Raw genomic sequence first — 57,671 nt, forward strand, 5'->3', positions numbered from 1 at the left:
AAGCAGTGAAACTGTGCATAGAGTAAAGAAGATTGATAATCTTTTAACTTTGGTGCAAGACAAGCTTTCCCATAATTTTTCATTAAAGCTCAAAATAGTTGAGTTGATATAAGAGAAGAAATTCGATGTCCCAATTTAAACTTGAAGATGCAGATATTCTTATCGATTTAGCAAATCAAACTTTAAGCTTACCTAAACATAATAAGTTTTACGTGGTCTCTACTGGCAAAAATGGAATTGGGGAACAAGAAAATACGGGTAAAACCCCACGTGGATGGCATCGGGTTGCTAAGAAATTTGGTATGCAATCTCCCAAAAATGCAGTTTTTATTGCACGGCAGCCCACAGGTGAAGTTTATAGCAGTGAATTAGCCGCACAATTTCCTGAGCGAGATTGGATATTGTCACGCATTCTTTGGTTAGATGGTTTAGAAGAGGACTTTAACAAAGGCGAAGGCCACGACACGATGCAACGTTATATCTATATTCATGGTACACCTGATAAAGAACCGATGGGGGTTCCAATGTCACATGGGTGTATTCGAATGCGTAATGAAGAAATCATTGAATTGTTTGATTTAGTCTCTGAAGACGCATTAGTTTATTTGTCTGAACAATCTTTAACCTAAAATAGGATTTTAAAGATTATTGTTTAATTGGGCGAATGATCAAAATATTAAAATAAGTGCTTAAATAAAATACAAAAAATTGTTTTTTACTTAATAATGACTTATTTTTAATCATTCATTCGCATTTTTTTGAAAAGTTGTCGAAAAGCGTTTGACACCTGTTAAAGATTCTCTATAATGCACCTCACAAACGATGAAGACGTTAAGGGCGCTTAGCTCAGTTGGTAGAGCGTCTGCCTTACAAGCAGAATGTCGGCGGTTCGATCCCGTCAGCGCCCACCAAGCCTTTACGTTAAGATCTCAAGTGCAGCGGTAGTTCAGTTGGTTAGAATACCGGCCTGTCACGCCGGGGGTCGCGGGTTCGAGCCCCGTCCGCTGCGCCACTTAAGACTTAACATCGTTTACCCCACAATTGCGATATTGTGAAAGTGCAGCGGTAGTTCAGTTGGTTAGAATACCGGCCTGTCACGCCGGGGGTCGCGGGTTCGAGCCCCGTCCGCTGCGCCACTTTTATAAAACGCTTTTGCAGGGCGCTTAGCTCAGTTGGTAGAGCGTCTGCCTTACAAGCAGAATGTCGGCGGTTCGATCCCGTCAGCGCCCACCATAATTTGTGACCATACTTTATTTTTAAAGTATTGCAAGTGCAGCGGTAGTTCAGTTGGTTAGAATACCGGCCTGTCACGCCGGGGGTCGCGGGTTCGAGCCCCGTCCGCTGCGCCATTCTCTTGATTCCCTGATCTAGAGGATGTAATGTATAAAGACTGCGATTGTTGTCTTTTTTAATCAGGGCGCTTAGCTCAGTTGGTAGAGCGTCTGCCTTACAAGCAGAATGTCGGCGGTTCGATCCCGTCAGCGCCCACCATAATTTTTTCAAATTTAAAAAATTAAACACGCTAATTTATTTAGTGTTTTTTGCGTTTCTGCTCTTCCTGTTTTTTATCTATCTATTTTATCTCTTTTTAGTTAACCCTCTCTTTTCCATACTTAATTTTTGAGTTCAAATTATTATTACTATCGAGTTTAACTAAAGCTGCCACGCTGGAAAGCAATAGCAGCTTTGTAAACCAAGATTAATACTCGTTTAGAAGCCAGCCACTAGCGTACGCAAAATATTCACGTAGCCAAGCGTTGTAGCGAGTAATTAAAGGTGTTTCTGCAGCGACCATATAAACTTGTGTATAGCCTTGTTTCTTTGCAATAGCTGCAGCTCGTGGTGTATGGAAGTCACTTGTAACAATTGCAATGGGTTGATTAACATTAATATGAGCTTGTTCAAGTAAAGGTTTACTATTTTTAAGATTAAGTTCTGTACTTGTGCTTTTGTCTTCAAGGATCATTCGATCTTTTGCTATATGAAAATGTTGTTCCAAGTAGCGTGACATGACTAATGCTTCAGGTTCTTTTTCGGAGAAGTCTAAACCGCCTGTTAAAATAACCTTTGCTTGCGGTTGTGAAAGGGCAACTGGCGCTGCTGTGTCAAGACGCTTTGCGAGAATAGCTGAAGGCTGTCCATTTTCGACACCACTTCCTAAAACAATAATTGCTTTAACTGCGGGAAGGTTTTGACTTGCGTCTTTATTTTCTTTAATAAAATTAAAAAAATAGCCTAAGCCAATTAACCAAATCCAGAAACACAACCACCCAAAACGCCAAAGAGTATGAAGCCGATAGTGATAGAAGAAAAACCGTTCTAAATGATAATAAAATAATGCATAAAGACAGAAGAATGCTCCTAAAACTAAAGGAACAAGTGTGCCTACATGAATTTTATTTAGAAAAGCTAGAAATAAGCCGTCCAAAAATAAAATTGAACCAATGACTGCTAAGAAAATCCGAATCCACTTACTGACTTGCATTGTGTTTAAAGCTGCAATTTAAATTGCAGACAGTGTATGCAAAATCATTCCAAATTCAATGCTGATTGTAATAAAAAGCCGAGTAAAGCATTTTGGCTATTACTCGGCTTTGTTATTTATTGATATTTAATAAACATCACGGCGATAACGGCCTTGTTGTCTTAACTCATCGACTTGTTCTTCGCCTAAAATATGAATAAGTGCTTGATCTACTCCGCTAGCCATTCCTTCAATACTTCCACAAACATAAAGAACTGCACCACGTTCAATCCAGTTGACTAACTCTGCTGCATTTTGTCGGATGATATCTTGAACATAAACACGTTGTTCTTGATCACGTGAGAACGCAAGATCAAGTCGTTTTAACATTCCCATCGTTTGCCAAGCTTCAATGGTTGATGCATAGAAGAAATCATGAGCACGTTGGCGTTCACCGAAAATTAGCCAGTTTTCAGTATAGTTATGGCGAGTTCGTGTATGAAGTAAACTCATTAAACCCGCGATTCCCGTTCCATTACCTATACAAATAATTGGACGATTATCATCAATCAAATGAAAAGACTCATTGGTACGGATACGCAGTGCAACATTTTGATTAATTTCTGTATGTTGAGTCAGCCAACCTGATCCTAAACCTAAATCACCAGACTCATCATATTGTTGACGAACAACTAGACGTAATACTTGCTGAGAAGGGATGCTAGCAATTGAATATTCTCGCGTTGGTAGGGTAGGAAGTTGTTCTAGTAAATGGTCCAGATTGGCAAACGGTTCAATTTCACCAGTTAAATCTTTATTCCAAAGTGCCTTTTCAATAGAAACCTGTAGCGAGTCTACCACTGCATTTTTAAGAATGTGATGATGCTGTAAAAACTTATTAATACGTTCAGGGCTGTTACCTGGTTGTATTTCAGCAATGTCTCCAGCTTGCCATATAGCTTCATGATTGGCTGTAAGTTCAATATTGTAGGCAGGCTGACCTAGACTATTTGGATTGAGTAAATCACGTTGTTGTAATATCCAATTATCAAACACTTTTTCGATATTAACAGCATGCAAATCTAGTTTGGTTGCTTTTACAAGCGCCTGATTCCAGTTTTGAATATCTGCCGGATTTGCATTATCTACTTCTATAATATCGAAGAGGGCTTTGGCACCATTGTTTTTAAGCCATTCATCTACTGTGTGGCCAAAACTACAATAAGTATCCGGATATTCCTTAGAACCTAAAGCTAATACTGCATATTTGACATGTTGAAGTCTTAAATTAGTTTTTAATAACTTTTTAGCAAAATTAGAAGCTAAGTCAGGTGCTTCTCCAGTACCATAGGTGCTAATCACAAATAATATTTGTTCATGTTGCTGTAAATCAGCTTCGGTTAGTTGTTGTACAGATTTAACCTGAACTGGTTGATGTGCCTCTTGTAAGCTCGTTGCAGTACTCCACGCGAGTTGTTCCGCAACTCCGGTTTGGGTGGCATAAGTGATTAACCAAGGCTTAGCATTTTGGTCGATATAATGGCCTGCTAAAGACTGGCGAGCCGCTTGAGTAAGTTTTTTCTGCTTACGGCGTTTAAGGTAAAGCATCCATCCGGTAATAAAGAATAATGGCATGGCTAAAGAAGCAAGCATCGCCACAAATTGATAAACTGGCCCGAAGAAACTACCTCGGTGCACAGGTAACATACTGCTCATAATTTTTTGATTAAGCTTTTTATCTTCATAAAGCTCCATTTTTTCAATATTGGCAGTTTTATAGTTATAGACAGCTTGGTTACGTGCACGTTCATGTTGTGGCGTTGCATCTACAAAACTTAATTCAATTTTTCCATCATCTTTTTTAGGTAAGTTAACTGTTAAAGTCGAATAATCACGTCCAATCTGATTATTAAAACCACTCCAAGTTTGGTTGAGTGCGGTAATCAGTTGAGCATTATCTAGTTGAATTTTAGGCAATTGATCTTTATTTCGCCCAGATCCACCATGGCCTTGCATTTTAGGTTGTTCTACACCTAATACTTTGAACATACCACTACGCCACCAGTCATATGACCAATATAGACCTGTACATGCAAAAAGAAGATAAAAAACAATAACCCATGTACCTACAACAGCGTGTAAATCCCAAATAAAATTTCGACCTTTAAGTTTGGGCTTAACAGCAAGCCATTGACGTGCAGAGTGCTTTTTCGGCCAGCGTAAATATAATCCGCTCAAAACAAAATATATGAGCATTAAGGCACAAGCACCGGTAATTTGTTTACCGAACTCACCAGCAGTTAAGTTTCGGTGAATTTGTTGTATTAATAAAAGTAGTTTACGACCTTGTACCTCTGGTAATACTTGAGCTGTATAAGGGTTAACCATCATATTGTAGCCGCGTCGTTCGCCTTCTTTTTCAATGTTTACTACAGATGAGGCGGTAGGATCTTTGGCAATTGTAATGCTATTAATTTTAATTTCAGGCTGGATTGTTGTGAAATGCTGGTAAAGCTGAGCAGGGGTAAGCTTAGGCGAGCTTTGTACTTGCACAACATAACTATCTGTATTTACCCATTTTAAAATTTGCTGATCATAAGAATAAATTGCGCCTGTAACACCCATAATGGATAAGATGAGGCCAGCACTAATACCCAGAAACCAATGAATTTGAAATAAAAACTTTTTAAACATGGTCGAATAATGTAAATATGATGGAGATCTTGTAACGAAGTATAGCCGAAGATTGAGTAGATAATATGGATTTTGGAGATAATATTAATTTTCATTATCATTTATTTTTAGCATAATAAAAAACCTCCTGTAAAGGAGGCTTTTTAAAGAGGTGAAACTATAAAGTTTTCGGTTCACCTACACTTTCTTTCAAATGCTTACGAATTGTATTGAAAGAAAAGTTTTTAGAGTCCATACGTTTAGGCAATATATATGCACCTTGTTGTTCCTGACCTTTAGGATCTTTTACTTTAAAGTTAACTAAAATAAAGTCAGGGGTGTTGTACCATTCATAGATATTTTTCCATCCGATAGTTCCAACGCCTTCTTGTAAGCCCATTTGTTGGCGCATTACGATACCGTGAGGTTGTACGCCTAAGCGAATACCTTTGATTTCCTGCACAGGAAACTCATTCATCTTACGCTTAACGTACCATTCCAAACCATATTTGCGGCCCAGGTAATAAAGTACTACACAGACAATAGCAACCCAGCAAATCACTGTAGAGTAGTTCTTGATAAAGATAAGACCTAAAATCGCAAGGGCTAAAATTATGCCCATAATCGCCCAGATTTTTGTGCTGATTTTATTGGTGCTGCGCCAGATAAGAAGTTGTGCATTACGTTGCTCAGCTTCTGATACCTCGTAAGGAACAGGCTGAAGCGTATAAGCATATAAAGTTTTCGCGGTCATAGTGCAAATAACAAATTGTAAACTGTTTTAAGTTTAGCATTAATTGGCATAAGTCAGGAAAGGATATTATGCCAATTTCATACTAAATTCTGACTCAAATTTATAATGATGCAAGTTCACTAGCATCATTATCCAGATCATGACTTAGCCTTTGTTTTAACATACTAAATCGATTTAAAACACTGAGCATCAACGATAACTGCTGTAAAATAATGAGCGATTTTTGGTCATCTTCATCATTTTGGCTTAAGCGCTGACGTATCGTCTGTAGCATATTTTGTGCCGTAAGATCAGGCATTTCATCTCTTAACAAAGCACCTTGTATATCATCTAATGCTTGATCTAATACGTTAAGAACCGCTTGATCCTGTATCTTTTCTCGATGTGCTCCAAGTGCAGCGATATAACTTAAAAATGTATGATTGAGGCATAAAAATTCAAATATATCGGATTTACGAGTAGGGTCGAAGTCTGGCTCTGTTGCTAAAGTAGAAATAAGCGAAGCAACTTCTGCATCAGTATTATGTGCTGCTCGGCGGACAATACGGTAGTTGAGGGCATGATTATGTCCTTCATGATATTGTTTTACCACTTCAGCTAAATAATTACATTGTGCTTGTAAGGAGCGTCGAATACTGCGCGGTAGGCGACGGAATTTCCAGTCAGGCCAAATAAAGGTCACACCAAACCATGCTAAAGCACAACCAATTAGGGTATCAACAAACCTAGGAATAGCTGCAGCGACTGCCGAACCGTCCAGATTAAAGTTAATTAATGCCAAAATGGTAATAAAAGCGGTTGCTTGAGCATATTGCTTACTACGTAACTCGAAAAACAGTACGCCACTCAAAATTAGCATGACTAATTGCCCTTCCACAGAAGGTACTAAAAATACTATGCTAAGGCCGACAATAATCCCGACTAATGTACCCACAATACGTAAACGTAAGCGACGTTTTGTTGCGTTAAAGTTAGGTTGGCTAACAAATAAAGCAGTCAACATAATCCAGTAGCCATATTCGATATGGGTCATTTGAATAAATACATATCCAATAAAAAGAACAATCGAAACACGAATGGCATGACGGAATAGTACAGATTCAGGTGTTAGATTTTGTTTTATTCGAACAACAATATCATTCCAACCTTTTAAATCATCATCTTTAAGTTGGTTTTCAGCCTGCTTTACTTTGTCAGACTGAATATGCTGTTCCGTTTCTAAGTTGAGTAATTGTGAGTCAATAGACTTTAAGTTTCGGTATAAGGCAAAAAGAGCATTTACCCACAATAAGTCATACTGCTGATCATCTCTTAACTTTACTAAAGATAAGCGTAAGTTCTCAAAACTCTGCTTAAAGCGCTTGTTATGGATATAGGGTTTACGCTGTAAAATACATTCATTTAGCTCTTGGCAAGCTTTACCCTGAATTGCCAAAATGCGCTGAAACCTAAATAAAATATCACTGTGCTGGAAAATTTTAGCTAACTTTTGATAGTCGATATGGGCAGAATCTGCACGTTCATGGATATCTTGTGCGACAAAATAATAATGTAGGCTACGGCGAGTACCTTTTTGTCCACGGTCACCCTTTAAACGGGTTAAAAGGGCGGTTTTAAGATCATTAAAGATCGTTATTAATTTGCCATTTTCTAATGAAAGATCAATCATGCTTTGCTGATAACTCGCAGGAGTCATATCGACATCAAACAAATTGGATTTGGCAAATAAAAAGTCGCCTAATGAAGCATAAGAGGCCGCAAGTTTATCTTGAAGTTGGCGAACCGGAAATAATAAAAAGCTAATGGTTGCAATAAGTCCGTACCATGCTGCTCCCGCAACCAAAAGAGCTGGCTGAATATACCACTGGTCAAATAAATGAACTCCTAGCATGGTATAAACTGAAACAACCAGACATCCATAAGAAATTGTTGCGTAACGGCGACCTAATGACCCGAGTAAAATCCAGCCAATACAAGAGGCAATCAGCCCTAGCGCAAAAAGCATTGGATAAGGGAAAAGTAATTGTACGGAAGCTGCAGTAATGAAGAAACCAATATAGGTGTAAATCAAATTCATGATTCGCACTGAAAAGCGATCATCAATATCACTTAAACCAGCTGCGACCACACCTAAAGTGAGGGGAATTGTTGCTAATTGATGTCCTAGAAAATAAGGCACGAACGCAGTTCCTGAAAAGGCAATCAGCATCCGCACGTTATACATAAATGATGTGTTATAAGTCGCTCTTTTTAGGCGTTTAAACCAAGATTTCAAATGAAGTCCTTGCTGATCAACCTGAGTGATAAATGATTTGCGTATTTCTACACCAATGTTGCACAAATCATACGATAGACAGTGTAAGCTTGTCTGTATGCAAATGATTGAAAAATGAAATATCGTTATGTCTGAACAAACAGCCCAGCGTCAATATTCTATTGGCTGGATTATGTTGCTCGCTTTACTCACGGCTTTAGGGCCATTATCCATTGATATGTACTTACCTGCGTTGCCTCAAATGGCCCATGATTTTGGGGTGAGTACGCAAATGGTAGCAAACACATTGCCAGCTTATTTTTTTGGTTTAGCCATTGGTCAACTGGTATATGGACCTTTAAGCGACCGTATTGGTCGAAAAAAGCCTCTTTATTTTGGGCTTGCGCTTTATGCAGTTGCAAGCTTGTTCTGTGTGCTCGCTACAAATGAATGGAGCCTAATTGCTGCCCGTATTTTACAAGCCTTAGGTGGTTGTGTGGGGGTGGTTATGGCTCGTGCTGCTATACGCGATAGATTAGATGTGCAAGGCTCGGCACAAGCTTTTTCAAGCATGATGATCGTAATGGGCTTGGCACCTATTTTGGCACCGATGATTGGGGCCTGGATATTAATCTGGTTTCCATGGCAAGCGATTTTTATTGCGCTTTCAATTGTAGGGGCAATCTGTTGGCTATGTGTACATTTCTTTTTTAAAGAAACTTTGGCAGTTGATAAGAGGCTCAAGTTATCTCTATATCAAGTGGCTACCTTATATGGTGCTATTTTCAAAGATGCAAGCTTCCGTTTACCTATGTTTGCAGGATGTTTAACAGGTGCAGCGTTATTCTGTTATATCAGTTCAGCTCCAGCCGTTTTTATGGATCAATATGGCTTAAATCAGCAAGAGTTTGCTTATGTATTCGGGCTCAATGCTTTTGGCATTATGTTAATGTCATCTTTAAATAAGCACTTAACCACACGTGTTGAAATCACTAAGCGCTTAAAAGCAGGTTCAATGGTACAAGTGACAGGTGCAAGCATTGTGTTGATTGCTGGCTTAATTTCTGCAGCACCTTTATGGCTAGTAATGTTAGGACTGTTCTTAGCAATTTCAGGAATTGGTTTAACTGGACCAAATGCTATGGCTCTAGCCATGTCAAAGCAAGGTGCTCGTGCAGGAACAGCCAGTGCAATTATGGGCAGTATGCAATTTGCTTGTGGTCTATTGGGTGGAGTACTGCTTAACTTCCTTATTTGGTCTGCATCACTCAATATGGGAGTGATGATGGTGTTATTTACATTAAGTGGTTTTATTGTTGTTTTAAAAGCGATTCGACAAGCAAAAAGCCAATCACTCTCTTGATTTTAAGAGAGTGATTGGCTTGCATCTTTAATCAAGAAAAACTGCAAAATTCTCAACAGGCTCTCTAGGTGTAATAAAGGTATTCACAATATGTTCAGGGTCGGCATGACCTAGTGCAATTGCACATACCAACTCTTCATCATCTGCTGCGCCTAAAATATCTAACACTAGGGGATGAAAATGGTTCCAAGCTGCTTGAGGGCAGGTGTCTAATCCCCGAGCCTTGGCAGCGACCATGACATTTTGAATCATCATAGCGATATCCATTTTGGAACCAATTCCCATTGCTTTATTGACTGTAAAGAAAATTCCGACTGGAGCATCAAACAGTTTGAAGTTACGTAACTGCTGAGCAGCCATTTTTTCTTTTTCACCTTTTTTAATATCTAATAAACCATAGAGTCCCCAACCATTTTCACGGCGACGGTCAATAAAAGGAGAGACCCATTTTTCAGGATAATATGCAAAAGTTTCTTTATATTGCTCTGCAAGTTCGGGATTTTTGGAAACCTCAATCTGTGCTGCACAAACACGCTCTACCATTTCATCACGTTTATGACCTGTGACTACATAAACTTTCCATGGTTGAGTGTTGGTACCGGAAGGTGCTCGACTTGCGACTCTTAATATATCTTTAATGACTTCTGGCTCAATGGGAGTGCTTAAAAAAGCACGGACAGAATGTCGAGAGGTAATTGCTTCGTCAACAAGGCGGACTTGTTCCAAATTCATGAGTACTCCTGATCTTTTTCCTCAATATTTAATACTTTTTGAGATGCAATTTTATATGCTGGAATTGCTGTATTTATAAGCAAAAAATATTAGAAAACAGATATCCTTATATATATGATTAATGACTTGGGTAAGACATGATGTCTGCTCAATGATAATTCGAATATGCCACTTTAGGCTTAAAATGGTAAAGTGGTGTGACTTTGATAGTCATTCAATTAAAGCCAAAATAAGGGTTGAGTAAAAATCGCTCAATTAGAAAAAAGGTATAATATGTTTAAAAACAGTACAAAACAGATGTTTTTGTATAAAAAATAATCTTAAGTTGCATAAACTTTTAATGAAAAACATACACAAAATTTTAAATTTCTGCATAATACCGACTTTTTTACGCAGGTATGATTTCTCCATACTCACGTTAGGAAAAAAGTAGTGGCTGCAAATAAAATACTTTTACAGAAAGGATTTTGTGCAGAAATGGAGAAATACACGAGGTATAAGGAGCTTTACATGAGTTTACCGCTCATCAACAAGCAGTTCATGAAACAAGGATTGGCGATTACCATTGCAACCATGAAAATGAACGTAACTCACGCAACTACTGAGCCACAAGAAATACAACAGCTTGGTACAGATCTCAATGCACTCTTCTTTAATGAAAAAGAAAAGGGCACAGATAGTCGTGTTATGACGATGGCTTGTTACAGTCTTTGAAATTTAAATCCAGTTTAGACATTCGCCCAAAAGTATATGTAAATATGCTTATTGGCTTAAATCCAGTTTTTATAACTCGATTAATTGATGGGAATCATTAAACGAGCTGATTTAGCGGTGGTCATTTGTTAGTTTCCAAGTTTGTAGCCGAGTCGATGCATTCTGTTCACCCAAATGGGAATATGTTCAGTGGTGCGATGAATTTATTTTATCTGAAGGGTGCTTTCTCTCATGTAACCTTCAAAGGCTTAGTGTTGGGCATGATGTTGCTTAAACTTGTGACGGTAATTGCTATTCAAGTGACATTAAAAGTTTTTCCTTAAATGTACTGAAGAAGTCCCTATTTTTAGGGGCTTTTTTGTTTATTGCAGTATTTTGGCTTGTGCTAATAGCACATTAGCAAGAACGTAAGCGGACCGAGTATGAATGAACAACTCAATGCCACACTGATGTCGTGGGTACAATTTTTTAATGAACCTTTATGGGATTTTCTGGTTATTTTCTTGCTGGCCGTCGGTATTTTTTATACGGTCTTAACAGGAGCAGTGCAAATTCGCATGTTCTTGCAAAGTATTCGTGTTATGAAAAGCAGCCGTACAGAAGGCGAAGATGAGCATGGCCTTACACCTTTCCAAGCATTTGTAACAGGTCTTGCGAGCCGTGTTGGGGTGGGTAACATTGCTGGTGTGGCAATTGCGATCGCAATTGGTGGCCCAGGCGCCGTGTTCTGGATGTGGGTAACCGCTGTACTTGGTATGAGCTCTGCTTTTATCGAATCTACTCTTGCTCAACTTTTTAAGGTGAGAGACAGTAATAGCAAGCAATTCCGCGGTGGTCCAGCCTACTATATTACTCAAGGTTTACGTAGTAAAACTTTTGGTGTGATCTTCGCGTTAGCATTGATCTTTACTTATGGTTTTGTATTTAACTCAGTTCAAATCAATGCAATTGCTAATGCATCTTCACATGCTTGGGGTTGGGATAAAGCTAATCTTATTGCGCATTTAGGTGGTGTTGATTTAGAAATTTCATGGGTTGGTCTTGCTCTTGTTGTGATGGTTGCATTAGCAATCTTTGGTGGTATTAAACGTATCGCTAAATTCGCAGAGATGTTTGTTCCTTTAAAAGCAGGCCTTTATCTCTCTGTAGCGTTATATATTGCATTAAGCAACTATGCGATTTTACCTGATGTTTTAAAACTGATTGTGACTGAAGCTTTCCACTTTAATGCTGCGGCAGGTGGTTTCTTCGGTGCTGCTGTATCAATGGCAATGATGCAAGGGATTAAGCGCGGGTTGTTCTCAAACGAAGCAGGTATGGGTTCTGCACCAAATGCGGCGGCTGCGTCTGATGTAAAACATCCTGTAAACCAAGGTTTGGTACAAATGCTTGGCGTATTCGTAGATACATTCATTGTATGTACAAGTACAGCAATCATCATTTTAGTTTCTGGCGTTTACCAAGATGCTGGTTTCGTCGGTGTTGAATTAACTCAACGTGCGCTAGAGACTCAAGTGGGGCACTGGGGAGCTGACTTCTTAGCTGTTCTATTATTCTTGTTCTGTTACTCAGCTGTATTAGGTAACTATGCTTATGCAGAAAGTAACGTACAGTTCATTAATAACAACCCGAAAGTCATGTTCATCTTCCGTATTTTTGTATTGGTGATGGTGTATTTCGGTGCAATTGGTAGTGTGCCATTAGTATGGTCAATGGCAGATTTGTTTATGGGTATTATGGCTACCATTAACTTGGTCGCAATTTTACTTTTAACACCAATGGCTCGTACTTTGTTGAAAGATTACCGAGCGCAATTGAAGCAAGGTATTAAAGAACCTGTATTTAAAATTAATAAATATCCAGAGTTGAAGAAAAAAGTCGATTCAGATATTTGGTAATTTTGTAAGAAAAGCCTCTTAGAAATAAGGGGCTTTTTTTCGGCATAATAAAAATGCTTGAGTATAAAAATTAAACATGACAAATTAAATAAATTCACTACAGCATTTCACAAAACGAGCAACTAAAATTGCAATTCGAAAATTAACGTCATAGTGCAAAGATGGGCCATGAAACAGCTTAAATTGTGGGTTCTCGGACTTTCTATGGTGTTGGCCGGGTGCCAAACCACCTCACACTTATCTGCCTTAAAACCGCAAACGGCAGAGGCATACTCACGTTTCGTCGATCAGCCTTTTGCACAGCTTAAGAAGCAGCATAAGAAACCAGTAGTCGCATTAGTACTAGGTAGTGGTGGTGCACGAGGATATGCACATATTGGTGTTATTGAAGTTTTAGAACAGCATGGTATTCGTCCTGATTTCATTGTTGGAACCAGTGCAGGAAGTATTGTCGGAGCAATTTATGCGAGTGGAAAAACGCCTGATGAACTGCGCGATACTGCATTGAAAATGAAAGCGGCTGATGTTCGTGACATCAGTATTGGTTTAAAAGGTTTCTTTGACGGCAAAAAAGTTGAAGACTATGTAAACCAGCAAGTAAATAACTTGCCGCTCGAAAAAATGAAAATTCCGATGTATGTAGTGGCAACAGAGCTCAAGCATGGCACCAAAACCGTATTTAATTATGGCAATACGGGACAGGCCGTGAGAGCATCAGCCTCAATACCAAGCATGTTTGTACCGACTAAAATTGGTAAATCTGAATATGTAGATGGCGGTTTAGTCAGTCCGGTACCTGTTGAAGTAGCCCGTGATTTAGGAGCCGATGTCATTATTGCTGTCGATATTCTGGCTCAACCCATTTATACGGAAACCTCAAATGTATGGGGACTCTTTAACCAGAATATTAATATTATGCAAGGACGTTTGGCTGCCGAAGAACTTCAATATGCAGATGTAGTAATTCAACCGGATTTAAGAGAAAAAGCACATATTTTTGATGTAAAAGGTCGTGAAGCAACCATGAAGGCAGGCATAGATGCAGCAAATGCAAAACTGTCTGATATTCAGTTTGCGATTGATGAAAAAATAGCGGAACAGAATCTATCTACTGACGGTTTAAGTGCGCAAACGCAATAAATTGAAAGCAAGTATATGAAAAATTAAGTAAAAGCCCGCTAAGGGCTTTTTTGTTGAAAAATAAAAGATTTGTATGTGCTGACAAAAATTTTTGTATAGTGGAGCTATGCTGAAAACTACTCATGACACATATGAGATATTCATGCTATTTTTCAAAAAAATAATTGATTTGTAACATATTGAGGCCAGCTACTTAGATGATTCAGCAACAGGTAAAAAATGAGTTTCCAACATTAGAAGATATACATGCCGCTGCAGAGCGTTTAGATGGTTTAGTTGTTAAAACACCTTTTGTTTTTTCAGAAACCATTTCTAAAACCTTAGGGGCTGAAATGTGGCTGAAATTTGAGAATCTACAGTTTACGGCTTCGTTTAAAGAAAGAGGCGCATTAAATAAACTTTTGAGCTTATCTGAACAAGAAAAACAACATGGTGTAATTGCAGCTTCAGCTGGTAATCATGCGCAAGGGGTCGCTTATCATGCACAGCGCACAGGAGTCACGGCAACTATTGTTATGCCAAAATCGACGCCCAATGTGAAGGTGCAACGAGTACGTGAATACGGTGCGCGTGTTATTTTGCATGGCCAAGACTTTTCGGAAGCTGCTGCTGAAATGCACCGTGTGGCACAAGAAGAATCTCTAACCATTATTCATCCATTTGATGATGCTGAAATTATTGCGGGTCAAGGTACTATCGCGCTCGAAATGCTGGAAGCTGTTCCTGATTTAGATATCTTGGTCGTACCTATTGGAGGTGGTGGTCTCATTTCTGGTATTGCGATTGCTGCAAAATCAATAAATCCTAAAATCAAGATTATCGGAGTTCAGTCGGTTGTTTATCCAAGTATGGCGAAACTGCTTTGTAACTATCAACTCGCGGTTTCAATGGGTTCAACGGTGGCTGAAGGTATTGCGGTTAAAACTCCGGGCGAGCTGACCACACAAATTGCTAAGCATTTTGTAGATGATATTGTGGTAGTCACTGAAGATATGATTGAGGAAGCGATTGCGCTATTACTCAACATTGAAAAAACAGTGTGTGAAGGAGCTGGCGCGACTGGAATTGCTGCAATTATGTCTCGTCCCGATCTATTTTTAGGCCATAAAGTTGGTGTGGTGTTATCTGGTGGCAATATTGATACACGTGTAATGGTTTCAGTATTACAGCGTCACTTAACTCGTACTGGCCGTATGGTTCGTATTCGCGTTGAATTACCAGATAATCCGGGTGCCTTAGCGCGTTTAACAGCAATTATTGCGGAGCAGGGCGGTAATATTTACGAACTTCGACATGAACGCTTTGCAGCAACAAGCCGTGCTAAAGAAAGTGCGGTGAGTGTCGATATTGAACTAAAAAGCGCTCCAGATCTGGAACCATTAATTCAGGCTATGCAACTTGAAGGCTATATTGTTCGTAAAGAAGAGATTTAAACGTACATATGGCTGTGATATAAAAACTGTATATGGCTCTTAGGGGAGCCATATACAAAGCAATTTAAACGGATTAAATTGCATAAAGGGATGAATTTACAAAAAAACGATCAAATCCTTCAATGAAATGGGAAAAATTGACAATTCTCTAAACTTTAGCCTTCACAATTTTAAGGTTTAGGTTTTAGTATTCCTTTCATTGTAAATTTGAAGAAATATAGGGATATCAACACTCAATGTTCAAATCATTTTTTCCATCACCACGGTATTTCTTTATATCTGCGGTTATTTGGATCGCGCTTAATATGGTGCTTTGGTATTCTGGTGGTAGTACATGGGGGAGTTTCATTGGATTCCATCAGGGTTACCATAGTGAACAATTACCAATTGGTGTTAGCCGCTTCTGGTCTCCGACTTTTATATGGTTTTATATTTGGTTCCTAGTTTCTACAGCAATTTTTGCAGGGTTTTGGAGAATTATTTCTAATCATCCATGGCAACGTTGGTCAGTTTGGGGCTCTGCTTTTATTTTATTTAACATCTGGTTTGGCGTGCAAGTCAGTGTTGCCGTTAATGCATGGTATGCACCTTTTTATAATCTTATTCAAGCAATGCTAGATCATGGTGGCGGTGATATTAATAAGCTATATAGCGGAACAGTTACTTTTCTTTTAATTGCCATGGTTGGCGTAACTTTAGCCGTGATTAATGCATTTTTTGCTAGCCATTATGTATTTCGTTGGCGTACGGCTATGAATGAATATTATACAGAGCATTGGGCGAAACTTCGCCATATTGAAGGTGCTTCACAGCGTGTGCAAGAAGACACCATGCGTTTTGCATCTGTTTTAGAAGATTTAGGCGTAAACTTCATAAAGGCAATTATGGTATTGATTGCATTTTTACCTATTCTATTTGAACTTTCTAAGCAGGTTAAAGTATTACCTATTGTAGGAGAAATTGATCATTCATTAGTATGGGCAGCAATTGTATGGGCTATTTTTGGTACAGTTCTACTCATGGTGGTTGGTATTAAATTACCCGGTCTACAATTTAATAACCAGAAGGTAGAAGCTGCTTATCGTAAAGAGTTGGTTTATGGCGAAGACTATGAAGAACGGGCACAGCCAAAGACATTAAAAGAATTATTCTCAAAAGTCAGATTTAATTATTTTCGATTATACCTTCATTATTCTTATTTTAATCTGGTTAGTATCTGGTATCTACAATTAGATATTTTATATAGCTTGGTTGTTTTATTTCCGTCTATTGCAGCAGGTAAAATGACATTAGGCTTAATTACGCAAATTAGTAATGTCTTTGATAAGGTCCGTGAATCATTCCAGTATTTAATTACTTCATGGAAAACAATCATTGAACTACTTTCAATTTATAAGCGTTTGAGAACATTTGAAGATACTTTAAATTAAAAGTAATCATCATTCTTTAAGGTGCCTTGATTCAAGCCAGGGCATCTTTAAAATATTGAGTATTTAGTAAAATAACCTGTTATGTATGGCTCTTTATTTATAATTTTGATTTATATAATAAAATATATTTTTTGAAATATTATATTTTCGCGGTATAGAATTTGCTTCTATATTGATTTTAATTTTGCTATTCGCTTAATTAATAAAAAAATAATCAATTTAAATCATTGTTTTAGATTATTAAATATTTAAATACGAGGTTAAGTCTTTGAAATCTATTTTACTTAAAAGTGCTCTTACGATTGCACTTATGTCTTCTGCTAATTTGGTACATGCGGAATTAGTAACAACTTCTCAAATCAAAAAAATATCAGGTATAGATCAACAATATATTGATTCTTCTATTAGTGAAAAGAACGATTTTTATGCTCATGTAAATGGTATTTGGTTAAAAAATACTGAAATCCCAGCTGATAAAGCAAATTGGGGAGCTTTTAATCAGCTCCGTGAGTTATCAATCAGTCAAGTACATGGGATTGTAGAAGAGCTATCTAGAAAAAAATGGGCGGATGGTAGTTTAGAGCAGAAAATAGCTACTTTATATGCGAGCTTTATGGATGAAAAAGGCATTGAAAAGCAAGGTATTATCCCCCTACAAGCTGAGCTACATCAAATTGATAGCTTGAAAAATAAGAAGCAAATAGCAGTTTTAATGGCCCATTTTGCTCGTATTAATGTTAATAGCCCGATTGGCTTAGGCATTGAACAGGATATGAAAAAATCTACCGAAATGGTGGCTGGATTGGAGCAAAGTGGTTTGGGTCTACCTGACCGCGATTATTATTTAAAAGATGATAAAAAATTTATCGAAACTCGTGCACAGTATTTAAAGTATATTGAAAAAACTTTATCACTTGCAGGAGATTCACAAGCTGCGCAACATGCTCAGGAAATCTTAAAACTTGAAACTCAGTTAGCACGAATACAGTGGAGCAATGTACAAAACCGTGATCTTGCAAAACGCTACAATAAATACAAACTCGCAGATTTGTATAAATTGACCCCCGCATTTGATTGGCAAGGTTATCTAACTGCAACTGAATTAAAAGGAAAAATTGATACTATTCAGGTAAATCAGCCAGATTACTTTCAGGGCTTAAATACAATTATTCAAAATACACCCTTAGATATATGGAAAGCTTATTTTAAATTGCATTTGATCAATAATTTTTCTCCATTACTAAATAGCGCTTTTGTAGATAATAAATTTGATTTTTATAACAAGACACTTCGAGATATTACTGAACAAGAAGCGCGTTGGAAGCGTGGTGTACAGCTTGTTGATAAGGTGCTGGGAGATGGTATCGGCAAACTTTATGTTGAAAAATACTTTCCCGCTGAGAAAAAACAACAGATGGAATTATTGGTTCAAAATCTAATTCGTGCTTATGACCAAAGCATTACAGAATTGGACTGGATGAGTCCTGCAACGAAAATACAAGGTCGTAAAAAGCTTTCTCACATGTCAATAAAAATCGGGTATCCAAAAAAGTGGCGTGATTATTCTGACCTGCACATCGCTAAAAATGATTTAGTTGGGAATATAATTCGCGCAAGTGAGTTTAGATATCACTATGAACTTAATAAATTAGGTAAACCGGTTGATCGTGATGAATGGTATATGAAACCACAAACGGTGAATGCCTATTACAATCCATCATTGAATGAAATTGTATTTCCAGCAGCGATATTACAACCACCTTTTTTTAATATAAACGCAGACGATGCAGTGAATTATGGTGGTATAGGCGCTGTGATTGGCCATGAAATTAGTCATGGCTTTGATGATCAGGGTAGCCAGTTTGATGAATTGGGCAATATGAGAAACTGGTGGAATGCTGAAGATCACCAGCATTTTAAAGCTAAAACACAAGCGTTGATTGAACAATATAACCGTTATGAACCGATTGCTGGTTATCATGTTAATGGTGAATTGACATTAGGTGAAAATATTGCAGATAACTCTGGGTTAGCAATTGCCTATAAGGCCTATCAAATTGCATTAGGCGGTAAGCCAGCCCCTGTAATTGATGGACGGACTGGGGAGCAACGTTTTTATATGGGGTGGGCTCAAGTTTGGCGTGCGAAAACCCGCGAAGCTCAAGCGATTATCTATTTAAAAACTGATCCTCACTCTCCTGATAAAGTACGTGGTAATGGAGCTTTAATGAATCAAAAACCATTTTATGAGGCTTTTAAAATAAACGAAGATGATCAGATGTATTTACCACCAGAGAAACGGGTAACTATTTGGTAATTAAGAAAGCCCGCGAAAGCGGGTTTTTTATGGTTATTGATTTAATGGGTTGCGTTATAAAAATTAAGGATAGGGCCAACTAGAAACTGCTGCGACTTATCTAAGGTGACTTGAATCTCTTTATAGTTAAAAGTGTCTTCATCATCATACTTGGCAATACCATGGGTTTTATTGTTCACTTGAGGAATTTGGTAGCTAAAAAAAGCGACTTTTTTAGAGGGATGAACAATATTGATAAGGTTTTTAGGGTCTTTAAAACCACCATATTCATTTTCAAGACTTTCTTTTAATAGTTCAGGAAAATAAAGCGTTGCATTGGGTAATCCACATCCAACGCAAAATGAAGAGTCATAAAGCTTTATCGCTTGCTTTTGATCTGGACTCATGATTAGAGCAAAACCAGTTCCATTTGCGCCTGCATTTGCTTGAATATCTTGCCAGTTACGTGGAACAAGTACTACACCTACTTCAGGTAATGCAAGAAGCTTTAATTGCTTGGCATGTTGAGCATCAAGTTTAAAATTAAAACTACAGCTTTTAAGCGTACATTTTTCAAAATTTTTAAGTAAACCATCTTCTATTGGGTTTTGTGCCGTAACGCCATAAAAAGGGACTACAACGCCGTTTAAAAATTTTGCCTCTCCAAGAGCATAGAATTGATTGTCTGCTTTGCGGGTTGCAGCAGAGTTATAAAATTTGGGGAAATGAGGAGTAAAGCTTTTTACTTCTGCATAAGCAGTTGAATTTAGGCTGACTAATGTTGCCCATAATAAAAAATTTAGTTTTTTCATTTTTAGAAAGTAATCAATTTAAATCTTATATAAATCTAACATATTCTTTTAAACTAGACGGTAACTCAAAATTTAACACCGCTGTTAACTTCATAATAAAACAGACGTGTAGAGACATGAAAAAATGAAAAATATACTTTCAATTTGTTGTTTGGCAGTAATAAGTTCTTATAGTCTTGCTCAAGATATAAAAGGTATTTCATTTTCTCATCAAGAGTGGGAAATCTCTTGCAGTAATACGGGCACCTGTAAGGCCGCAGGATATCAAAATGAAGAAAATGGTGATAATCCCGCTTCAATTTTATTAACACGTAAAGCAGGCCCAAAACAACCTGTGCAGATTGAGTTTGCTTTGTCTGACTATGAACAAAGCCTACCTGCAAACCAGCTTAAAAATATCCATTTTTATATCAATGGCAAAGATTTAGGTGCGGTGGGTGTGGACGGTACTGAGCTGCCAATTATGGGTAAGCTAAACAGCTGGCAAGTCAATGCTCTACTACAGCAGTCGAAACAGAAGACTGAAATTGTATTTAAAAATGCGCAGCATAAATGGAAAATTTCCGATGCTGGAATGACTGCCGTATTATTAAAGATGGATGATTTTCAGAAGCGTATAGGGACTATTGGTGCTTTGGTCAAAAAGGGCAGTGTCAATGAAAATCAAGTGCTTATGCCTGAACCAAAACTAGTTGCGAAGCGTATCAAGACTTCAACCAAACCTTATTTAACTTTACAGCCTAAAAATAAACAGTACCAAGCACTACACCGTAGTTTGATGGCTGCTAAACCGAATCCGAAAGAAGACGGCTTTTGTGAAGGTATTTATGGTGGTAACAGTGATGGAGCCGAACCACAGAAAATTGAGCTATATAAACTAACCAATAAGAAAGTTCTGGCGACTACATTATGTTGGAGAGGGGCTTATAACGAAGGGTATGGGGCATGGGTGCTCGATGAGTCTTTAAACGGTAAGGCCGCGTTTGTAACTGAGTCCGCCTCAGATTTTGATAGCGGTATTATTAGTAGTGCTCAAAAGGGACGAGGCATTGGAGATTGCTGGGCAAGTGAAGAATGGGTATGGGACGGCAAGAGTTTTGTGCATACTAAGGATATGTGGACGGGTATGTGTAAAGGCTTGGCAGCAGGTGGAGTGTGGGAGCTTGATCGAATAGAGTCTGTGGTGAAATGACTACTTTGTGGTTACAGAGTCATAACAGGTAACTTTAGTGACTCTGTGATAAAAAGAACAGATTGTTTATTGGAGCTAGACTTATGTCACGTCATCTTTATGCTATTGCTCGCCGTAAGTTTTCACATCTGAGCCGTTCAATATGTGTGGCGGCGACTGTACTGGGCGCAACACAAATTGCGATGGCTGGTCCAACAGTTGATCAGCTCAGTGATTGTTTAGTTAAAGCAACAACAGCTTCAGATAAAACTACGGTGCTCCAATGGACATTTACAGCTTTAGCGGCTCATCCAGATTTAAAAGCATTTAGTAATGTAACGCCTGAGCAAAAAGACCAGTTAGATCAAAAACTGGCTCAGGTTTTACAGCGGATAATTGTAGAACAATGTTCTGCTCAGACCAAAGCTGTAATTCAGGCTGAAGGTGTGAAGGCAGTTGGGGAGGCTTTCCAGCAGTTAGGCCAAAGTGCGGGTGAAGATATTGTTAAAGACCCAGCCGTTAAACAGCAGTTGCAGGGCACATTACGCTATATCGATTTAAATAAATTGGTGACAACGTTTTTGACACCAGAAATTTGGAATAAATTAGGAATTACAAGATAAAAATCTAGTTTCCTATTTTAGTAATAAGGCCTGCTATCTAAATGCAGGCTTTATTGTATTTGGGATGAAGAATCTTATTTAGATACTAATCTTAGCGCCTAAAACTTTCACAAATTGTGCTAACCAAGCTGGATGTGCAGGCCAAGCTGGAGCAGTCACCAAATGCCCATCGGTAACGGCATCAGTTACAGCAATGTCTGCATATTGCCCACCTGCTAATTTTACTTCGGCTGCACATGCTGGATAAGCCGAGCAGAGGCGGTCTTTCAACACATCTGCCGCAGCGAGTAACTGAGCACCGTGGCATACGGCTGCAATTGGTTTTTTTACTCTATCAAATTCACGTACAATTTCGATAACACGTTCATTCATGCGTAAATACTCTGGCGCACGGCCACCCGGGATGACTAAACCTATATAGTCTTCGGTATTAACGGCATCGAAATCATAGTTAATCGCGAAGTTGTGGCCACGTTTTTCGCTATAAGTTTGCTCACCTTCAAAATCATGAATAGCTGTTGCAATATGGTCACCATTCTTTTTATTCGGGCAAACCGCATGCACGGTATAACCTAAACCAGTTAAGAACTGAAATGGAACCATAGTTTCATAATCTTCTGCATAGTCACCGACCAACATTAAAATCTTTTTAGACATATTTTATTCCTCTTTTTTAAAATATAAGTGATTTCTATTTTTAATTTAAATTAGCACAGCCGTTATGTGATTTTTTAGAAAAAAGAATATTCTTTAGTCGAAGTGTATCTTGTAGGTCATATAAAAAAGCCCCGATAAATCGAGGCTTTTTTGTTGAGTTAGCTAATGGAATTAACCAATCAATTTTTTCATTAATTCATTTACTTGTGCAGGGTTAGCTTTACCCTTAGAGGCTTTCATGACTTGACCAACAAGGCCGTTAAAGGCTTTTTCTTTACCAGACTTGTACTCTTCAACCATTTTTTCATTGGCTGCAAGTACTTCTTTAATGATCGCTTCAATTGCACCAGTGTCGGTTTCTTGCTTTAAGCCTTTTTCCGCAATAATGTCATCGGCAGATTTATCTTCCGATTCCCACATAAAGCCAAAGACTTGTTTAGCAATTTTACCGCTAATGGTGTTGTCAACAATACGTGCAATCATGCCGCCAAGCTGTTCAGCAGAAACAGGTGAGTCTGTTAACTCTAAGCCCGCTTTATTTAAAGTACCAGAGAATTCACCCATTACCCAGTTTGCAGCAATTTTACCTTGCTTCGCACCACCAGCCGCAGCAACAACAGCTTCATAGAAGTCCGCCATTTCGCGTGAGAGCGTAAGTACGTGTGCGTCGTATTCAGTTACGCCAAAGTCTGCAATAAAGCGTGCACGGCGTGCTGCTGGCAACTCAGGCATAGTTGCTTTGATGGCCTCAATTTGCTCATCTGGAATAATTACTGGTAACAAGTCTGGATCAGGGAAGTAGCGGTAGTCATTCGCTTCTTCTTTAGAACGCATAGAACGTGTTTCCATTTTATTTGGATCGAACAAACGAGTTTCTTGGTCAATTTCGCCGCCCCATTCCAAAATTTCCATTTGGCGTTCAATTTCAACATTGATCGCTTGCTCAATGAAACGGAATGAGTTGAGGTTTTTAAGTTCACAGCGTGTACCGAATGGCTGTCCCGGACGACGTAAAGACACGTTACAGTCCGCACGGAATGAACCTTCAGCCATGTTACCGTCAGAAATACCTAACCAACGTACTAGTGTGTGAATTGCTTTGATGTAGGCAACTGCTTCTTCAACCGAACGCATGTCCGGTTCAGAAACGATTTCAAGCAAAGGCGTACCAGCACGGTTTAAGTCAATGCCAGACATACCTTCAAATTGATCGTGCACAGACTTACCTGCATCTTCTTCAAGGTGAGCACGAGTTACGCCAATGCGTTTAGTCGTACCATCTTCAAGTTGAATGTCGATATGGCCCAAGCCCACAATCGGATTGTCCATTTGGCTAATTTGGTAGCCTTTTGGAGAGTCAGGATAGAAGTAGTTTTTACGTGCAAATACTGAAGCTTGGTCGATGTAAGCATCAATCCCTAAACCAAAACGAATTGCGAGTTCAACCACTTTTTCATTTAAAACCGGCAATACACCCGGCATCGCCAAGTCTACAAGGCTCGCTTGTGTATTTGGATCTTGTCCAAATTCAGTTGATGAACCTGAGAAAATTTTAGAATTGGTTGCAAGCTGAGTGTGAATCTCAATACCAATAACGACTTCCCAACCGTCAATCAATTTCAACTTTTGAGCTTCAGCCATTATGCATTCTCCTCAGCAATTGCCGCACGTTTGGTGTGCCAGTCAGTGTTTTGTTGGTATTGGTGAACAATCGACAACAATTGTGATTCTGACCAGTAATTACCGATTAACTGTAAACCTACTGGTAAGTTGTCTTTATCAAAACCAACAGGAGCATTAATCGCTGGCAAGCCCGCTAAGTTCACTGCGATGGTATAGATATCGCCTAAGTACATTTCAACAGGGTCTAAAGATGCACCGATTTTGTAGGCAGTTGTTGGTGCAGCAGGTGCTGCAATTACATCTACATTTTCAAAAGCTTTTAAGAAGTCTTGTTGAATTAAACGACGTACTTTTTGTGCTTTTACATAGTAAGCATCGTAATAACCCGCAGAAAGCGCGTATGTACCAATTAAAATACGGCGTTGAACTTCTGGACCGAAGCCTTCTGAACGCGAACGTTTGTAAAGATCCATCAAGTCAGCTGGGTTTTCACAGCGATAACCGTAGCGAACACCGTCATAACGTGACAAGTTAGAAGATGCTTCCGCTGGCGCGATGAGGTAATACGTTGGTACATACGCTTCAGTCATGTTTAGGTCGATCTCAACAAGCGTTGCGCCCATTTCTTCAAGCTTTTTCAAAGACTCTTCAACACGTGCTTTTACGTCCGCATCTAAACCTGCAACGTTAAAGTATTGTTTAGGAATACCAATGCGTAAGCCTTTTACAGATGTGTTATTTAGGTTTGCAACGTAATCATCGACTTCTTTTTTAACCGAAGTTGAGTCTTTAGCATCGTGACCTGCAATTACATTCATTAGGTAAGCACAGTCTTCAGCAGAGCGTGCCATTGGACCTGCTTGGTCTAAAGAGGATGCATAAGCAATGATCCCGAAACGAGATACACGACCATAGGTTGGTTTTAAGCCTGTTAAACCACAGAAAGAAGCTGGTTGACGAATTGAGCCACCTGTATCAGTACCTGTAGCGAAAGGCGCTAAATCAGCCGCTACAGCCGCAGCAGAACCACCAGATGAACCGCCAGGAACATGGTCAAGTGCCCAAGGGTTACTCGTTGCACCGACATATGAACTCTCAGAAGTTGAGCCCATCGCAAACTCATCCATGTTCACTTTACCTAAAGTAACCAGACCAGCTGCTTTAGTTTTTTCAACAACGGTTGCATCGTAAGGTGAAATGAAGTTATCGAGCATTTTTGAACCAGCAGTGGTTTTAATACCTTTGGTACAAAAGATGTCTTTGTGGGCAAGAGGAATACCCGTTAAAGCAGTTGCATTGCCAGCTTTTAATGCGGCATCGGCAGCATCGGCTTCGCGAAGTGCCTGTTCTGGAGTAACCGTCACATAGCTCTTAACTTGCGGGTCAATTTTAGCAATACGTTTTAAATAATGTTCAGTCAATTCGCGAGATGAAAACTTCGCTTGGCTTAAGCCTTCAGCAAGTTCGCGAATTGATAAGCGATGTAAATCAGTCATGAGTAAAATTTCTTTACATTCAAAATAGGGAAGATGGGTTAATTGGTTAAAAGTTACTCAATCACGCGAGGAACAAGATACAAACCATCTTGAGTTGCAGGTGCAACTGCTTGGTATTCGTCCCGATGATTGCTTTCAGTTACCACATCAGCACGTAAAGGTTGAGGATTGTCAAAAGGACTCTTTAAAGGTTCTACGCCTTCCGTATCAATGCCTTTTAAGGTTTCCATCATGCCTAAAATTTTATTTAGACTTTGAGCATATTCAGCAGATTGCGTATCATTGAGCGACAATCGAGCAAGATTGGCGATTGCTGAAACTGTTTGTGCATTTAAATCTGCTGAATGCTGTGCATCCGATGTAGACATAACATCACCTAATCAGTATTAAAAATTTTCAAAATATCGTGCGTTATAATAAGCGATTGACTTGTTCAAATCATCACATTTAGTTTAAAGTTGCCACCTTGCATCCACATGAAAGTTTAACTGAGAACGAACCGTGATTCTAAAACGACTAATTGGCTTGTTTTCGCCGGATCTAGCCATTGATTTAGGTACAGCAAATACACTTATTTATGCACCAGGCCGCGGCATTATATTAAATGAACCAACAGTTGTGGCAATTCGTCACAGTGGTTCACAAAAAATTGTTGCTGCTGTAGGGCTAGATGCTAAGCAAATGCTAGGCCGTACACCTGCGAATATTTCTGCAATTCGTCCAATGAAAGACGGTGTAATTGCAGATTTTGAAGTGACTGAAACCATGTTGAATCAGTTTATTGGTAAAGTTCACGAAAAACGTTTGTTCCCACCTGCACCTCGTGTAGTTGTATGTGTACCATGTAAATCAACTTTGGTCGAGCGCCGTGCAATTCGCGAAGCCGTATTTAATGCGGGTGCTCGTGATGTACGCCTAATTGAAGAGCCAATGGCTGCTGCAATTGGTGCTGGCATGCCAGTTGAACAAGCATGTGGTTCTATGGTTGTGGATGTTGGTGGTGGTACAACTGAAATTGCAATTATTTCATTGCAAGGTTGTGTCTATGCTGATTCTTTACGTATTGGTGGCGATGTATTTGATGAGCAAATTATCAATTATGTTCGTAAAGCTCACGGTTGCGTAATTGGTGAAACCACAGCTGAAATTATTAAAAAAGAAGTTGGTATGGCTGTTTCTGATGGTACGACATTAGAAATTGAAGTACGTGGCCGTAACCTCGCAGAAGGTGTACCTCGTGCAATTACCGTAACTTCTGACGAAATTACTCAAGCAATTTCTGACCCGTTACAAAGTATTGTAAGTGCGGTGAAATCTGCACTTGAACAAACTCCTCCTGAACTTTCTTCTGATATTGCTGAGCGCGGTATTGTGTTGACAGGTGGTGGGGCGTTACTTCGTAACCTTGACAAATTATTAGCTCAAGAAACCGGTTTACCAGTTGTTGTTGCTGAAGACCCTCTTACTTGTGTAACCCGTGGTGGTGGTAAAGTATTGGAATTCTTCGACAACCCGAACCATGACATGCTTTTCGTCGGTTAAGTTTAAGGATTAGGCGGTGCAACCGAATATTTTTTCAAGACAGCCGCCATCTTTCCGCTCGTTCATTATTGCGGTCATTACATGCTTGGTGGTGCTGTTCTTTGATTGGCGCATGCCTTATGTAATTCAGCCAGCAAGGGATGTCTTGTACGCTGCATATAATCCAATTTATGCACTTGCAAGTTATCCGGTACTGTCGAGAGAATGGCTGAATCAACAAACTAAATCTGAAACACAACTGCGCCGTGAAAACACTGCAATGCAGGCTGAGCTATTACAGGCTCAGGTCCGCTTGCAGAAGCTGTCTGAATTATCTGCTGAAAATACCCGCTTACGTGGTTTACTCGATACACCATTAATTATTGATGGTCGTATGGAAATTGCGGAAGTGATTGGGACAGATGCCGATCCGCTTCGTCACATTATCATTATCAACCGTGGTGCAATGGATCATCTTAAAGTTGGTCAAACGGTTTTAGATGATAAAGGGATTATGGGGCAAATTATCAATGTATATCCTCATAGTTCACGTGTGATGCTGCTTTCTGACAAAGAGCATTCTCTATCTGTTCGTTTAGAGCGTACAGGTATGCGTGCAATTGTCTCGGGTACTGGTGATTTAGGCCGTTTGAAAATGGAATATGTGCCAACGAGTGCAAATATTCAGGTCGGCGATAAAGTATTAAGTTCAGGCTTAGGTGAGCATTTTCCAGCAGGTTATGCCGTGGGTACGGTGGCTAAAATCCGTCGCCATAATTCAGGTGAGTTTGCTGAAATTGATGTTACACCAGCAGCACAATTAGCAACTGGTCATCATGTTGTTGTACTTTTCTCTGACTCATTAGCGAAGGAGCAACCATATGCCGATCGCTAAGTTGAAACGTGAGAAGCGTAAAGATCCATTATGGGGAATTATTCTCTCTGTAATCGTGGGGTCTGTCCTCATGATCTATCCACTATCTTACGACATCTCGGGCTGGCGACCATTGTTCATGCTTATGATCATGTTGTTTTGGGTTGTTTGCCAGCCAACATGGTGTGGGGTGTGGTTCGCATTTGGTATGGGGATTTTTACAGATCTATTGCTTGATGCACCTTTAGGATTAAATGCACTGAGTTTTGTTATTGTCACGTTTATTACCCGATTTTTAATACGCGAACGCCGTATTTTGACTTTTGGTAATTTATGGACGATTGCTACATTAGTGATTATTGCTCACTTAGCGTTTATGTGGGTGACTCAAACGATGGGGGGCATTCATTTTTCGATTGCTCGACATTGGCAACCATTGATGACAAGTATCTTAACCTGGCCTGTTGTCTATTATTGTTTAGCAAAATGGCGCATTTAGTTTTAGCTTCTAGTTCTCCGCGTCGGAGAGAGTTGTTGCAACAACTGGGCTTAAATTTTGAAATCTATAGCCCGGATATTGATGAATCTGTTCATGAAGGTGAGCTGGTTCACCAATATGTAGAGCGGTTAGCGAGAGAAAAAGCCCAAGCTGTATTAAACATTTTTCCAGATTCAGTGATTATTGCAGCAGATACGAGCCTTGGTCTGGATGGTCAGATTATTGGTAAACCTGACTCAAAGCAGCATGCCTTTGACATCTGGAAACAATTATCTGGTCGTTGGCATGATGTATTTTCCGGAATTTGTATTGCAACACAGCAACACATCTTAAGTCAGGTGGTGCAGACCCAAGTTGAGTTTGCATCTTTAACTACGCAAGATATGGAAGATTACTGGGCCACAGGAGAACCTGTAGGGAAGGCCGGTGCATATGCAATTCAAGGAATTGCTTCACAATATATTCCCAAAATTCAAGGAAGTTATAGTAATGTGGTAGGGCTTCCTTTGTACGAATTTTCACAGTTATTCAAAAGAGTGAAGACATAAGGGGTTGTTGATAATTCTTGATTGAATTGCATTGTCGATGAACAATGGACAAAGCTACATTAACAGTCCCTCTGACTCTTTAATAAAAATTTTATAATGCTTTGAGTTTATGTATGTCAGAAGAACTACTTATTAATGTCACACCTATGGAGTGTCGGGTGGCATTAATCGAAAATGGAACTGTTAATGAGCTGTATGTTGAACGTACAGTTAAACGTGGACTTGTCGGCAATATCTACAAAGGTAAAGTTGTACGCGTGCTTCCGGGTATGCAAGCGGCCTTTGTTGATATCGGTTTATCCAGAACGGCCTTTTTGCATATTAATGATATGGTTTGGCCACGTTCACAGCCAACTCCAAATGTGTTTGAACTACTTCATCCAGGGCAGATTCTTACCGTTCAGGTGATGAAGGATATGCTCGGTACTAAAGGTGCTCGCCTGAGCACAGATCTTTCAATTCCTTCTCGCTATTTAGTTCTTATGCCATATGGTAACCATATTGGTGTTTCTCAGCGCATTGAGTCTGAAGAAGAGCGTGATCGGCTACGTAATATTATTGAGAGCATTCAGGCGGAGCATAATTTACCCGGTAGCGTAATTGTTCGTACTGCTGCTGAAGGGGTAGATGAAGCCGAAATTGCACAAGATATGTGCTACCTCAGTAAGTTATGGGAATATATTCAGCGTAAGCAAGTTGATGTGGCAGTACCTTCCTTAATTTTTGAGGAACTACCGCTGCCGCAACGAATTATCCGTGATCTGGCAAGTGAAGAAACCGCAAAGATTTATGTCGATTCGAGAGAGATTCACGGCAAACTGCGTGAGTTTGTAGATGAGTTTGTTCCGAATATGCAAAGTCGCCTGATTCATTACCCAGGTGAGCGTCCATTATTTGATCTTTACAACGTTGAAGAAGATATCCAAAAAGCACTGCAAACACGCGTTGCTTTAAAGTCTGGCGGTTATTTAATGATTGACCAGACTGAGGCGATGACCACAATAGATGTCAATACAGGCTCTTATGTTGGTGGCCGTAGCCTTGAAGACACTGTCTTTAAGACCAACATGGAAGCGACTCAGGTGATTGCGCGTCAGCTTAGACTACGAAATCTAGGCGGCATTATCATTATTGATTTTATTGACATGCAAGAAGCGATTCATCGTGAAGAAGTGATGCGTCAATTTGAAAAAATGCTTGAACGTGATCATGCCAAGACCAAAATCACACAGGTTTCTGAACTTGGTCTGGTAGAAATGACACGTAAACGTACACGTGAATCATTAGAACACTTGTTATGTGAATCGTGTCCAACGTGTCAGGGACGTGGTTTTGTCAAAACTGCAGAGACAGTGTGTTACGAAATATTTCGAGAGATATTACGCTACACCCGTGCATTTGAGTCTACGAGTGGCTTTACTGTCGTTGCTCATCCATCCGTGATTGACCGATTATTAACAGCAGAAGCACCTGCAGTGGCGGATTTAGAGCATTTTATCAACAGAGTTATTAAATTTCAGGTCGAAAATTTATATACGCAAGAGCAATACGATATCATTTTAAGTTAAAGTTGTAACAAGATATCGCTTAATCCTTGTTACAACTGAAATTTTACTTTCATTCATGAATTTTAAATACTACTTACATACAGTAGCCCTAGACGTTCTCCCTATTAAACGTCTTAGCAAACAATAAGAGGTATAACCCATGAATGTAAGTGAAAACTTAATTAGCAACGGTCTTAAACATGTTTTAGAAAGCACGCCAGTCAATAGCTGCTATATGTTGAATGACCAAGGTAAAGAAGTACCAATCACAACTGCAATGATTCGTTCAGTATGTCATCAGTTGCTTAACCAGTGCCGCGCAATTAAAAAATAAGGGGCCATTTTAAAGCCCCTTAATTTTTCCTAACTCGCTGAATGATGTTTCAGCTGTTTCTCTTCAATAATTTCTTCAAACCGTTGAATCTCATCTTCAAGATGCGTTAAAAGGTTTTGCATTTTAGGTAAAGCATTTCGACATGCTGTTAAACCTACTTCAAGCTTATCCAGATAGCTTGTCATTGTAATATTGAGCGCTTGCCCGTCCATGACAATAGAAGCAGGGTAGAGTGCATCTAATTTCGCACCATTCCAATAAAGCGGCTCACGTGGGCCAGGTACATTGGAAATCACTAAATTGAATGCCTGACGCTTAGGAAGCATCCCCGACATGATGTTAAGTCCAGCTGGACCATAAACAACAGCGCTATAGTTTAAAATCTCATTCGCGGTCATGCGGCTAAAGCGTTGCTTTGAATTTTGCATACTACGACGAATGATCTCGAGCCGCTCTAGTGGCTGATCTTTATGGGTTCCTAAATTTGCCAAAATCATGGTAATACGATTGCTCACGTCAGAGTCATCTGTGCGTAGGGAAGCAGGAACCATGGCAATCAGAGGCTTTCTAGGCAGGCTGTTGTGACTAATCAGATATTCACGTAATGCCCCAGAACACACAGCAAGTACGACGTCATTGATCGTTACACCAAGTGCTTTAGAAATTTTTCTAAGACGGCTTAATTCAAAAGATTGAGCTGCAAAGCGACGTGAAGCACTTACACGTTGATTTAAAATTGAAACCGGAGCTTGAAAGGTGGAGACGTAATCAGGATTTTTACCCATTTCTTTAAAAATGGTTTGCGATAATTCCTGCATAACTTTAGGGGTCACTTCAAGCTGTGATTTGATACCACCTAAAATACTTTTGATCTTACTTGTGCTTGGTTTTGGTACTTTTAAGCGTTTTGTTCTTTTACTTTCTACACACCAAAGTGGAACCACATGTTTTTCTTCCGGCGTTTTTGACAGCGACTTCTCAATTAAGCGCATGCCTGCAACACCATCAACCATGGCATGATGAATCTTAAAGTACATCGCGAAACGATTGCCTTCGATCCCTTCAATAATGTCACACGTCCAAAGTGGTTTTGCACGATCAATTAAAGAGCTGTGCTGCTGGGAAATATAAACCAGTAATTCACGAATCCGGCCAGGATGAGGTAAGGCAATATGGCGAAAATGGTGGTCGATATCGAACTCTTCATCTTCATCCCAAAATAGACCATTTAAACGGTTATTGAAGGGTGGAACAGGAATACTTTTAGATTGGCGAATTTCTTCTACTAAATCATGAACGAAAGTTTCAGGGGCATTTTCAGGTATTTCAAATAAAAACAATCCGCCAACATGCATCGGTTGTTGTCTTTTTTCTAGTGATAGAAAAATAAAATCAATAGGGTGTAATGGACGCATAACTCGTTGTGCCTCATGCTTTTTTCTAAGAAGCCCTTAACTGAGCTCTTATTAGAATTATAGAACCGTAAATTTAGTATATAGCGTTTATTACAGATTAAATATGACTTTGTGTACGAGATATAACTGTAAAAAAACCACTGATTCATCAGTGGTTTTTTTATACCGAACTATTTTTTCAAGTTACCTGCATGTAAGCCACATTCTTTTTGTGTTGCTTCTTCCCACCACCAACGGCCTTCACGTTCATGTTGATTTGGAAGTACTGGACGTGTACATGGCTCACAACCAATCGAAACAAAACCACGCTCGTGTAGAGGGTTATATGGAATTTCCATCATGCGGATATAACTCCACACATCGGCGCTAGACCAGTTCGCAAGCGGATTATATTTAATAAGTTGCTTACCCGGACCAGAGAAGCCTGCATCAGCTTGCACCACTGGAATTTCAGTACGTGTACCAGGGCTCTGATCTTTACGCTGACCTGTAATCCAGCCATCTAAGGTCGCTAGTTTCTTACGTAAAGGTTGAACTTTTCGAATGCCACAGCATTCTTGATGTCCATCTTTAAAGAAGCTAAATAAACCTTTTTCGTTTACCATGTTTTGAACAGCTTCAGATTCAGGGAAACAAATTTCGATATTGATATTGTAGTGTTTACGGACAGTTTCAATAAATTGATAAGTTTCGGCATGCAGGCGGCCTGTGTCGAGACTAAATACACGGAAAGGTTTGCCTAAGCGTGAAGCAATATCAATTAACACAACATCTTCTGCTCCCGAAAACGAAATTGCAATTTCACCTTGTTGGCTTAAGGCAAGTTCTAAAATTTCTCGAGGGCTTTTGGTTGCATATTCAGCAGCAAGAGCATCTACGATATCAATAGTCGGAATAACGGTCATGTGTGTTCCTGGCAAAAGGCTTGGGCGCATTGAGTTATGAAAAATATTCTAAAGGATAGTGAATAATTTGCTTAGCACTTTAATTTCAATCCTTATGAATAAAATTGATTTGATCAATAACAACGCAAAACTGAAAATCTTAATGGTATGATACAGCAATTTTTAACCAACGTTGGAAGCATTCATGGAAATCGTATGCCTAGATCTTGAAGGAGTTTTAGTTCCTGAAATTTGGATCAATTTCGCAAAAAAAACAGGGATTAAAGAACTAGAAGCAACAACTCGTGATATTCCGGATTATGATGTTTTAATGACTCAGCGTCTGAATATCCTAAAACAACACGGTTTAGGCTTAAAAGACATCCAAGAAGTTATTGCCGAGATGGGGCCACTACCAGGTGCAAAAGAGTTTGTTGAATGGGTGAGCAATCATTTCCAGCTGGTCATTTTGTCGGATACTTTCTATGAGTTTGCTCATCCTTTAATGAAGCAATTAGGCTGGCCAACAATTTTCTGTCATAAATTAGAGACAGATGAAAATGGTATGATTACCGCTTATAAACTTCGCCAACCTGACCAAAAACGTGAGTCGGTTAAAGCACTACATGGTTTGAATTTCCGTGTGATTGCAGCAGGTGATTCATATAACGATACAACGATGCTTGGTGAAGCCGACCATGGTTTCTTGTTTGATGCGCCTGCAAATGTTATTGCAGAGTTCCCGCAGTTTCCTGCAATCAATGGTTATGATGCATTAAAAGAAGCAATCCGTTCAGTTTCACAACGCAATATTCCGGCTTAAGAAAGAACAAATGGACAATAAAAAAGGCGCTTATAGCGCCTTTTTTATTTAGATTGGTTTTTGAAACTTAGAATTTATAACCAAGTTTTAAACCGTAAGCGATAGCATCGTTATCAGAGAAGTCTGCAACATATTGATCACTGCCTGCTTGTGCACCTGTTTGAGCTTTAGCATCACCCAACCAGAAGTATTTTACACCACCAGCAATGAAAGTTTGTGGAGTAGGGCTATATTGAACACCTAAACCTACGTTCCAGTAACCTTCTGTTGGTCCTAATGTTGTTACAGGATTACCTGCACCAGAGTCCCAACCTACAGAGACATTACCAGCCCATTTATCATTAAGTTTACGGCCTACACCAGCGTTCACAGACCATTGATCATCAGAATATTCCACTAGGTTGAAGCCATTTGGACGTCCAACAAGACCACCTACAGCTTCTGAGACTTTGCCAAATTTATATGGCTGAATTGAGAAATCTTTCCAGTTCACCCAGCGTACATTGGCAAACGCAACTGTATCAGCCATGATACCTGTTTGAAAATCAAGGTTAACAGACTGTGGTGTTGTGATTGTAGTTTTACCAGATGAATTAATTGCCTGAAGTTTAGATGCTGGAACTTCTAAACCAGTAAGTACTGAAGTAAGACCAGGGAAATTCAATAAAGATAGATTTTCATTAATATCCACTTTATGATCAATTTCAGAACGATAAGTTACAGATGCTCTAAGTGCGATTTCAGGAATCTGATAAGCTGCCCCTGCTAACCAACCAGCACCAGTAGTTTCTTTAATACTTGCATCATAACCATTATAAAGGCTATAAGCTTGACCTCGTAAACTTACATTACCTTTAACGGTTTGTAATACAGGGCCTGCATAGAAGTTAAAGTTTTTAGTTGGTTGATAACCAAATACAAAAGATAAGTTTTGTGTATCAACTTTAACTTTAGTTCCGCCATTACCTAAATAATTATTTGCCGCAGCAAGAGCGCCAGCAAGTTGTTTAAATTGAGGGCTTGCTAAAACTTGACCTTTTGCTAAAGCTAAAGTTTGGTCATTAACAGGCAAACCTTGTGCTTGCAAAGCTTCAGTTGCTTTTTTAGTGACAATCCCATCAATCGCAGTGGCTGATAAAACAGAATCAGAACCTGGCTGAGAAACGAATACGTTATTACCTGAATATTCTGCATCTGCTCCAAATGGTTGATCGTAGAGTAGACCGAAAGAAAATTGGTCATTAATTTGTAATTTTAATGCAGCACTTGGGAAGTAGTAGTCATTCGCCATATCGCCAATATCACGACGTGTGGCACTAGATCCAGCTTCTTTACCAGCTACATCAGGATCTAGAACAGAAATACCTGCTTCAAAGTAATTGCCAGGTTGGAAGAACGCAGACATTGACTGTCCAGAGCGATCTAAAGCTGCTGCAAAAACCCCAGTTGCAGGCAGCGTTGCTAAAATCATTGCAGTGCTCAGATGTTTTAATTTCATTTTTAATCTTTCCTTGAACTTCAAGACATTTTTTTAAAAGTAACAGAGTTAAACCGTTTAAACTGTGTTGCCTTCAGTGCTTTGAATTACAAGTTTCAAAGCATTGATAACTCCATGTAACAAAAATAGCATAATTACACTAAGAGTAAATCTGTTCTATGAACTGCAGAGTACTCACTTTTTATACAAAAAATGGCAATAATGAATGAAATATGAAGGAATATTTTTGTTGTTTAATTAATTTAAATAATTGATATTTATATTTTTTATCTATTATTAAAGTTGCTTGTTTTTATGACATTTTTGTCATAAATCCAAGAAAAATGGTCAAAGATTTTTTTGTAAAAATATGAATTGATTGATTATGAAATGAGTATTAGTCATCATTTTTAATGGATAAGTCTAGTTTCTCTACACATGTATATTATTGATTCAGTTTTATATTGTTATTTGCTGGATAAAAATTGAGAGTATTTTCTTTACTATTTGGTCAAATTTTTTGAGGAGTTAATTGCTGGATTTAAGCTTGCTTTATTTAAGGGATAACCGAAATAGAAAAGAATTCGGTTATCGCGTCTTTTAGATTTAAAACATAGTATTAGAGGGGATATAACTTTTCATCAAATTCTTCAAGTTTAGGAAATTTTAAGGGTTCAAGTTGGTCAAGGTGAGTGAGATAAGTGACATAGTCCTCAAGAATAGTTTCACGTGCTTCTTGGCTAATGTAAGGTACATGGTAGGCAATGAATGGGGGAAGAACTTCAAAGCCAGTATAAGCCAAAGTACCGCGTTGAATCGGTGATAGATAATGTTCAATTGGTCCGTGAATAGAATTTTCCCCAAACATATGTGTTCTACCACCGAGTGTTAAACAGAGCATTGCTTTTTTACCTGCCATGCCACCATGGTTGTAAAACCGCTTACCCCCATAAAAAAGTCCAGAGACAAATACACGATCAATCCAGCCTTTTAAAATTGCTGGAACAGAAGTCCAATAAAGTGGAAAGTTCAAGATAACTAGATCTGCACGTTTTACTTTGTCAATTTCTACTTGAATATCAGGAGACAAAAGTTGTTGTTTTGTGGCATTTCGCTGTTCTAATGCGTAGTTAAAATAATCAGGTTGATTGAGTTCTAAAAAATCTTCCTTAGAGGCAACAGGATTAAACTGCATTGCATATAAATCGGAAATTTCTACTTGATGGCCCAATTTTTTAAAGGTTTGCTGTGCTGTTGTTTTTAGGGAAGTTGTAAAAGACAGAGGTTCTGGATGAGCATGAACAATCAGGATATTCATAGTGGCTTTACTCTTAAAGATAAGATTAGTTTTTAGTGGAATGTCGGAGAGTTAAGTCAGTTTGTCTTAAGTGACTATGCCTGAATTTAAAAGTATGGCATAGTTCAAAAACTGACAGTTTTTACCATTTAATGCCACAATTACGCTTTCTAATGGGCCGCTCATGACTCCAGAATTACCCGGAACTTATATTAATTTATTAGCAGAGATCGTTAAGCGCAGAGGTATCTCTTGTGAGCAGTTTTTAGAGGGTAGTGGAGTAACACCAGAACAATTAAAAAAAACGTATTGGTATGTTGAGTTTAATACCTTAAATAACTTACTTGAGCATGCGATTCAACTCACTCATGAGCCAGCATTAGCGGGTTATTTTGCATTGGAAATGAAAGCTTCTTGTTATGGTTCTGTCGGTATGGCAGCTATGGTGTCTGCAAATCTTGGAGAGGCTTTAAAAATACTTGAACAATTTATTGGTTCGCGTTGTGATGCCTTTAAACCCGAGTTAAAGCAAGAGCAAGACGATGTTTACTGGTCTATTCAACAACCTTTAAAAAGTTTTCAATTAAGTTCAGATGCGACTATTTTTTTGTTATTAGGTTTTGTTCACATCGCAAAACATCTAACAGGGTTATCTTCTTTAGGTACAGTGCAATTGAATATGTCCGAACCACTAGGTTTTTCAAAAATAAAAGATAAATTAGGGGTAAGTTGTTTATTTGAGCAAAAACATAATATTTGGATTTTTCCAAAAGAATATTTAATGCAGCCTGTACTCACGGCTGATCCTATGCTGGCACCTTTACTGAAAGCACAGTGTAAAAAAGATATTGATAAATTGAAGTTACGAAGTGGATGGAAAGCAGAAATTAGCCAAGTAATAAAAAAATTATTGATCAATAGTCAGGGGGAAATATTAAAAGTTAAGCAAGTTGCCCAAATGATGAATATGTCAGAACGTAGCCTACAGCGGTATTTGGCAATAGAGAATACAAGTTTCTCAGCATTAGTTGATTTAACTCGAAAGCAATATGCACAAGAACTTTTGCAAAATAGTTTAATGTCAATTGAAGCTGTGGCATTAAGTTTAGGCTATGCCGATACACCCCATTTCACTCGTGCATTTAAGCGCTGGATGGGAATGACACCGAAGTATTATCAAACTCAGTTAAAACTAAAAAATTTAGATATAAGTGAATAATCAAGAAGACCACAAATTTGAAAGTGGTCTTCTAACCCTATTTTAATTCGTTAACTCTTGTTTTGATGAAAGTGTATGAATTACTTCAAAATAGCTCGGTGGAGTGGGCACATGCCCACGTTCTCTTAATATTTTGTGCATACGCGGTAATTTAAAATATGGAACAGACGCCATTAAATGATGTTCCATGTGGTAATTGACATGAATAGGAGCTACAAAGCTTCTCGCAATCCAACCTGCACGTGTGGTACGAGTGTTAGTTAAAGCAGTATTGCTGGTTTGCATACCTGCATGTTCTGCCATTGAACGAATTCTTAAAAATAATGGAAATGGTGTCAAATAAGCCAAAGGCCATAACCAATAAAAACGTTGTTGACCACAAGCTTTTAAAACACCATAAAGTACTAGGTTGGTTGCAATAGCGCCTGTACTGTTTTTTGCAATACTCTTTGCATAGTCAACAAATTTTTTATCACTGCGGTCTAACCAGATTTGATCATTGGCTACAGTCCATTTCATGACATCAAGGTCCATCAGCACACGGCCTAAGCTAAACTTTAATCCTGTTATACCGGTTAAGTCGCGTAAGAATTTACGAGTAAGAGATTTTTTACTGACAGGAAAGCCTGCAACTAAAGAAAGATCTGGGTCATCTGGTGTAGATGTTTTGGCGTGATGACGAACATGGTGTACACGATATTTTTGTAGGTCGTTCCAGATTGGGCGGGCACATAGCCAATCTCCAACGAAATCATTTATTTTCTTATTTTTGAATAAACTTTTATGGGATGCATCGTGCATTAAAATTGCGAGGCATAACTGACGGCCAGCTAAAACAGCTAGAGCAAGCATACATGCTAATAATTTCCCCCAACTCGGTAAGTAATCCCACATCATAATTAAGCTGGCAAATGTTCCTCCAATAACAGCCCATGTGCTAGCAACGGCCCAAGCGCCATATGCATCTGAAGGTTCTGTAAGCTCTTGTATTTCTTCTCTGCTAAATAGATCGGTAACACTCACCTGTGCATTCATTTTTATTCTCCCAAATTAGAGTTTGGTATCCATATTTTATATTACAAATATAGTCATAAAAATTTAAAAAGTGAAATATTTGTTTGTAAAAAAATAAATCAGATGGCTATAAATTTAATTCCTGTTCATATATTTTTTTCCAAAGTTTCTGGCCAATTGCATCTAGTTGCTGTACATCTTGAGCAAATTGATTACGAGCAGATTCATTTACAAATGGTGCGGGTAATAATGGGTCATTCATGAGTAAGGCAATTGTTTCCCTTCCTAAAAGAAGTGCCTTGACTGCTGCATCGTTTAAAGGGGAGTGAGCATAATTTTCAAGCCAGTGTGTAATATCTCGGCTATACATTTCATAATTTTTTTCGAGTTGTTTGGTATCCCATAAAGAAAAAATTTGCTTAAGCGTTGTTGAGTCGACATGTTGAATAATACAAATTTTTGCTTCTTTCTCTAGCCCTGCTAAAACAAGCTCATCACAGGTTTTTTCAAAGCTATAAGCTAAATTGTCTGGGCGGATGTAAATACCAGTTTCCAGCTCTTTAAAACCAAATTGACGAAGTGCACGTTCCCGTTTTTTTAGTGCTGTTCGGTCTATGCGGCCTAAGGTTCCTGTAAATACGGCAAGATAATGCTGCTGCCATTCTTTAGTTTGTTTAATTCCATTTTTACGATTGAGAATAACTTTTGCCCAATCTTTTGCAGATGGAGAAAGTTGATAGATTCCGCGTTCTACGCTCTGGATCATACCTTCATTTAACAAGCGTGTTGTCGCAACTCGAATACCATTTTCACTTAAGTTAAAAAGTTTAGCTGCAACCAAAATTTGTTTGATACTGAGCTGAGGATAAGCAGAAGAAAGAAAGAGGTCGATAATAAGATGACGTGCGTTAATTTTGGTATTTTTCATTCAGTCTGAATTTTTGATATGAGTTGTATTTAATTGGAATAATAACATGTTTTTTTAAGGACTTTTTAAGATGATTTTCTAAACTCATCTATTGTAAAAGACTTATCTATAACAAAAGAAAATTTGGCCATTTTTAACCAAGTTTTATCTTTTTACGATAGTTAACCTAAGTTTGTCATTATGATGTGATACATTATCGCACTTTAAATAAACTGCCTTTCACTAGAGGCAATAACCACAAATGCTAGAAATGATCTGATATTGAACACGAGTTCGGCCAAATAAAAGGCTAACTGTGGCGATAAAATAAATTTTAGATCGTTCTAGTGATTAACTAACTTTCTTTGAGCAAGTTATGGAAAATTTTGAAGTTATAAAAGCACTGTTTCTAGGCTTTGTTGAAGGCTTAACTGAATTTTTACCTATTTCGAGTACTGGTCATTTAATTTTATTTGGTCATATTATCGATTTCCATTCAGATGGCGGTCGTGTCTTTGAAGTAGTGATCCAGTTAGGTGCTATTCTGGCAGTGTGTTGGTTATATCGTCAGAAAATCATTAACTTAATCAAAGGTTTTTTTAGTGGTGATGTCGAGTCACGCCATTTTGCCATTAGTGTCTTAATTGCTTTTTTCCCGGCAGTGATTATTGGCGTTTTAGCTGTAGACTTTATTAAAAGTGTTTTATTTAGCCCAATTGTGGTTGCGATTGCTCTGATTGTCGGCGCGCTTATTATTTTCTGGGTTGAATCTAAACAATTTGAACATAAAACGGATGATGCGACCAAGATCACGTTTAAACAGGCGCTTTTAGTTGGTCTGGCTCAATGTGTTGCGATGATTCCTGGAACCTCTCGTTCAGGTGCGACAATTGTAGGCGGGATGTTTGCTGGCTTGTCTCGTAAAGCTGCAACAGAGTTTTCTTTTTTCCTTGCAATGCCGACCATGCTAGGTGCAGCGACATTTGACCTAATTAAAAATGCTGATGTGTTGACTTCAGACAATATGGTTAATATTGGAGTGGGTTTTGTTGCGGCATTTATTGCTGCTTTATTGGTTGTAAAAGCACTCGTACTCTTCGTTGAGCGTCATACATTACGTGTATTTGCGTGGTATCGAATTGTATTAGGTGTAATTATCCTAATTGCTGCTATGTTCTTTAACTTATCTGCTTAATAGTCAGGTTAAGGATAAAAAACCTAGAGAAATCTAGGTTTTTTTATGCCTAAAAATAGCTTTAACTTGCTTATTTATACAAAGTACTACCAAGAAATACTTTTTCCTTTTAGTTTGATTGATATAGTAAATCTTAAATAGCCCGTAAAAAATAAAGCAATGCAACAGAATGACTTGACGAAAAGTTTGGTAGAGGCTTTTTTGTATTTGGCTCCTCAAGAGGGGTTATATCCCACTCATATTTCAAATATCACCCTGATGAGGGTAGATCATTCCACACAGCCGGTTGCCGTATTGCAAGAGCCTTCCATTGTTTTAGTCATTCAGGGTGTAAAACGGGCTTATATTGGAAAAGATATTTTTAAGTTTCAACAAGGCCAGTGTTTATTTATCTCAATTGCTATTCCTTTTGATTGCGATACGTTGGTTGAGCGTGAACCAATGCTTGCAATTGCGATTAAATTTGAACCTCAAATGATGGCTGAGCTGGCGACTAAAATGGATAAAGAGCAGCGACCACTTATAGAAGATTTTGATAACAAAGAGATAAAACTGAGCTGTGGTTTAAATATTATTGAAATGAACTCGGTTATATCTGATGTTGCTTTACGCTTGTTGAACTTACTTCGTTCCAAGCAAGATACTGCAATCTTAGGAGAGCAGGTGAAACGCGAACTTATTTATCGGGTTTTACAAGCTGGCGGTGGTGATTTTATCCAGAACCTTTCGGCTATTATGAGCCGAAGTGGAGTGATTTATACGATTTGTGAAATTATTCAAAGAGATTATTATCGTAACTTAACGGTTCAGGAGTTGGCTAAACAAGCAGGAATGAGCGTTTCGCTTTTTCATCAAGCTTTTAAGAAAGTTACCAACTATTCTCCATTACAGTACATCAAAATTACTCGGTTACATAAGGCTCGTGATCTAATCCTAAATAACCAAATGGGCGTTGCAGAAGCTGCCTATGAGGTAGGATATGTGAGTGCCTCACAGTTTAGTCGAGAGTTTAAGCGGCTGTTTGGAGTTCCACCTAAATTATCAACAAACTAAAGTAAATCAACACGTCTTAAATATAAACCAAACATGGAGCATATCAATGAATCTTCCGACAACCATGAAAATTGTTGAAATTAAGGTTCCTGGCGGACCTGAGGTTTTAAAACTTCAAGATTCAAATGTTCCGGTACCTCAAGCTGATGAAGTTTTAATTGAGGTTAAAGCCGCTGGAATTAACCGCCCTGATGTCTTACAGCGTATGGGGTTATATCCAATGCCTAAAGGGGTTACTCAAATCCCTGGACTTGAAGTTGCTGGAGTAGTGGTTGCTGTGGGTGAGCAAGTGCAACAGTTTAAAGTCGGGGACAAGGTTTGTGCTTTAACCAATGGTGGGGGGTATGCAGAATACTGTGCGGTAACTGCAACTCAGGTATTACCAATACCTGAGAATTTATCATTTACTCAAGCTGCTGCGATTCCGGAAACTTTTTTTACGGTATGGGCAAATCTATTTGATATTGGCCGTTTAAAGAACGATGAAACTGCCCTGATTCATGGCGGTGCAAGTGGGATTGGAACCACTGCTTTAGCGATTTGCCATGCTTTAGGGATTAAAACTTTTGCTACTGTTGGTAGTGAAGATAAAGTTGAAGCACTCTCTGACTTAACCACAGCAATTAATTATAAAACCCAAGATTTTGAGCAGGAAATTTTGAACCATACTCAAGAACAAGGTGTTGATGTTATTTTGGATATTGTGGGTGGCTCTTATTTTCAGAAAAACTTAAATCTATTAAAACGTGATGGCCGACTGATCATTATTGGCTTTATGGGAGGTCGAATTGCAAAAGAATTTGATTTACAAAAACTGATTTTAAAACGCGCAACGATTACAGGCTCAACGATGCGAGCGCGTAATAGCCAAGAAAAAGCACAGATTGCTCAATCTTTACATGAACATGTATGGCCGTTATTGGAGCAAGGCAAGTGTTTACCACAAATTTATAAAACGTATGCTTTTTCAGATGTACAAAGTGCTCATACATGTATGGAGCAGGGCGACCATATTGGAAAGATCGTTTTAGAGATGAATGCTTAATCTTATCTGTGACAGTTTAGGTGAATGATATGTTTGCCTAAACTGAAATTTTATAATTATTAATTGTGCCTATTTCTATATAAAAATTGCCAAATTCTATTGGCTTGTTGCACCTGTTTCTTGATCTGAATATACATTTAATAAGAAATAATAACTGTCTTAAAGCTGTTATTTCGCTCTTCAATTCTAAAGGATGGTAACTATGAATACCCCAGCATCAAATGATAAAAATCCAACTCCAGATTTGGCAGAAGATAATGCGTTCTTCCCATCACCATATTCACTGAGTCAATATACTTCTCCTAAAACAGATTACGATGGCATAACCTATCCAACGCCGTATGCGGGCAATAAAAAGGTTTTAATGATTGCAACTGATGAACGCTATATCCAGATGCAAAACGGTAAGTTCTTTTCTACCGGAAACCATCCAGTAGAAATGCTTTTGCCAATGTTCCATTTAGATAATGCTGGTTTTGAAATTGACGTTGCGACACTTTCAGGTAATCCAGCCAAACTTGAAATGTGGGCAATGCCAAAGCAAGAACAAGTAGTATTAGATACTTTCCAGAAATATGCAGATAAATTAAAAAATCCGTTAAAACTTGCCGATATTTTAGAAAATGTAGTCGGTGAAAACTCTCCATATGCGGCTGTATTTATTCCGGGTGGGCATGGGGTATTAGCGAAGATTCCGCATAGCCTTGAAGTGAAGAAAGTTCTTAAATGGGCAGTTGAACAAGACAAATTTATTATTACGTTATGTCATGGTCCAGCTTCGTTACTGGCTGCCGCAGTAGATGAACAGCCTGAGAATTATATTTTTAAAGATTATCAAATTTGTGTATTCCCTGATTCGTTAGATAAGGGAGCGAATATTGATATTGGTTACATGCCTGGAGCTTTACCGTGGTTAGTCGGTGAAAACCTTGAAAAGCTCGGCGTGAAGATTTTGAACACTGGCATTACTGGTCAATGTCATCGAGACCGTAAATTGTTAACGGGCGATAGTCCGCTTGCTTCTAATAATTTAGGCAAACTTGCAGCTGAAACATTGCTGGCTGAAGTGAAGGATTAATTAACTAAAAGTGTGCGCCCTGCGGGACTCGAACCCACGTCGGTCGCTTAGGAGGCAACTGCTCTATCCAGTTAAGCTAAGGGCGCATAATTTTCTGATTATAAACAAAAAAGCCATTGCCGAGGCAATGACTTTTTATAGTTTTAAGTACAAGCTTTTAGATTACTGTTCTTTGGCATTGAGTACTTTAAACAAAATAAACATGAGAACGATCCAAATAGGAATCATCATCACTGATTCTTTAAAGCCCTGACTCCACATAATGTAGAGTACTACAGCAATAAAACCTAAAACCAGATAGTTACTAAACGGTGCCCAAAGTGCAGGAAAGTGAGTTTTTTGACCGAGTTTTTTCATTGCTGATTTAAACTTGAGGTGAGTCATACTGATCATCGCCCAGTTCAATACCAGTGCTCCAACAACAATGTACATTAAGTGGCTTAAAGCATCTTCTGGTACAAAGTAATTTAAAAGAACACAGCCAAAAATGAGTAATGCCGATAGCAAAACTGCTGGTACAGGTACACCTTGTTTATTTACTTTCTTGAAAATTTTTGGTGCATTGCCTTGTTGAGCTAAACCGTAAAGCATACGGCTATTTGCAAACATCCCACTGTTATAAACAGAGAGAGCAGCGGTTAAAATAATAAAGTTCAGTAAGTGTGCAGCCCAACCAATACCCATTTGACTAAAAATCATAACAAATGGACTTTTATCGAGTCCGCCTAGATCTAATTGGTTCCACGGCACTAATGAAAGTAAGATCGCTAGTGAACCGATATAGAAAATCAAGATACGGAAAACAACTTGGTTAATTGCTTTTGGAATGGTTTTTTTCGGATCTTTTGCTTCTGCTGCGGCCATACCAATCAGTTCAATACCACCAAAGGCGAACATTAAGAAAGCCAACATATAGAAGAGGCCACTAAAGCCATTTGGAAAAAATCCACCATGAGACCAAAGGTTACTAAACGAAATGCTTGAACCTACATCTGCTGTAAATAGCAAATAAAGGCCAAAAACAATCATAGAGATAACCGCAGCAACTTTAATAATAGCGAGCCAGAATTCGGACTCACCATAAAATTTGACGTTTGTTAGGTTAATTGCCGTAATCACGACAAAGAAAAATAAGACAGAAGTCCATGCTGGAATATGAGGCCACCAGTAATTAATATATTTGGCTACCGCGGTGAGTTCACTCATCGCAACCAGAACATAGAGCATCCAATAATTCCATCCAGCTAAAAATCCGGGAAATTTCCCCCAGTATTTATACGCAAAATGGCTGAACGATCCTGCAACAGGTTCTTCAACAATCATTTCTCCCAGGTGGCGCATAATTAAAAAAGCAATTAAGCCACCAATGGCATATCCTAAAATAATGGATGGTCCCGCAGATTGAATCACTTGCGCCGAGCCTAAAAATAATCCGGTACCAATTGCTCCACCCATAGCAATTAATTGGATATGTCGATTTTTTAGTCCTCGTTGAAGTGTAGAAGATTCGTTGGTCAAAGGTCTTCACTCACAATGAATAAGTAAATTATTCTAATAGATGGATTTATTTTAGCCTAGACTACAATTGAACAAGGGATGACTGTAAAGTAACTATAAAAAATATTTAAAATCATAAACTTGCTTTTAATCGTGTTAAATTGGTTGAAAAATCTTCCAAAAATATATTTTTTGATAGACTTTTTTTCTTATGATTTTGCTTTATTCGGTCATTGCAGGCATGAATTGAAATTTCCAAAATAAACCCGCGTCAATACGATTGATGTATAAAAGTACAGTGCTATCTCTTGATCATAAAACGATTTAAGATGAAGCGAATGACTAAACAAGTCTGCTTGTTTTGAGATATAAAAACACAATAGTAAGGATAACAGTTGATATGAGCTTCGTACCGCAAATTAAAATTCCAGCAACTTACATGCGTGGTGGAACCAGTAAAGGTGTATTCTTTAAACTTGATGATTTGCCGGAAAAAGCTCAAGTTGCAGGTCAAGCAAGAGATCAACTCTTGCTACGTGTCATTGGTAGCCCAGACCCTTATGGAAAACAAATTGATGGAATGGGTGGAGCGACCTCGAGTACCAGTAAAACCGTTATTCTCGCTAAAAGTACACAGCCAAACCATGATGTCGACTATTTGTTTGGGCAGGTTTCAATAGAGCAGCCTTTTGTAGATTGGAGTGGTAACTGCGGTAATTTGACAGCTGCAGTTGGTTCATTTGCGATTTCAAATGGTTTGGTTGATGCCGATCGTATTCCTGAAAATGGCCTCTGTACTGTTCGAATTTGGCAAAAAAATATTCAAAAAACCATTATTGCGCATGTACCTATCACTAATGGCCAAGTTCAAGAAACTGGCGACTTTGAGCTAGATGGGGTAACTTTCCCTGCCGCTGAAGTTCAAATTGAGTTTTTAGACCCTGCCGATGATGGTGAAGAGGGCGGTGATATGTTCCCGACAGGGAATGTTGTTGACCAATTAGATGTTCCAGAAATTGGTAGTTTTCAAGCGACATTTATTAATGCTGGTATTCCAACCATTTTCTTAAATGCAGAAGATTTAGGCTACGAAGGTACTGAATTACAAGATCATATTAATGGTGATGCAGCAGCATTAGCACGTTTTGAAAAAATTCGTGCCTATGGTGCAGTTCAGATGGGCTTAATTAAAGATATTTCAGAAGCAGCCGCACGTCAGCACACACCAAAAATTGCTTTTGTCTCTAAACCAAAAAAGTACACAGCTTCAAGCGGTAAAAACGTTTCAGAGAACGATGTCGACTTACTCGTTCGAGCTTTGTCGATGGGCAAACTTCACCATGCCATGATGGGAACAGCAGCGGTGGCAATTGGTACAGCGGCTGCGATTCCAGGCACTTTAGTAAATTTAGCGGCTGGCGGCGGAGAGCGTGAAGCAGTACGTTTTGGACATCCATCTGGAACATTACGTGTTGGTGCCCAAGCTGAACTTACAAATGGCCAATGGGTAGTGAAAAAAGCCATTATGAGTCGTAGTGCGCGTGTGTTAATGGAAGGTTGGGTACGCATTCCGGGTGACAGTTTCTAAAAGTCATTTAAATGAAAAGCCTCTCTACCCTAGAGAGGCTTTTTACTTCTGACATCCATAACTCATCACGCACTTTTTACAGTGAATCGTGTATGATGTAGCACATGAATGTTTCATCACATTCAATAAAATTTCTCTACTGATTTTACGAGGCGACTGTGTCATCACTCTCTCAAGTTAATGCGGATGTTTTAAAACAAGCTCAACAACGTATTCAACAAGATTTATTGACGACACTGGCTGCATTCTCAATTCCCGAACCTTTAAAAAGCGCTGTACACCATGCAGTTATGCTCGGTGGAAAACGTGTGCGTCCGGCTTTGTGTTACGCTACAGCTTCTTTACAAGATAATCCAAATTTTGCGGCTGCTCGCCGTGCTGCGGTTGCTGTTGAACTCATCCATTGTTATTCCTTAGCACATGATGACCTGCCTTGTATGGACAATGATTTGCTTCGCCGTGGTCAGCCAACGTGTCATGTTGCATTTGGTGAAGATACCGCGTTACTTGCGGGTGACATTTTACAATCAATGGCTTTTGAAGTTTTAGGCAGCCGTTTGTTTGATGAGCAAGGGCAGGGAACGGATGCTGCAATTGTCTTAAAGCAAATTCAAATTTTAGCTACCGCTAGTTCTAAAATGGTTTGTGGACAGGTTTTAGACTTACAAGCCGAAGCTAAGCAAATTTCTCAAGACGAACTAGAGAATATTCACCGTAATAAAACGGGTGCGCTTATTCAGGCTGCTATTATGATGGGGGCAGTGACAATTTTCTCGGGTACAGATCAGGCAATTCCAAAACTACGTCAATACGGACAAGCAATTGGACTGGCTTTTCAGGTCCAAGATGATATTTTGGATATTACGTCGAGCACTGAAACTTTAGGCAAAACCGCTGGTAAAGACGAACAAGTACAAAAATCGACTTATCCTGCTCTAATGGGACTAGAGCAAGCACAGATTTATGCTAAAGAATTGCATGATCAAGCTTTCGAAGCCTTAGCGCATTTCGGTGAAAACGCAAAAGAATTAGTTGAGATTTCACAATTCCTGTTAGCTCGTACTAATTAATAAAAACATAAATCAATCTTCCTACTTCTATTCATACTTAATGAATACAGGAGAAAAGAATGAATGGTGAACAGCTTCATCAACTCGCAATAGAGGCGGCGCGTAATCTCCCTTTTAGTGAGCAAACTCATCCATTTGGTCCAGAGTATGAAGTTTTTAAAATTTTAGAAAAAATGTTTATGCTGACAGTGGAAGTGTCTGGCGTAAAAATGATTAATGTCAAATGTGACCCTTATAAAAGTCAGGAATATCAGGAACTCTATCCATTTATTATTCCCGGCTATCACATGAATAAAAAACACTGGATTTCGATTAAACCGCATCAAAATTTAACAAGCGATTTTCTCCGAGATTTGATTGGCGACTCTTATGACTTGGTCGTAAAAAAGCTTCCTTTGAAAGATCAGAAAAGATTAAACAACCAATAATATAAAAGAAAAAACGGCGACATGATTGTCACCGTTTTATTTCAAGTACTTATTTGAAGCAATTAAATTAATTATGCTTTCCCATAATGCCACGTATGGTATTTAAAACATCGGCAGGTAACACAACAGTTTTGGCATTGCTTGATTTCGCCATATCTTGCATTGCTTTGACGTATTGTTCACCTAACAGGTAAGCAACAGGAATTTCTTTATCACCTACGGCACTTGTTACCATTTCAATCGCTTTTTGAGAAGCTTCTGCTAAAACAACCTGCGCTTCGGCATCACGGCGAGATGCTTCTAAACGACCATCTGCTTCTAAAATTGCAGCTTGTTTCTCACCATCAGCTTTGGTAACTGTAGCACGACGTTGACGTTCAGCAGCGGCTTGAGCTTCCATGGCAGCTTGCATGGTGGAAGATGGCTGAATATCTTGAATTTCTACTGTTTTTAAGGTGATCCCCCAATCTGAAATATCATCAGAAATCGCAGCTTTTAGTTTAGCTTTAATGTGATCTCGTGAAGATAGGGCATCATCTAGATCCATTTCACCGACAATTGAACGTAGTGAAGTCTGTACAAGATTTTGAATGGCCCATGTATAGTTTTCAATACCGTACACCGCTTTTTCAGGTGTAGTCAGATTGATATACGCCACGGCATTCATGAGTAATACAGCATTGTCACGGGTAATGACTTCTTGTGATGGAATATCAAGCACAATATCTTTAGTGGTGACTTTATAGGCCACGTCATCAATATAAGGAATAACGAAGTTAAGCCCCGGATTAAGCGTAGAATGATATTTTCCTAAACGTTGAACAATCCATTTATAACCCTGAGGAACAATACGTACCCCTTTAAAAATGGTAACAGCAACAAAAGCCAAAAAGGCTAAAACAATAATAGTACCAACTGGCATGAAAATAACCTCTCTTTATCTTTAATGTTTATGAAGTGCTGTGGGGCTGAACAATTAAGTCATTACCCGAAATATCAATGACTCGAACCCGATCACCGACCTTAACAGGGGTGGTGCTTCGGCAGTTCCATTCATCGGCCCCTAAAATAGGCATAGGGAAACGAACAATAATTTGGTCATGAGCAAGTCCGGTCTGAATCACCATACCAATTTGCCCAATCGTCGCTTCTCGCGGTAAACCTGCTTTAGTTTTATCAATAGATAAGGGCTTAATAAATTTGAACCAGAGAAGGGTACATAGCACCGATAACACAATCCACAGCACTATTTGAGTAGTAAGGCTGATATCTGGAAATAACCAATAGAGAAAGCAAACCATTATGGCTGCAATACCAAACCAGAGAGCGGCAAAGGCAGGGAGAATCAGCTCAGAAAGAATAAGTAAGATACCCAATACAAACCAGTGCCAAGGTTCTACAACAAACTCCATAGATCTGCTCTTTTATATGTCTTTATGATGGGTAAAAGTGATTTCATATCACTTTTACCACTGTAGCAGATGATGGAGAGTGTGGATAGAAAAAAACCACCTCAATTAAAATTTAGGACGTGGCGCAGGCTTAAATGCGGCTGGAGATTTTTTGAAATTTGCAATTGCAGTTTCAATTTGGCGAATTTGACCTTGAGCAGCTTTTTCGCCTTCTAAAATAGCTTCATTACTTGATTTTAAATCGAGTGTACCTAAATGCCCAACTTTAGGCTGAATCACCACGTTAGCTTGCTTTAACTCTTCATTAATACTTTGTTGACCCATAATATTAATGGTTTGATCAAGCAATCCCCACATATTCGCAGGTCGGTTTCCTGCCGGACGTGCAGAAATATCAACTGCAATCACAATATCAGCACCCATATCACGTGCTGTTTTGACCGGAATTGGGCTAACCAGTCCGCCATCTACATATTTCTGCTTACCAATGGTTGCTGGTACAAACACATTTGGAATACTGCATGATGCACGAACAGCTTGTCCTGCATTACCTTTAATAAAGTCTGCTTTTTGGCCATTATCAAGACGAGTTGCTACCGCTGCAAAACGAATTGGGAATTTCTCAATCGGTTTATTGCCTACGTTACGGTTAACATAGTCCTGTAGCTTTTGCCCAAGAATAATACCTTGGCGATTCAGGGTTAAATCGCGGATATCAGACTCTTGCAATTTGAGCGCAAGATTTTGGAGTTGATAAGGCGTTTGTCCACTGGCATAGATACTGCCTACGAAGCTACCGGCACTTGTACCCGTAACAATTTTCGGTTTAATACCATGTGATTCTAAAACCTTGATGACACCAATATGTGAAAATCCTTTTGCTCCACCGCCACCCAATGCAAGTGCAATCACTGGTTCGCGCGCTTTAACTGAAGTGGTCGGTGTTGGTGTTTTGCTGAACTTATCACAGCCGAATAGGGCTAAAGAGATAAATCCGATACTGGCAAATTGAGCAATTTTCATCTTTGAAAAACAATCTATGGCAAGATAAATTAAGATGGCCCATCAGACCAGATTCGTTCAATTTTTGCTAGGTTTTTTTCACAAGATTTTGTAAAGGCTCTGCAAGCCAATTACGATTTTTCGGTGATATTTTTCCTTCATAACGTTCAAAAATCTTGGCGAGATCTTCATCATAATTTCCGCTTGGAGTTAAATAGCCTAAGCCGTGAATAGTCTTACGGTCATAATCAAAAGAAAACATCACAATAGGAATATTGGCTTTTGCAGCAATATGGTAAAAACCACTCTTCATTTTTTTTGCTTTCTTACGTGTGCCTTCTGGCGCCATTCCAATCCAAATCTTGTCATACTGTTGAATAGTCGCAACGACTTGTTCAGTCAGACCATTGGCCGAGTCACGTTTTACAGGAATAACGCCCGCCCAATCTAAAACCCGTTTAAAAGGTGGCTTAAATAAACTGTCTTTACCTAGCACCGTAATTTGAATACCGAGTCCAAAAATGGCAAGAAAACCATACCAGCCATCAATATTGGAGGTATGTGGAGAAATAATGGCTACAGCTTTAGGAAAGTTGGGAACTTCACCTTCTATGGTCCAACCTTGTGCCAAAAAGAGTTTTTTAAATAATGCTCGACTTAAAGCATTACCACGTTGGGGAACCTGAGACGGTAGATTAGGGAAATGTTGTTCCATATTTTTAAGTTTTAAATCATCCTTTGTTTTATCTTAATCTTTTGAAATCTGCGCTTCATTGGCAAAATGTAAGACCACGCATGGTATTTCATGTTATTACCGCACAAATAAATAAAAGTAGGTATATATGTTCCGACAGCAAAATCTTTATCTTTTGCTCTTTTCCTTATATTGGGCACAAGGTTTGCCTGTAGGTTTTATGACGCATGCCTTGCCTGTCATATTAAGAGCTCAAGGTGTATCTCTTGCCCATATTGGTGGTTTTGGGCTGCTCATGTTGCCTTGGTCAATCAAAATATTTTGGGCGCCGTGGGTAGATCGACATGCCATCTCGCATTTAGGTCACTATCGTAGCTGGATTTTACCTGCTCAGTTTTTGACGGTGGGTGTACTTTGTATTTTATCTTTTTTCCCTATACAAGTTTTAGATCAGCCTCTTTATCTCTTTATATTTTTTATTACCCTGTTATTTATGAACTTAACAGGCGCAACTCAAGATATCGCGACCGATGCTTTAGCGGTCAATTTATTGCAACACGATCAGCAACATTGGGGAAATACTTTTCAAGTTGTAGGTTCCCGACTTGGTTTTATTGTAGGTGGGGGAGCCGTGTTATGGTGCCTAGACTGGTTATCATGGCAACCAACTTTTCTATTATTAGCTGCTTTAGTATTTATTAATACCTTACCTATTTTACTATTTAAAGAGCCATCTCATACTTCTCATTCACCTCATCAATATAGCCAACCAAGTCTAGTTACAAAGATTAAAGCTTACTTGGGGTACTTCTCTCAAAATAAGGAACTTCGTTCTTGGTTAATCGTCCTTATAACTTTTAAGGTCGCAGATGGTTTAGCCGGGCCATTACTTAAACCTTTAATGGTGGATATGGGTTTAAGTTTTACTCAGATTGGTATTTACATCACCATGCTTGGGGCTGTTGCTGCTTTATTGGGGGCACTTATTGCTGGCTGGATGTTAAAACATATTTCTAGGTCCACAGCATTAATGACTTTTTCGATATTAAAAATTATGAGTTTAGGGGGCTATGCGTATTTGGCTTATGCTTATGAACAAAAGATAAAAATAAATGCATGGCTTATCTATGCCGTAAATGCCCTGGAAGATGCTTTTGCTGCCATGCTACTGGTTGTGATGTTAACTTTGGTTATGCATTACAGTCGAAAAAACTATGCGGGTACCGATTTTACTTTTCAGGTTTCAGTCATGGCGACAGTCAGTGGTGGTCTTTATAGCTTTAGTGGAGTCATTGCAGATGCGCTTGGTTATTTCCATTATTTGATAGCTATTGTCAGTATTGCGGTACTCTTTTTAATTCCTATTTACTTATGGAAAGCTGCCAAAACTGTATAAAAAATAATATTAAGTAGATGAAATAAAGAGACTTAAATATAACTAAGCTGCACTAAAAAATCATACTTATATTTTTAGCCAATCTTTTAAAAATGTATATTTTTGGCTATTTAAATGGCTTATTAATTGTGCCATCTTGTTTGGAAAGCAAAAGGAAGCTGCAAGGAGAAAAGTGGATGCGAATAACAAGAAAAATCATGTGAATCAAATAAGACTGGCAAAAAAATATTCATTTAGATTGGATATTAGCCTAAAGTCTAAAAAAGAATAATGAAATAATGATTTAATCATTCTATAAGATAAGAGAGTTGTGTAGGATTCGTTACAACATGAAGTTAAGGTAAAGGTTCTGTAAACCAAAAAGTAAATGCTGATTCTTTTGGACCGGAATTTTTAATCTTACCCAGCGTTAAAATTGGTTTTGATTGCGGTAATAAAATTAATGCAATCAAATTTGGAGGATGGTTGATTCTTTAGTGCTTAATGGTCACACGAATCAACTTGGCATGGACAGGCAGCATAAAATATATTTTTAGGAGTCTTTGATGGATCTATTCCTTAATCGTAAATCGTTTGTTGTTAAAAGTTTAGCTATTACAGTAACAGCTTTAATGATGAGTGGGGCAAATGCGGCAACTTCTGATAAAGAGGAAATTCGAAAGCTTCGTCAAGAAGTTGAAGCATTAAAAGCATTAGTTCAAGAACAACGTCAAGTACAGCAACAACAGCAACAAGTACAGCAGCAACAGCAAGTACAGTTAGCTGAAGTAAAAGCGCAACCTCAACCTGTGGCAGCACCTGCTTCTCCATTAGCAGGATTTAAGTCTAAAGCTGGCGCTGATGTGAACCTTTATGGTTTTGTTCGTGGCGATGCTAACTATATTATTGAAGGTGCAGATAACGACTTTGGTGATGTAAGTAAGTCAGACGGTAAAACACATGATAAATTACGTGCGACTGCTAAAACAACACGCCTCGGTTTAGATTTTAATACACCTGTTGGAGACGACAAAGTTGGTGGTAAAATCGAAGTCGATTTTGCTGGTTCAACCACAGATTCAAATGGCTCATTGCGTATTCGCCATGCTTATTTAACCTATAACAACTGGTTGTTTGGTCAAACGACTTCAAACTTCTTGGCTAACCATGCACCAGAAATGATCGACTTCTCGACAAACATTGGTGGTGGTACTAAACGTGTACCTCAAGTACGCTATAACTACAAACTAGGCCCAACTACACAATTATTTGTTTCTGCTGAAAAAGGTGATAGTACTACTTCGGTAACAGGTGATAGTATTAAGTATAGCCTACCAGCATTAACTGCTAAAATCACTCAAGGCTATGCAGAAGGCAGAGGTTCTGCTTCAGCTCGTGTTCTTGTAGAAAATTATAAATCACAACTTGCTGATGATGATAAAACTGGTTGGGGCGTTGCAGTTGGTACTGACTTTAAAGTGTCTGATCCTTTAAAACTCTTTGCTGACGCATCATATGTTGTGGGTGATAATAGTTACTTGTATGGTAGTAACTCTCCATACGCAGTAGATGGGAATTCTATTGAGCAAAATGAATTTGTAGCTGTACAAGTGGGTGGAACTTATAAGATTTTACCTAACTTACGTTCTACTTTAGCGTATGGTGCTCAGTTCTCTGATGATGGCACTGATTATGCGAGATTAAATGCCTCTGCAAATGAAAAAGTTCAACAAGCATGGATCAACTTTATCTATACGCCAGTTAAACCAATCGATTTAGGCGTTGAGTACGTAAACGGTAAGCGTGATACCTTTGCTGGTAAGTCTTACAAAGATAACCGTGTTGGTTTAATGGCTAAATATAGCTTCTAAGAACGATTTTTAGCTAAAAATAGAAAAGGCGAGGTTAAACTTATCCTCGTCTTTTTTATTTTTTAAATTTAAAAAATAATAATGAAATAAGGCCTCTAAATTAGATCATTTTTTATTTAAGTCATTTTTAAGTTTCAATTTCTACATTAAAGCATCATAAAAAGATTGTAGTCACTCACGATGCTGAATTTTTTTTCAACATTAAGAAATAAACAGATTTCTCTGTTTATGTTTAATCTCATTATAGCCATTTGGCTAGGTGCAATTTTAAATATTGGTTTTTATCATCAAGTTCATACTTTAACTCCATATTTTGGAGTAAAGGCTATTTTGTTTTTAGCTGCTACTCTCGTAATTCTTGTTGCTACCTATTATGCGGTTTTACAAATCTTAAATTGGAAATGGACTGCCAAAATCTTTGCAATTTTATTGATATTTATTGGTGGCTTTAGCTCTTATTTTGTAAACACATTGGGTGTCATTATTTCACCCGACCAAATTCAAAATATGGTGCAGACCGATGTTTCGGAAGTTACCGATCTAATCTCTTTACGCTTTGTTTTATGGACAATTTTTTTTGTTATTTTACCCATTTTTTTAATTACTCAAGTTAAATTTAAACAAGAAAAAGTATCACGGTTGTTATTGAAGAAAGTATTCTCACTGGTAGCTTCATTTGCAGTGGTCGGTGTTTTACTTTTTACCTACTATGTCGATTTCGCTGCAATATTTCGTGAACATCGTGATTTAAAAGGGATGATTTCACCGCAAAATAGTATTTCATCGCTTATGTCTTACTATCATAAGAAGGCTCCGAAGAAAAATCTGCCTCTCGTGATATATGGACAAGATGCTCATCAAGTTCAGCGAGTACAAAAGAACCTCCCTAAGTTAATGATACTTGTTGTAGGTGAAACGGCACGTGCCGAAAGTTTCTCTCTAAATGGGTATGCAAAAAATACGAACCCGGAGCTTTCTAAACAAGATATTTTCAACTTTTCGCAAGTGAGCTCATGCGGTACGGCAACAGCAGTTTCTGTGCCATGTATGTTCTCGGGTATGCCACGTGTAGATTATGATGAGCAATTAGCCAGTCACCGTGAAGGTTTACTAGATATTGCAAAACGTGCGGGTTACCAAGTGACTTGGATTGATAATAACTCGGGTTGTAAAGGTGCATGTGATCGCGTTGAGCAATACCAGATTCCAGAAAACTTAAAGAAAAAATGGTGTAAAGATGGCGAATGTTATGATGACATTCTCATTGACAGCTTAAAGCAGTATTTGGCTACTATTGCCAAAGATGATGATCGCCCACGTTTGATTGTTTTGCATCAGGTGGGTAGTCACGGGCCTGCATATTACAAGCGTGCGCCTGAGGCATATCAACCCTTTAAACCGACTTGTGATACGAATGCGATACAGGGCTGTTCGCAAACCGAATTGCTAAATAGTTATGATAATACAATCGTATATACAGACCATGTATTAAGCCAAATGATTAATACTCTAAAAGAAATATCAAAATATCAGACAGGTTTATGGTATTTATCTGATCATGGCGAATCAACCGGAGAACATGGTTTATATTTACATGGTTCACCTTATGCAATCGCACCGAGCCAACAAACACATGTACCAATGATTATGTGGTTCTCTGAAAGTTGGAAACAACATAATCTTGCTCAAGTGAATTGTTTAAGCCAACAAACTAAACAAAAGTTAAGTCAGGATAATTTATTCCCAAGTTTGTTAAGTTTGCTGGATGTAAAAACTCAGGTCATCAACCCTCAACTGGACATGTTGCACTCTTGTGCCCATGTAAACTAAAGCGAGCCTAGAACATGACAAAAATCTTGATGATTGAAGATGATTTTATGATTGCAGAATCAACGATCACGTTGCTGCAATATCATCAATTTGAGGTGGAATGGGTCAATAACGGTTTAGATGGTTTGGCTCAATTGGCGAAGACTAAATTTGATCTTATTCTTTTGGATTTAGGATTGCCTATGATGGATGGTATGCAAGTTTTAAAGCAGATCCGTCAAAGAGCAGCAACACCAGTATTAATTATTTCTGCCCGAGATCAATTACAAAACCGTGTCGATGGTTTAAATTTGGGTGCAGATGATTATTTAATTAAACCTTATGAGTTTGATGAGTTGCTTGCCCGTATTCATGCATTACTACGCCGTACTGGAGTAGAAGCTCAACTTGCGAGTCAAGATCAACAATTAGAAAGTGGTGATCTGGTTTTAAATGTTGAACAGCATATTGCGACGTTTAAAGGCCAACGCATTGATTTATCAAATCGTGAATGGGCAATCTTAATTCCACTTATGACTCACCCAAATAAAATCTTTTCTAAAGCCAACTTAGAAGATAAGTTATATGATTTTGATAGTGATGTGACCAGTAATACTATTGAAGTATATGTTCACCATTTAAGAGCGAAGCTGGGTAAAGAT

51 protein-coding genes and 7 tRNA genes (1 of these 58 cut by a window edge) are annotated in these 57,671 nt (G+C 38.6%); 36 read left to right on the forward strand and 22 right to left on the reverse strand.

Annotated features, from left to right (window positions below; all coding sequences use genetic code 11):
- Positions 1-125: 125 nt before the first annotated feature.
- The 7 genes from elsL to RFX69_RS00590 all read left to right on the forward strand — a co-directional run bounded on the left by elsL (position 126) and on the right by RFX69_RS00590 (position 1,491).
- Positions 126-629, forward strand: a complete 504-nt coding sequence (gene elsL, locus RFX69_RS00560) for a cell wall-recycling L,D-carboxypeptidase ElsL (RefSeq protein WP_309168480.1) — start codon at positions 126-128, stop codon at positions 627-629.
- 206 nt (positions 630-835) lie between these two features.
- Positions 836-911, forward strand: a tRNA-Val gene (locus tag RFX69_RS00565).
- Between the two features lie 24 nt (positions 912-935).
- Positions 936-1,012 (forward strand) — tRNA-Asp (locus tag RFX69_RS00570).
- Between the two features lie 47 nt (positions 1,013-1,059).
- Positions 1,060-1,136, forward strand: a tRNA-Asp gene (locus tag RFX69_RS00575).
- A 21-nt stretch (positions 1,137-1,157) separates the two neighbouring features.
- Positions 1,158-1,233: transfer RNA gene (locus tag RFX69_RS00580), tRNA-Val, on the forward strand.
- A gap of 39 nt (positions 1,234-1,272) precedes the next feature.
- A tRNA-Asp gene (locus RFX69_RS00585) sits at positions 1,273-1,349 on the forward strand.
- 66 nt (positions 1,350-1,415) lie between these two features.
- A tRNA-Val gene (locus tag RFX69_RS00590) sits at positions 1,416-1,491 on the forward strand.
- A 208-nt stretch (positions 1,492-1,699) separates the two neighbouring features.
- Here RFX69_RS00590 and RFX69_RS00595 read toward each other — a convergent pair.
- The 4 genes from RFX69_RS00595 to yccS all read right to left on the reverse strand — a co-directional run bounded on the left by RFX69_RS00595 (position 1,700) and on the right by yccS (position 8,166).
- Positions 1,700-2,485 (reverse strand): YdcF family protein, encoded by a 786-nt coding sequence (locus RFX69_RS00595; protein WP_001198163.1) that lies wholly within the window; start codon positions 2,483-2,485, stop codon positions 1,700-1,702.
- A gap of 126 nt (positions 2,486-2,611) precedes the next feature.
- The gene (locus RFX69_RS00600) at positions 2,612-5,158 is read right to left on the reverse strand and encodes a sulfite reductase flavoprotein subunit alpha (protein WP_271056165.1); all 2,547 of its coding nucleotides are present in this window, start codon (positions 5,156-5,158) and stop codon (positions 2,612-2,614) included.
- Between the two features lie 157 nt (positions 5,159-5,315).
- Positions 5,316-5,891, reverse strand: a complete 576-nt coding sequence (locus RFX69_RS00605; RefSeq protein ID WP_289332908.1) for a hypothetical protein — start codon at positions 5,889-5,891, stop codon at positions 5,316-5,318.
- Positions 5,892-5,991: 100 nt separating this feature from the next.
- Positions 5,992-8,166, reverse strand: coding sequence for a YccS family putative transporter (yccS, locus tag RFX69_RS00610; protein WP_001984830.1), 2,175 nt, complete (start codon positions 8,164-8,166; stop codon positions 5,992-5,994).
- A 127-nt stretch (positions 8,167-8,293) separates the two neighbouring features.
- On the opposite strand from yccS, the gene RFX69_RS00615 reads away from it, so the two are divergent.
- Complete coding sequence (locus tag RFX69_RS00615) at positions 8,294-9,508, forward strand: multidrug effflux MFS transporter (protein WP_000003701.1); 1,215 nt, start codon at positions 8,294-8,296, stop codon at positions 9,506-9,508.
- 27 nt (positions 9,509-9,535) lie between these two features.
- On the opposite strand, the gene RFX69_RS00620 is transcribed toward RFX69_RS00615, so the two are convergent.
- Positions 9,536-10,240 (reverse strand): nitroreductase, encoded by a 705-nt coding sequence (locus RFX69_RS00620; protein WP_001047593.1) that lies wholly within the window; start codon positions 10,238-10,240, stop codon positions 9,536-9,538.
- Positions 10,241-10,750: 510 nt separating this feature from the next.
- Here RFX69_RS00620 and RFX69_RS00625 point away from each other — a divergent pair.
- From RFX69_RS00625 to RFX69_RS00655, 7 genes are all read left to right on the forward strand, one after another.
- Entirely contained in the window at positions 10,751-10,954 is a 204-nt protein-coding gene (locus RFX69_RS00625; RefSeq protein WP_002010643.1) for a hypothetical protein, read from the forward strand.
- A 182-nt stretch (positions 10,955-11,136) separates the two neighbouring features.
- The gene (locus tag RFX69_RS00630) at positions 11,137-11,277 is read left to right on the forward strand and encodes a hypothetical protein (protein WP_000490937.1); all 141 of its coding nucleotides are present in this window, start codon (positions 11,137-11,139) and stop codon (positions 11,275-11,277) included.
- A 99-nt stretch (positions 11,278-11,376) separates the two neighbouring features.
- Positions 11,377-12,852 (forward strand): sodium:alanine symporter family protein, encoded by a 1,476-nt coding sequence (locus tag RFX69_RS00635; protein ID WP_001005337.1) that lies wholly within the window; start codon positions 11,377-11,379, stop codon positions 12,850-12,852.
- Positions 12,853-13,020: 168 nt separating this feature from the next.
- Positions 13,021-13,992, forward strand: coding sequence for a patatin-like phospholipase family protein (locus RFX69_RS00640; RefSeq protein WP_000811534.1), 972 nt, complete (start codon positions 13,021-13,023; stop codon positions 13,990-13,992).
- 197 nt (positions 13,993-14,189) lie between these two features.
- Positions 14,190-15,425: a threonine ammonia-lyase gene (locus RFX69_RS00645; RefSeq protein ID WP_000615951.1), complete on the forward strand. Its 1,236-nt coding sequence runs from the start codon at positions 14,190-14,192 to the stop codon at positions 15,423-15,425.
- 236 nt (positions 15,426-15,661) lie between these two features.
- Positions 15,662-16,855, forward strand: a complete 1,194-nt coding sequence (gene sbmA, locus RFX69_RS00650; RefSeq protein WP_002041898.1) for a peptide antibiotic transporter SbmA — start codon at positions 15,662-15,664, stop codon at positions 16,853-16,855.
- Positions 16,856-17,123: 268 nt separating this feature from the next.
- Positions 17,124-19,172: a M13 family metallopeptidase gene (locus RFX69_RS00655; RefSeq protein ID WP_289332909.1), complete on the forward strand. Its 2,049-nt coding sequence runs from the start codon at positions 17,124-17,126 to the stop codon at positions 19,170-19,172.
- Positions 19,173-19,213: 41 nt separating this feature from the next.
- On the opposite strand, the gene RFX69_RS00660 is transcribed toward RFX69_RS00655, so the two are convergent.
- Complete coding sequence (locus RFX69_RS00660; protein ID WP_000735826.1) at positions 19,214-19,963, reverse strand: DUF4850 domain-containing protein; 750 nt, start codon at positions 19,961-19,963, stop codon at positions 19,214-19,216.
- Positions 19,964-20,087: 124 nt separating this feature from the next.
- Here RFX69_RS00660 and RFX69_RS00665 point away from each other — a divergent pair, with 124 nt between their 5' ends.
- Positions 20,088-21,155, forward strand: coding sequence for a DUF1176 domain-containing protein (locus RFX69_RS00665; protein ID WP_000789894.1), 1,068 nt, complete (start codon positions 20,088-20,090; stop codon positions 21,153-21,155).
- An 83-nt stretch (positions 21,156-21,238) separates the two neighbouring features.
- Positions 21,239-21,757, forward strand: a complete 519-nt coding sequence (locus tag RFX69_RS00670) for a hypothetical protein (protein ID WP_000086443.1) — start codon at positions 21,239-21,241, stop codon at positions 21,755-21,757.
- Positions 21,758-21,835: 78 nt separating this feature from the next.
- On the opposite strand, the gene RFX69_RS00675 is transcribed toward RFX69_RS00670, so the two are convergent.
- The 4 genes from RFX69_RS00675 to gatC all read right to left on the reverse strand — a co-directional run bounded on the left by RFX69_RS00675 (position 21,836) and on the right by gatC (position 25,901).
- A complete protein-coding gene (locus RFX69_RS00675; protein WP_000037727.1) occupies positions 21,836-22,414 on the reverse strand; it encodes a DJ-1/PfpI family protein in 579 nt (192 codons plus the stop codon).
- A 171-nt stretch (positions 22,415-22,585) separates the two neighbouring features.
- Positions 22,586-24,055: an Asp-tRNA(Asn)/Glu-tRNA(Gln) amidotransferase subunit GatB gene (gatB, locus tag RFX69_RS00680; protein ID WP_289332910.1), complete on the reverse strand. Its 1,470-nt coding sequence runs from the start codon at positions 24,053-24,055 to the stop codon at positions 22,586-22,588.
- The gene (gene gatA / locus RFX69_RS00685) at positions 24,055-25,533 is read right to left on the reverse strand and encodes an Asp-tRNA(Asn)/Glu-tRNA(Gln) amidotransferase subunit GatA (protein WP_000130660.1); all 1,479 of its coding nucleotides are present in this window, start codon (positions 25,531-25,533) and stop codon (positions 24,055-24,057) included. Before gatA ends, gatB begins: the two co-directional genes overlap by 1 nt.
- A gap of 53 nt (positions 25,534-25,586) precedes the next feature.
- Entirely contained in the window at positions 25,587-25,901 is a 315-nt protein-coding gene (gene gatC / locus RFX69_RS00690; protein WP_000107699.1) for an Asp-tRNA(Asn)/Glu-tRNA(Gln) amidotransferase subunit GatC, read from the reverse strand.
- 133 nt (positions 25,902-26,034) lie between these two features.
- On the opposite strand from gatC, the gene RFX69_RS00695 reads away from it, so the two are divergent.
- The 6 genes from RFX69_RS00695 (at position 26,035) to RFX69_RS00720 (ending at position 30,856) form a co-directional block, all read left to right on the forward strand.
- The gene (locus RFX69_RS00695) at positions 26,035-27,075 is read left to right on the forward strand and encodes a rod shape-determining protein (protein WP_000601379.1); all 1,041 of its coding nucleotides are present in this window, start codon (positions 26,035-26,037) and stop codon (positions 27,073-27,075) included.
- Between the two features lie 16 nt (positions 27,076-27,091).
- A complete protein-coding gene (gene mreC / locus RFX69_RS00700; protein ID WP_001182997.1) occupies positions 27,092-27,949 on the forward strand; it encodes a rod shape-determining protein MreC in 858 nt (285 codons plus the stop codon).
- Positions 27,936-28,427, forward strand: coding sequence for a rod shape-determining protein MreD (gene mreD, locus RFX69_RS00705; protein WP_045543742.1), 492 nt, complete (start codon positions 27,936-27,938; stop codon positions 28,425-28,427). Before mreC ends, mreD begins: the two co-directional genes overlap by 14 nt.
- A complete protein-coding gene (locus RFX69_RS00710) occupies positions 28,415-28,975 on the forward strand; it encodes a Maf-like protein (protein WP_000940843.1) in 561 nt (186 codons plus the stop codon). Before mreD ends, RFX69_RS00710 begins: the two co-directional genes overlap by 13 nt.
- Before the next feature lie 113 nt (positions 28,976-29,088).
- Complete coding sequence (gene rng / locus RFX69_RS00715; RefSeq protein WP_001288187.1) at positions 29,089-30,543, forward strand: ribonuclease G; 1,455 nt, start codon at positions 29,089-29,091, stop codon at positions 30,541-30,543.
- A gap of 139 nt (positions 30,544-30,682) precedes the next feature.
- Complete coding sequence (locus tag RFX69_RS00720; protein ID WP_001103036.1) at positions 30,683-30,856, forward strand: PA1571 family protein; 174 nt, start codon at positions 30,683-30,685, stop codon at positions 30,854-30,856.
- Positions 30,857-30,885: 29 nt separating this feature from the next.
- Here the strand turns inward: RFX69_RS00720 and RFX69_RS00725 are convergent, their stop codons facing one another.
- Both RFX69_RS00725 and RFX69_RS00730 read right to left on the reverse strand, forming a co-directional pair.
- Positions 30,886-32,271, reverse strand: a complete 1,386-nt coding sequence (locus tag RFX69_RS00725; protein ID WP_001247581.1) for a wax ester/triacylglycerol synthase family O-acyltransferase — start codon at positions 32,269-32,271, stop codon at positions 30,886-30,888.
- 170 nt (positions 32,272-32,441) lie between these two features.
- Complete coding sequence (locus RFX69_RS00730; protein ID WP_005127993.1) at positions 32,442-33,176, reverse strand: phosphoadenylyl-sulfate reductase; 735 nt, start codon at positions 33,174-33,176, stop codon at positions 32,442-32,444.
- A gap of 184 nt (positions 33,177-33,360) precedes the next feature.
- On the opposite strand from RFX69_RS00730, the gene thrH reads away from it, so the two are divergent.
- The gene (gene thrH / locus RFX69_RS00735; RefSeq protein ID WP_000406996.1) at positions 33,361-33,978 is read left to right on the forward strand and encodes a bifunctional phosphoserine phosphatase/homoserine phosphotransferase ThrH; all 618 of its coding nucleotides are present in this window, start codon (positions 33,361-33,363) and stop codon (positions 33,976-33,978) included.
- A gap of 67 nt (positions 33,979-34,045) precedes the next feature.
- Here thrH and RFX69_RS00740 read toward each other — a convergent pair whose 3' ends face one another.
- Positions 34,046-35,476: an OmpP1/FadL family transporter gene (locus tag RFX69_RS00740; protein ID WP_000768268.1), complete on the reverse strand. Its 1,431-nt coding sequence runs from the start codon at positions 35,474-35,476 to the stop codon at positions 34,046-34,048.
- A gap of 598 nt (positions 35,477-36,074) precedes the next feature.
- Positions 36,075-36,773 (reverse strand): NAD(P)H-dependent oxidoreductase, encoded by a 699-nt coding sequence (locus tag RFX69_RS00745; RefSeq protein WP_001023288.1) that lies wholly within the window; start codon positions 36,771-36,773, stop codon positions 36,075-36,077.
- 163 nt (positions 36,774-36,936) lie between these two features.
- Between RFX69_RS00745 and RFX69_RS00750 the strand changes: the two genes are divergently transcribed.
- Positions 36,937-37,971, forward strand: coding sequence for an AraC family transcriptional regulator (locus RFX69_RS00750; RefSeq protein WP_289332911.1), 1,035 nt, complete (start codon positions 36,937-36,939; stop codon positions 37,969-37,971).
- A gap of 42 nt (positions 37,972-38,013) precedes the next feature.
- On the opposite strand, the gene RFX69_RS00755 is transcribed toward RFX69_RS00750, so the two are convergent.
- Positions 38,014-39,006 carry a fatty acid desaturase family protein gene (locus RFX69_RS00755; RefSeq protein ID WP_174757433.1) on the reverse strand — a complete coding sequence of 331 codons (993 nt, stop codon included), beginning with the start codon at positions 39,004-39,006 and terminating at the stop codon, positions 38,014-38,016.
- A 106-nt stretch (positions 39,007-39,112) separates the two neighbouring features.
- Complete coding sequence (locus tag RFX69_RS00760; protein ID WP_000799166.1) at positions 39,113-39,913, reverse strand: PaaX family transcriptional regulator C-terminal domain-containing protein; 801 nt, start codon at positions 39,911-39,913, stop codon at positions 39,113-39,115.
- Between the two features lie 355 nt (positions 39,914-40,268).
- Here RFX69_RS00760 and RFX69_RS00765 point away from each other — a divergent pair, with 355 nt between their 5' ends.
- From RFX69_RS00765 to hchA, 4 genes are all read left to right on the forward strand, one after another.
- Positions 40,269-41,087 (forward strand): undecaprenyl-diphosphate phosphatase, encoded by an 819-nt coding sequence (locus RFX69_RS00765; RefSeq protein ID WP_000426931.1) that lies wholly within the window; start codon positions 40,269-40,271, stop codon positions 41,085-41,087.
- A gap of 159 nt (positions 41,088-41,246) precedes the next feature.
- Positions 41,247-42,140, forward strand: coding sequence for an AraC family transcriptional regulator (locus tag RFX69_RS00770; protein ID WP_001186876.1), 894 nt, complete (start codon positions 41,247-41,249; stop codon positions 42,138-42,140).
- 46 nt (positions 42,141-42,186) lie between these two features.
- Complete coding sequence (locus RFX69_RS00775; RefSeq protein ID WP_289332912.1) at positions 42,187-43,185, forward strand: NAD(P)H-quinone oxidoreductase; 999 nt, start codon at positions 42,187-42,189, stop codon at positions 43,183-43,185.
- 202 nt (positions 43,186-43,387) lie between these two features.
- Entirely contained in the window at positions 43,388-44,263 is an 876-nt protein-coding gene (gene hchA, locus RFX69_RS00780; RefSeq protein WP_289332913.1) for a glyoxalase III HchA, read from the forward strand.
- A 13-nt stretch (positions 44,264-44,276) separates the two neighbouring features.
- On the opposite strand, the gene RFX69_RS00785 is transcribed toward hchA, so the two are convergent.
- Both RFX69_RS00785 and RFX69_RS00790 read right to left on the reverse strand, forming a co-directional pair.
- Positions 44,277-44,349 (reverse strand) — tRNA-Arg (locus tag RFX69_RS00785).
- 76 nt (positions 44,350-44,425) lie between these two features.
- A complete protein-coding gene (locus tag RFX69_RS00790) occupies positions 44,426-45,781 on the reverse strand; it encodes an amino acid permease (RefSeq protein ID WP_002016863.1) in 1,356 nt (451 codons plus the stop codon).
- A gap of 379 nt (positions 45,782-46,160) precedes the next feature.
- On the opposite strand from RFX69_RS00790, the gene prpF reads away from it, so the two are divergent.
- From prpF to RFX69_RS00805, 3 genes are all read left to right on the forward strand, one after another.
- Positions 46,161-47,348: a 2-methylaconitate cis-trans isomerase PrpF gene (gene prpF, locus RFX69_RS00795; protein WP_114225743.1), complete on the forward strand. Its 1,188-nt coding sequence runs from the start codon at positions 46,161-46,163 to the stop codon at positions 47,346-47,348.
- 158 nt (positions 47,349-47,506) lie between these two features.
- Entirely contained in the window at positions 47,507-48,418 is a 912-nt protein-coding gene (locus RFX69_RS00800) for a polyprenyl synthetase family protein (RefSeq protein WP_000097113.1), read from the forward strand.
- Positions 48,419-48,477: 59 nt separating this feature from the next.
- A complete protein-coding gene (locus RFX69_RS00805) occupies positions 48,478-48,846 on the forward strand; it encodes an MmcQ/YjbR family DNA-binding protein (RefSeq protein WP_272236012.1) in 369 nt (122 codons plus the stop codon).
- Between the two features lie 67 nt (positions 48,847-48,913).
- On the opposite strand, the gene RFX69_RS00810 is transcribed toward RFX69_RS00805, so the two are convergent.
- The 4 genes from RFX69_RS00810 to RFX69_RS00825 form a co-directional block, all read right to left on the reverse strand.
- Positions 48,914-49,768 carry an SPFH domain-containing protein gene (locus RFX69_RS00810; RefSeq protein WP_001143941.1) on the reverse strand — a complete coding sequence of 285 codons (855 nt, stop codon included), beginning with the start codon at positions 49,766-49,768 and terminating at the stop codon, positions 48,914-48,916.
- Between the two features lie 28 nt (positions 49,769-49,796).
- The gene (locus RFX69_RS00815; RefSeq protein ID WP_000397562.1) at positions 49,797-50,258 is read right to left on the reverse strand and encodes an NfeD family protein; all 462 of its coding nucleotides are present in this window, start codon (positions 50,256-50,258) and stop codon (positions 49,797-49,799) included.
- A 105-nt stretch (positions 50,259-50,363) separates the two neighbouring features.
- Complete coding sequence (locus RFX69_RS00820; RefSeq protein WP_000684973.1) at positions 50,364-51,281, reverse strand: patatin-like phospholipase family protein; 918 nt, start codon at positions 51,279-51,281, stop codon at positions 50,364-50,366.
- Between the two features lie 67 nt (positions 51,282-51,348).
- Positions 51,349-51,975: a lysophospholipid acyltransferase family protein gene (locus RFX69_RS00825; RefSeq protein WP_289332947.1), complete on the reverse strand. Its 627-nt coding sequence runs from the start codon at positions 51,973-51,975 to the stop codon at positions 51,349-51,351.
- A gap of 127 nt (positions 51,976-52,102) precedes the next feature.
- On the opposite strand from RFX69_RS00825, the gene RFX69_RS00830 reads away from it, so the two are divergent.
- From RFX69_RS00830 to RFX69_RS00845, 4 genes are all read left to right on the forward strand, one after another.
- On the forward strand, positions 52,103-53,350 hold the full coding sequence (locus RFX69_RS00830; protein ID WP_199989123.1) for an MFS transporter: 1,248 nt from the start codon (positions 52,103-52,105) through the stop codon (positions 53,348-53,350).
- 545 nt (positions 53,351-53,895) lie between these two features.
- The gene (locus RFX69_RS00835) at positions 53,896-55,200 is read left to right on the forward strand and encodes a DcaP family trimeric outer membrane transporter (RefSeq protein WP_289332948.1); all 1,305 of its coding nucleotides are present in this window, start codon (positions 53,896-53,898) and stop codon (positions 55,198-55,200) included.
- A 180-nt stretch (positions 55,201-55,380) separates the two neighbouring features.
- Positions 55,381-57,030, forward strand: a complete 1,650-nt coding sequence (locus RFX69_RS00840; RefSeq protein WP_031946942.1) for a phosphoethanolamine transferase — start codon at positions 55,381-55,383, stop codon at positions 57,028-57,030.
- 14 nt (positions 57,031-57,044) lie between these two features.
- Positions 57,045-57,671: the 5' portion of a response regulator transcription factor gene (locus tag RFX69_RS00845; protein ID WP_289332949.1), read on the forward strand. It continues 48 nt past the right edge of the window; only the first 627 of its 675 coding nucleotides appear in the window; it begins with the start codon at positions 57,045-57,047; its stop codon lies beyond the right edge, outside the window.

This window comes from Acinetobacter sp. 148 (assembly GCF_031196675.1).
In the GTDB taxonomy this organism is placed as follows: domain Bacteria; phylum Pseudomonadota; class Gammaproteobacteria; order Pseudomonadales; family Moraxellaceae; genus Acinetobacter; species Acinetobacter baumannii.

Bases quoted from the DNA above. Each gene is read 5' to 3' on its own strand.
- elsL (WP_309168480.1), top strand. From the start codon at position 126: ATGTCCCAATTTAAACTTGAAGATGCAGATATTCTTATCGATTTAGCA.
- RFX69_RS00595 (WP_001198163.1), bottom strand. From the start codon at position 2,485: ATGCAAGTCAGTAAGTGGATTCGGATTTTCTTAGCAGTCATTGGTTCA.
- RFX69_RS00600 (WP_271056165.1), bottom strand. From the start codon at position 5,158: ATGTTTAAAAAGTTTTTATTTCAAATTCATTGGTTTCTGGGTATTAGT.
- RFX69_RS00605 (WP_289332908.1), bottom strand. From the start codon at position 5,891: ATGACCGCGAAAACTTTATATGCTTATACGCTTCAGCCTGTTCCTTAC.
- RFX69_RS00615 (WP_000003701.1), top strand. From the start codon at position 8,294: ATGTCTGAACAAACAGCCCAGCGTCAATATTCTATTGGCTGGATTATG.
- RFX69_RS00620 (WP_001047593.1), bottom strand. From the start codon at position 10,240: ATGAATTTGGAACAAGTCCGCCTTGTTGACGAAGCAATTACCTCTCGA.
- RFX69_RS00625 (WP_002010643.1), top strand. From the start codon at position 10,751: ATGAGTTTACCGCTCATCAACAAGCAGTTCATGAAACAAGGATTGGCG.
- RFX69_RS00630 (WP_000490937.1), top strand. From the start codon at position 11,137: ATGTTCAGTGGTGCGATGAATTTATTTTATCTGAAGGGTGCTTTCTCT.
- RFX69_RS00635 (WP_001005337.1), top strand. From the start codon at position 11,377: ATGAATGAACAACTCAATGCCACACTGATGTCGTGGGTACAATTTTTT.
- RFX69_RS00640 (WP_000811534.1), top strand. From the start codon at position 13,021: ATGAAACAGCTTAAATTGTGGGTTCTCGGACTTTCTATGGTGTTGGCC.
- RFX69_RS00645 (WP_000615951.1), top strand. From the start codon at position 14,190: ATGATTCAGCAACAGGTAAAAAATGAGTTTCCAACATTAGAAGATATA.
- sbmA (WP_002041898.1), top strand. From the start codon at position 15,662: ATGTTCAAATCATTTTTTCCATCACCACGGTATTTCTTTATATCTGCG.
- RFX69_RS00660 (WP_000735826.1), bottom strand. From the start codon at position 19,963: ATGAAAAAACTAAATTTTTTATTATGGGCAACATTAGTCAGCCTAAAT.
- RFX69_RS00665 (WP_000789894.1), top strand. From the start codon at position 20,088: ATGAAAAATATACTTTCAATTTGTTGTTTGGCAGTAATAAGTTCTTAT.
- RFX69_RS00670 (WP_000086443.1), top strand. From the start codon at position 21,239: ATGTCACGTCATCTTTATGCTATTGCTCGCCGTAAGTTTTCACATCTG.
- RFX69_RS00675 (WP_000037727.1), bottom strand. From the start codon at position 22,414: ATGTCTAAAAAGATTTTAATGTTGGTCGGTGACTATGCAGAAGATTAT.
- gatB (WP_289332910.1), bottom strand. From the start codon at position 24,055: ATGGCTGAAGCTCAAAAGTTGAAATTGATTGACGGTTGGGAAGTCGTT.
- gatA (WP_000130660.1), bottom strand. From the start codon at position 25,533: ATGACTGATTTACATCGCTTATCAATTCGCGAACTTGCTGAAGGCTTA.
- gatC (WP_000107699.1), bottom strand. From the start codon at position 25,901: ATGTCTACATCGGATGCACAGCATTCAGCAGATTTAAATGCACAAACA.
- mreD (WP_045543742.1), top strand. From the start codon at position 27,936: ATGCCGATCGCTAAGTTGAAACGTGAGAAGCGTAAAGATCCATTATGG.
- RFX69_RS00710 (WP_000940843.1), top strand. From the start codon at position 28,415: ATGGCGCATTTAGTTTTAGCTTCTAGTTCTCCGCGTCGGAGAGAGTTG.
- rng (WP_001288187.1), top strand. From the start codon at position 29,089: ATGTCAGAAGAACTACTTATTAATGTCACACCTATGGAGTGTCGGGTG.
- RFX69_RS00720 (WP_001103036.1), top strand. From the start codon at position 30,683: ATGAATGTAAGTGAAAACTTAATTAGCAACGGTCTTAAACATGTTTTA.
- RFX69_RS00725 (WP_001247581.1), bottom strand. From the start codon at position 32,271: ATGCGTCCATTACACCCTATTGATTTTATTTTTCTATCACTAGAAAAA.
- RFX69_RS00730 (WP_005127993.1), bottom strand. From the start codon at position 33,176: ATGACCGTTATTCCGACTATTGATATCGTAGATGCTCTTGCTGCTGAA.
- thrH (WP_000406996.1), top strand. From the start codon at position 33,361: ATGGAAATCGTATGCCTAGATCTTGAAGGAGTTTTAGTTCCTGAAATT.
- RFX69_RS00740 (WP_000768268.1), bottom strand. From the start codon at position 35,476: ATGAAATTAAAACATCTGAGCACTGCAATGATTTTAGCAACGCTGCCT.
- RFX69_RS00745 (WP_001023288.1), bottom strand. From the start codon at position 36,773: ATGAATATCCTGATTGTTCATGCTCATCCAGAACCTCTGTCTTTTACA.
- RFX69_RS00750 (WP_289332911.1), top strand. From the start codon at position 36,937: ATGACTCCAGAATTACCCGGAACTTATATTAATTTATTAGCAGAGATC.
- RFX69_RS00755 (WP_174757433.1), bottom strand. From the start codon at position 39,006: ATGAATGCACAGGTGAGTGTTACCGATCTATTTAGCAGAGAAGAAATA.
- RFX69_RS00760 (WP_000799166.1), bottom strand. From the start codon at position 39,913: ATGAAAAATACCAAAATTAACGCACGTCATCTTATTATCGACCTCTTT.
- RFX69_RS00765 (WP_000426931.1), top strand. From the start codon at position 40,269: ATGGAAAATTTTGAAGTTATAAAAGCACTGTTTCTAGGCTTTGTTGAA.
- RFX69_RS00770 (WP_001186876.1), top strand. From the start codon at position 41,247: ATGCAACAGAATGACTTGACGAAAAGTTTGGTAGAGGCTTTTTTGTAT.
- RFX69_RS00775 (WP_289332912.1), top strand. From the start codon at position 42,187: ATGAATCTTCCGACAACCATGAAAATTGTTGAAATTAAGGTTCCTGGC.
- hchA (WP_289332913.1), top strand. From the start codon at position 43,388: ATGAATACCCCAGCATCAAATGATAAAAATCCAACTCCAGATTTGGCA.
- prpF (WP_114225743.1), top strand. From the start codon at position 46,161: ATGAGCTTCGTACCGCAAATTAAAATTCCAGCAACTTACATGCGTGGT.
- RFX69_RS00805 (WP_272236012.1), top strand. From the start codon at position 48,478: ATGAATGGTGAACAGCTTCATCAACTCGCAATAGAGGCGGCGCGTAAT.
- RFX69_RS00810 (WP_001143941.1), bottom strand. From the start codon at position 49,768: ATGCCAGTTGGTACTATTATTGTTTTAGCCTTTTTGGCTTTTGTTGCT.
- RFX69_RS00815 (WP_000397562.1), bottom strand. From the start codon at position 50,258: ATGGAGTTTGTTGTAGAACCTTGGCACTGGTTTGTATTGGGTATCTTA.
- RFX69_RS00820 (WP_000684973.1), bottom strand. From the start codon at position 51,281: ATGAAAATTGCTCAATTTGCCAGTATCGGATTTATCTCTTTAGCCCTA.
- RFX69_RS00825 (WP_289332947.1), bottom strand. From the start codon at position 51,975: ATGGAACAACATTTCCCTAATCTACCGTCTCAGGTTCCCCAACGTGGT.
- RFX69_RS00830 (WP_199989123.1), top strand. From the start codon at position 52,103: ATGTTCCGACAGCAAAATCTTTATCTTTTGCTCTTTTCCTTATATTGG.
- RFX69_RS00835 (WP_289332948.1), top strand. From the start codon at position 53,896: ATGGATCTATTCCTTAATCGTAAATCGTTTGTTGTTAAAAGTTTAGCT.
- RFX69_RS00840 (WP_031946942.1), top strand. From the start codon at position 55,381: ATGCTGAATTTTTTTTCAACATTAAGAAATAAACAGATTTCTCTGTTT.